General features: G+C 42.6%; 54 protein-coding genes and 3 pseudogenes. 36 read left to right on the forward strand and 21 right to left on the reverse strand.

Translation table 11 applies throughout. From position 1 onward, the window contains the following. From ACEWB7_RS08335 to der, 12 genes and pseudogenes are all read left to right on the forward strand, one after another. Positions 1 to 102, forward strand: a pseudogene (locus tag ACEWB7_RS08335) (IS5/IS1182 family transposase); the annotation flags it as partial. 788 nt (positions 103 to 890) lie between these two features. Beyond that, positions 891 to 1442 carry a phosphatase PAP2 family protein gene (locus tag ACEWB7_RS08340; RefSeq protein ID WP_004782094.1) on the forward strand — a complete coding sequence of 184 codons (552 nt, stop codon included), beginning with the start codon at positions 891 to 893 and terminating at the stop codon, positions 1440 to 1442. 88 nt (positions 1443 to 1530) lie between these two features. Next, entirely contained in the window at positions 1531 to 1731 is a 201-nt protein-coding gene (gene iscX, locus ACEWB7_RS08345; protein WP_005232138.1) for a Fe-S cluster assembly protein IscX, read from the forward strand. A 110-nt stretch (positions 1732 to 1841) separates the two neighbouring features. After that, positions 1842 to 2273 (forward strand): nucleoside-diphosphate kinase, encoded by a 432-nt coding sequence (gene ndk, locus ACEWB7_RS08350; protein ID WP_004782097.1) that lies wholly within the window; start codon positions 1842 to 1844, stop codon positions 2271 to 2273. A gap of 121 nt (positions 2274 to 2394) precedes the next feature. Further along, positions 2395 to 3630, forward strand: a complete 1236-nt coding sequence (rlmN, locus tag ACEWB7_RS08355) for a 23S rRNA (adenine(2503)-C(2))-methyltransferase RlmN (RefSeq protein WP_005232136.1) — start codon at positions 2395 to 2397, stop codon at positions 3628 to 3630. Between the two features lie 41 nt (positions 3631 to 3671). Continuing rightward, entirely contained in the window at positions 3672 to 4445 is a 774-nt protein-coding gene (gene pilW / locus ACEWB7_RS08360; RefSeq protein WP_373683619.1) for a type IV pilus biogenesis/stability protein PilW, read from the forward strand. Next, a complete protein-coding gene (locus ACEWB7_RS08365; RefSeq protein WP_034703520.1) occupies positions 4436 to 5221 on the forward strand; it encodes a helix-turn-helix domain-containing protein in 786 nt (261 codons plus the stop codon). The genes pilW and ACEWB7_RS08365 overlap by 10 nt, the downstream gene beginning before the upstream one ends. 23 nt (positions 5222 to 5244) lie before the next feature. Further along, positions 5245 to 6366, forward strand: a complete 1122-nt coding sequence (gene ispG / locus ACEWB7_RS08370) for a flavodoxin-dependent (E)-4-hydroxy-3-methylbut-2-enyl-diphosphate synthase (protein WP_004782104.1) — start codon at positions 5245 to 5247, stop codon at positions 6364 to 6366. 3 nt (positions 6367 to 6369) lie between these two features. Then, on the forward strand, positions 6370 to 7665 hold the full coding sequence (gene hisS / locus ACEWB7_RS08375) for a histidine--tRNA ligase (RefSeq protein ID WP_411580579.1): 1296 nt from the start codon (positions 6370 to 6372) through the stop codon (positions 7663 to 7665). Positions 7666 to 7695: 30 nt separating this feature from the next. Then, positions 7696 to 8394, forward strand: a complete 699-nt coding sequence (locus ACEWB7_RS08380; protein WP_411580580.1) for a YfgM family protein — start codon at positions 7696 to 7698, stop codon at positions 8392 to 8394. Beyond that, positions 8391 to 9539, forward strand: a complete 1149-nt coding sequence (bamB, locus tag ACEWB7_RS08385; RefSeq protein ID WP_411580582.1) for an outer membrane protein assembly factor BamB — start codon at positions 8391 to 8393, stop codon at positions 9537 to 9539. The genes ACEWB7_RS08380 and bamB overlap by 4 nt, the downstream gene beginning before the upstream one ends. A 176-nt stretch (positions 9540 to 9715) precedes the next feature. Next, positions 9716 to 11128 (forward strand): ribosome biogenesis GTPase Der, encoded by a 1413-nt coding sequence (gene der, locus ACEWB7_RS08390; protein ID WP_004782108.1) that lies wholly within the window; start codon positions 9716 to 9718, stop codon positions 11126 to 11128. 53 nt (positions 11129 to 11181) lie between these two features. On the opposite strand, the gene ACEWB7_RS08395 is transcribed toward der, so the two are convergent. Further along, on the reverse strand, positions 11182 to 11751 hold the full coding sequence (locus ACEWB7_RS08395; RefSeq protein ID WP_411580583.1) for a hypothetical protein: 570 nt from the start codon (positions 11749 to 11751) through the stop codon (positions 11182 to 11184). Between the two features lie 262 nt (positions 11752 to 12013). Between ACEWB7_RS08395 and ACEWB7_RS08400 the strand changes: the two genes are divergently transcribed. Then, complete coding sequence (locus tag ACEWB7_RS08400; RefSeq protein WP_411580617.1) at positions 12014 to 12634, forward strand: 4'-phosphopantetheinyl transferase family protein; 621 nt, start codon at positions 12014 to 12016, stop codon at positions 12632 to 12634. 25 nt (positions 12635 to 12659) lie between these two features. On the opposite strand, the gene ACEWB7_RS08405 is transcribed toward ACEWB7_RS08400, so the two are convergent. After that, a complete protein-coding gene (locus ACEWB7_RS08405) occupies positions 12660 to 13430 on the reverse strand; it encodes an SDR family oxidoreductase (protein WP_411580584.1) in 771 nt (256 codons plus the stop codon). Between the two features lie 89 nt (positions 13431 to 13519). On the opposite strand from ACEWB7_RS08405, the gene mazG reads away from it, so the two are divergent. The 12 genes from mazG (at position 13520) to ACEWB7_RS08465 (ending at position 25911) form a co-directional block, all read left to right on the forward strand. After that, the gene (gene mazG / locus ACEWB7_RS08410; RefSeq protein WP_395526721.1) at positions 13520 to 14332 is read left to right on the forward strand and encodes a nucleoside triphosphate pyrophosphohydrolase; all 813 of its coding nucleotides are present in this window, start codon (positions 13520 to 13522) and stop codon (positions 14330 to 14332) included. Continuing rightward, on the forward strand, positions 14292 to 14720 hold the full coding sequence (locus tag ACEWB7_RS08415) for a ComEA family DNA-binding protein (RefSeq protein WP_291358557.1): 429 nt from the start codon (positions 14292 to 14294) through the stop codon (positions 14718 to 14720). The genes mazG and ACEWB7_RS08415 overlap by 41 nt, the downstream gene beginning before the upstream one ends. Positions 14721 to 14856: 136 nt before the next feature. Continuing rightward, positions 14857 to 16332: a polynucleotide adenylyltransferase PcnB gene (gene pcnB / locus ACEWB7_RS08420; RefSeq protein WP_411580585.1), complete on the forward strand. Its 1476-nt coding sequence runs from the start codon at positions 14857 to 14859 to the stop codon at positions 16330 to 16332. Next, entirely contained in the window at positions 16329 to 16814 is a 486-nt protein-coding gene (folK, locus tag ACEWB7_RS08425) for a 2-amino-4-hydroxy-6-hydroxymethyldihydropteridine diphosphokinase (protein ID WP_411580586.1), read from the forward strand. Before pcnB ends, folK begins: the two co-directional genes overlap by 4 nt. Before the next feature lie 52 nt (positions 16815 to 16866). Further along, positions 16867 to 17676, forward strand: coding sequence for a 3-methyl-2-oxobutanoate hydroxymethyltransferase (gene panB, locus ACEWB7_RS08430; RefSeq protein WP_411580587.1), 810 nt, complete (start codon positions 16867 to 16869; stop codon positions 17674 to 17676). A gap of 1 nt (position 17677) precedes the next feature. Continuing rightward, a complete protein-coding gene (gene panC / locus ACEWB7_RS08435) occupies positions 17678 to 18526 on the forward strand; it encodes a pantoate--beta-alanine ligase (RefSeq protein ID WP_411580588.1) in 849 nt (282 codons plus the stop codon). Positions 18527 to 18544: 18 nt separating this feature from the next. Beyond that, positions 18545 to 19396 (forward strand): RNase adapter RapZ, encoded by an 852-nt coding sequence (gene rapZ, locus ACEWB7_RS08440; protein ID WP_034703488.1) that lies wholly within the window; start codon positions 18545 to 18547, stop codon positions 19394 to 19396. Beyond that, positions 19393 to 19662, forward strand: coding sequence for an HPr family phosphocarrier protein (locus tag ACEWB7_RS08445; protein WP_034169914.1), 270 nt, complete (start codon positions 19393 to 19395; stop codon positions 19660 to 19662). The genes rapZ and ACEWB7_RS08445 overlap by 4 nt, the downstream gene beginning before the upstream one ends. A gap of 2 nt (positions 19663 to 19664) precedes the next feature. Beyond that, on the forward strand, positions 19665 to 20198 hold the full coding sequence (gene yjgA / locus ACEWB7_RS08450) for a ribosome biogenesis factor YjgA (protein ID WP_005232100.1): 534 nt from the start codon (positions 19665 to 19667) through the stop codon (positions 20196 to 20198). A 655-nt stretch (positions 20199 to 20853) separates the two neighbouring features. Further along, entirely contained in the window at positions 20854 to 22122 is a 1269-nt protein-coding gene (locus ACEWB7_RS08455) for a sensor histidine kinase (protein ID WP_411580589.1), read from the forward strand. Between the two features lie 87 nt (positions 22123 to 22209). Then, complete coding sequence (gene glnE / locus ACEWB7_RS08460) at positions 22210 to 24960, forward strand: bifunctional [glutamate--ammonia ligase]-adenylyl-L-tyrosine phosphorylase/[glutamate--ammonia-ligase] adenylyltransferase (RefSeq protein WP_411580590.1); 2751 nt, start codon at positions 22210 to 22212, stop codon at positions 24958 to 24960. 24 nt (positions 24961 to 24984) lie between these two features. Further along, entirely contained in the window at positions 24985 to 25911 is a 927-nt protein-coding gene (locus ACEWB7_RS08465; RefSeq protein WP_411580591.1) for a branched-chain amino acid transaminase, read from the forward strand. A 58-nt stretch (positions 25912 to 25969) separates the two neighbouring features. Here the strand turns inward: ACEWB7_RS08465 and ACEWB7_RS08470 are convergent, their stop codons facing one another. After that, positions 25970 to 26992, reverse strand: a complete 1023-nt coding sequence (locus tag ACEWB7_RS08470; RefSeq protein WP_125279357.1) for an NAD-dependent epimerase — start codon at positions 26990 to 26992, stop codon at positions 25970 to 25972. Beyond that, the gene (locus ACEWB7_RS08475) at positions 26989 to 28158 is read right to left on the reverse strand and encodes a nucleotide sugar dehydrogenase (RefSeq protein ID WP_411580592.1); all 1170 of its coding nucleotides are present in this window, start codon (positions 28156 to 28158) and stop codon (positions 26989 to 26991) included. The genes ACEWB7_RS08470 and ACEWB7_RS08475 overlap by 4 nt, the downstream gene beginning before the upstream one ends. 183 nt (positions 28159 to 28341) lie before the next feature. Here ACEWB7_RS08475 and ACEWB7_RS08480 point away from each other — a divergent pair, with 183 nt between their 5' ends. From ACEWB7_RS08480 to ACEWB7_RS08490, 3 genes are read left to right on the forward strand one after another with little or no spacing between them, the layout of a single operon-like run. Further along, complete coding sequence (locus ACEWB7_RS08480) at positions 28342 to 29115, forward strand: glycosyltransferase (protein ID WP_411580618.1); 774 nt, start codon at positions 28342 to 28344, stop codon at positions 29113 to 29115. Positions 29116 to 29169: 54 nt separating this feature from the next. Then, on the forward strand, positions 29170 to 30141 hold the full coding sequence (locus ACEWB7_RS08485) for a stealth family protein (RefSeq protein ID WP_411580593.1): 972 nt from the start codon (positions 29170 to 29172) through the stop codon (positions 30139 to 30141). Between the two features lie 9 nt (positions 30142 to 30150). Next, entirely contained in the window at positions 30151 to 30906 is a 756-nt protein-coding gene (locus ACEWB7_RS08490) for a glycosyltransferase family 25 protein (RefSeq protein ID WP_411580620.1), read from the forward strand. 46 nt (positions 30907 to 30952) lie between these two features. Here ACEWB7_RS08490 and ACEWB7_RS08495 read toward each other — a convergent pair whose 3' ends face one another. The 6 genes from ACEWB7_RS08495 to ACEWB7_RS08520 all read right to left on the reverse strand — a co-directional run bounded on the left by ACEWB7_RS08495 (position 30953) and on the right by ACEWB7_RS08520 (position 36464). Next, the gene (locus ACEWB7_RS08495; RefSeq protein ID WP_411580594.1) at positions 30953 to 31579 is read right to left on the reverse strand and encodes a hypothetical protein; all 627 of its coding nucleotides are present in this window, start codon (positions 31577 to 31579) and stop codon (positions 30953 to 30955) included. After that, positions 31576 to 32469, reverse strand: coding sequence for a hypothetical protein (locus ACEWB7_RS08500; protein WP_044112817.1), 894 nt, complete (start codon positions 32467 to 32469; stop codon positions 31576 to 31578). Before ACEWB7_RS08500 ends, ACEWB7_RS08495 begins: the two co-directional genes overlap by 4 nt. A gap of 71 nt (positions 32470 to 32540) precedes the next feature. Beyond that, positions 32541 to 33398: a lysophospholipid acyltransferase family protein gene (locus ACEWB7_RS08505; RefSeq protein ID WP_411580595.1), complete on the reverse strand. Its 858-nt coding sequence runs from the start codon at positions 33396 to 33398 to the stop codon at positions 32541 to 32543. Positions 33399 to 33416: 18 nt separating this feature from the next. Next, complete coding sequence (locus tag ACEWB7_RS08510; RefSeq protein ID WP_005232078.1) at positions 33417 to 33638, reverse strand: hypothetical protein; 222 nt, start codon at positions 33636 to 33638, stop codon at positions 33417 to 33419. 115 nt (positions 33639 to 33753) lie between these two features. Further along, entirely contained in the window at positions 33754 to 35538 is a 1785-nt protein-coding gene (gene aspS, locus ACEWB7_RS08515) for an aspartate--tRNA ligase (protein WP_034704264.1), read from the reverse strand. Between the two features lie 161 nt (positions 35539 to 35699). Then, positions 35700 to 36464: a DUF4184 family protein gene (locus tag ACEWB7_RS08520; protein ID WP_411580596.1), complete on the reverse strand. Its 765-nt coding sequence runs from the start codon at positions 36462 to 36464 to the stop codon at positions 35700 to 35702. Between the two features lie 140 nt (positions 36465 to 36604). On the opposite strand from ACEWB7_RS08520, the gene znuD reads away from it, so the two are divergent. Continuing rightward, positions 36605 to 38731, forward strand: coding sequence for a zinc piracy TonB-dependent receptor ZnuD (gene znuD / locus ACEWB7_RS08525; protein WP_411580597.1), 2127 nt, complete (start codon positions 36605 to 36607; stop codon positions 38729 to 38731). A gap of 105 nt (positions 38732 to 38836) precedes the next feature. Then, on the forward strand, positions 38837 to 40300 hold the full coding sequence (locus ACEWB7_RS08530) for a phospholipase D family protein (protein WP_411580598.1): 1464 nt from the start codon (positions 38837 to 38839) through the stop codon (positions 40298 to 40300). A gap of 82 nt (positions 40301 to 40382) precedes the next feature. Here the strand turns inward: ACEWB7_RS08530 and ACEWB7_RS08535 are convergent, their stop codons facing one another. Then, entirely contained in the window at positions 40383 to 40841 is a 459-nt protein-coding gene (locus ACEWB7_RS08535) for a hypothetical protein (RefSeq protein WP_004782151.1), read from the reverse strand. 178 nt (positions 40842 to 41019) lie between these two features. On the opposite strand from ACEWB7_RS08535, the gene ACEWB7_RS08540 reads away from it, so the two are divergent. After that, positions 41020 to 41460 (forward strand): RcnB family protein, encoded by a 441-nt coding sequence (locus ACEWB7_RS08540; protein WP_411580599.1) that lies wholly within the window; start codon positions 41020 to 41022, stop codon positions 41458 to 41460. Positions 41461 to 41541: 81 nt separating this feature from the next. On the opposite strand, the gene ACEWB7_RS08545 is transcribed toward ACEWB7_RS08540, so the two are convergent. Then, the gene (locus ACEWB7_RS08545) at positions 41542 to 42039 is read right to left on the reverse strand and encodes a phosphate-starvation-inducible protein PsiE (protein ID WP_159124143.1); all 498 of its coding nucleotides are present in this window, start codon (positions 42037 to 42039) and stop codon (positions 41542 to 41544) included. A gap of 173 nt (positions 42040 to 42212) precedes the next feature. Between ACEWB7_RS08545 and ACEWB7_RS08550 the strand changes: the two genes are divergently transcribed. Next, positions 42213 to 42419 carry a hypothetical protein gene (locus ACEWB7_RS08550; protein WP_125279369.1) on the forward strand — a complete coding sequence of 69 codons (207 nt, stop codon included), beginning with the start codon at positions 42213 to 42215 and terminating at the stop codon, positions 42417 to 42419. Between the two features lie 52 nt (positions 42420 to 42471). Here the strand turns inward: ACEWB7_RS08550 and ACEWB7_RS08555 are convergent, their stop codons facing one another. The 3 genes and pseudogenes from ACEWB7_RS08555 to ACEWB7_RS08565 all read right to left on the reverse strand — a co-directional run bounded on the left by ACEWB7_RS08555 (position 42472) and on the right by ACEWB7_RS08565 (position 47163). Beyond that, positions 42472 to 44253, reverse strand: coding sequence for an acyl-CoA dehydrogenase C-terminal domain-containing protein (locus tag ACEWB7_RS08555; protein WP_005232064.1), 1782 nt, complete (start codon positions 44251 to 44253; stop codon positions 42472 to 42474). 169 nt (positions 44254 to 44422) lie between these two features. Further along, positions 44423 to 46225: an acyl-CoA dehydrogenase C-terminal domain-containing protein gene (locus ACEWB7_RS08560; protein WP_411580601.1), complete on the reverse strand. Its 1803-nt coding sequence runs from the start codon at positions 46223 to 46225 to the stop codon at positions 44423 to 44425. 308 nt (positions 46226 to 46533) lie between these two features. Further along, positions 46534 to 47163, reverse strand: a pseudogene (locus tag ACEWB7_RS08565) (hypothetical protein). 137 nt (positions 47164 to 47300) lie between these two features. Between ACEWB7_RS08565 and baeS the strand changes: the two are divergent. From baeS to ACEWB7_RS08585, 4 genes are all read left to right on the forward strand, one after another. Then, the gene (baeS, locus tag ACEWB7_RS08570; RefSeq protein WP_411580602.1) at positions 47301 to 48965 is read left to right on the forward strand and encodes a sensor histidine kinase efflux regulator BaeS; all 1665 of its coding nucleotides are present in this window, start codon (positions 47301 to 47303) and stop codon (positions 48963 to 48965) included. Positions 48966 to 48979: 14 nt separating this feature from the next. Beyond that, the gene (locus tag ACEWB7_RS08575; protein ID WP_411580603.1) at positions 48980 to 49666 is read left to right on the forward strand and encodes a response regulator; all 687 of its coding nucleotides are present in this window, start codon (positions 48980 to 48982) and stop codon (positions 49664 to 49666) included. A 91-nt stretch (positions 49667 to 49757) separates the two neighbouring features. After that, entirely contained in the window at positions 49758 to 50264 is a 507-nt protein-coding gene (locus tag ACEWB7_RS08580) for a GNAT family N-acetyltransferase (RefSeq protein WP_411580605.1), read from the forward strand. 219 nt (positions 50265 to 50483) lie between these two features. Then, a complete protein-coding gene (locus ACEWB7_RS08585) occupies positions 50484 to 51839 on the forward strand; it encodes an amino acid permease (RefSeq protein ID WP_411580607.1) in 1356 nt (451 codons plus the stop codon). 93 nt (positions 51840 to 51932) lie between these two features. Here ACEWB7_RS08585 and ACEWB7_RS08590 read toward each other — a convergent pair. The 6 genes and pseudogenes from ACEWB7_RS08590 to ACEWB7_RS08615 form a co-directional block, all read right to left on the reverse strand. Further along, positions 51933 to 52280 (reverse strand): annotated as a pseudogene (locus ACEWB7_RS08590) (GNAT family N-acetyltransferase); the annotation flags it as partial. Between the two features lie 222 nt (positions 52281 to 52502). Continuing rightward, positions 52503 to 52877, reverse strand: a complete 375-nt coding sequence (locus ACEWB7_RS08595) for an MmcQ/YjbR family DNA-binding protein (protein ID WP_411580608.1) — start codon at positions 52875 to 52877, stop codon at positions 52503 to 52505. 76 nt (positions 52878 to 52953) lie between these two features. After that, positions 52954 to 54399, reverse strand: a complete 1446-nt coding sequence (locus ACEWB7_RS08600; protein ID WP_411580609.1) for a protein adenylyltransferase SelO — start codon at positions 54397 to 54399, stop codon at positions 52954 to 52956. 138 nt (positions 54400 to 54537) lie between these two features. Further along, complete coding sequence (locus ACEWB7_RS08605) at positions 54538 to 55704, reverse strand: acyl-CoA desaturase (RefSeq protein ID WP_034705146.1); 1167 nt, start codon at positions 55702 to 55704, stop codon at positions 54538 to 54540. Positions 55705 to 56128: 424 nt separating this feature from the next. Then, a complete protein-coding gene (locus ACEWB7_RS08610) occupies positions 56129 to 56842 on the reverse strand; it encodes a glycerophosphodiester phosphodiesterase (protein WP_411580610.1) in 714 nt (237 codons plus the stop codon). Positions 56843 to 56987: 145 nt separating this feature from the next. Beyond that, a complete protein-coding gene (locus ACEWB7_RS08615) occupies positions 56988 to 57572 on the reverse strand; it encodes a cob(I)yrinic acid a,c-diamide adenosyltransferase (protein WP_411580611.1) in 585 nt (194 codons plus the stop codon). Positions 57573 to 57671 lie beyond the last annotated feature (99 nt).

The raw sequence follows: 57671 nt of genomic DNA on the forward strand, positions 1-57671 counted from the left end.
GCAAGGAGTTTTGATAGCCAAGTGAATGAGATCCATGCACGTGTAGCAGTCCTTAACAGATTTACGGAATTAGGTCGACCACTTACCCAAGTTACGCCTTAAATTTGGCTCAATTAGGGGCGCTTTGTATTTCAAATCTTTGTGCAACAAAGCCGAAGAATAGTATAAAAGCTAACCCATATTTTTTTATTTTAGTTCCGGCCAAAAGAAGTAAAGCAATTTCTAATCAATTTGAAAATTATATCTTTCTTTAAATATTAAAAAATCAATTCATAAAACAGTCACACCTTAATTTCATACTTGATCAAAAGTATGGATAGTTATATCTCATTAACTTTTAAATGCTTGGGAATAACCAAATTTTGAGCAAGAGCAAGGCAAGGACCGGCTTCCAGATACATTTTCACCAAAGTCTTAGGCGTTATAACTGCACTATACTCGAAGCACATTCGATCTTTCTCAGGTTTTGTTAAAGGCTAGATAATTAATCTCAAAGAATGAATTGAATGTAGTGATCCAGACTTATTTCAATAAATATCAGTACACATAAATCATCTATTAACAATTCAAGGATTGGTCGGATTGAAAGGTTAGAAAATATAGTGCAGGAGGCGATGGCCAGCGGTGGAGCAGTGATCGCTAATGATCATGGACGTACTGATTTACAGGTGCAACATGATTGGACAGGTTGGCTGAGTAGGTTGAGATAGTGGCAAGAATTCATCTGTTAGATGTCTGAATTAAGCGATTTATAACGATTACAGAAGGATGTAGGCATTAAGAAACTAAAAAGGTGAATGGCGATTATCTCATGTGTCAATTTGAACAAGCTCTATTTTTCAGTCGTGCAAAACCTGAAATACAGGGCATAAAACAATAAGAGCTCTACAATGAAATTTCAGAATGCAAAACTAAAATTTTTAGAAATTGATTTAAAAGGCTGTATTTATCTTAATCATTTTTCACATTCAGAACGCATTGCAGCTTTTTTCAAAATCATTAGCCGGTTGGGCAATGGCGTATTCTGGTATTTGATGCTCATTGCCGTCTGGCTGATTCAGGGTTTGATGTATACCTTGCAGATTGTTTATCTGGTGTTTGGCAGTATGGTCGGAACTCTGATTTATAAACTTCTAAAAACCAAAACAGTACGTCCACGTCCTTATCAGGTTCATCAGGTGATTCGGCTCTGTGAGCATCCGCTGGATCATTTTAGTTTTCCTTCGGGACATACCTTGCATGCAGTGATGGTGACCATTGTGCTGGGCTATATCGTACCTTTTTTGCTGTTTTTAATGTTGCCATTTGCCATTCTGGTCGCGATCTCCCGAATGGTTTTAGGCTTGCATTATCCAAGTGATGTGGCGGTAGGAGCCATATTGGGCGCGCTGGTGGCCACCATGATTGTATTTACGGCACCTTTTTTTAATATCATGTTGTAAAAAATCACGAGATGATCCGGCAAAGACTCGCAGAATTTTGCAGATTTGCTAAAGTACTACATCACAGTAAATAGGCTTAGGAATAGACATGGGTTTACGTTGGACAGATACCCTCGATATCGCGATTGAATTGTATGAAGCGCATCCAGACGTGGATCCGCAATGGGTTCGCTTTACCGACCTGCATGCCTGGGTATGTGCACTTCCTGATTTTGAAGACGATCCAACCAAATCAACCGAAGGGCTTCTGGAAGCTATTCAAATGGCATGGATTGACGAAGCACGTTAATTGCCAGTTTGAAAAAAGCAATTTTTTTACAGTTTAAAGGCAGAAAAAAGTCCATTATTCGGTATAATGCGGCAAATTTTCATGTCAACAATTGACTTAAGGAGCCAATCATGGCTATTGAACGTACATTATCTATCGTAAAACCAGACGCAGTTGCTAAAAACCACATCGGTGACATCTTTGCTCGTTTCGAAAAAGCAGGTCTTAAAATCGTTGCGACTAAAATGAAACACCTGACTCAAGCTGAAGCTGAAGGCTTCTACGCTGAGCACAAAGAACGTGGTTTCTTCGGTGACCTAGTTGCATTCATGACTTCTGGTCCAGTTGTTGTTTCAGTTCTTGAAGGCGAAAACGCTGTTCTTGCTCACCGTGACATCCTTGGCGCGACTAACCCTAAAGAAGCTGCTCCTGGTACAATCCGTGCAGACTTCGCTGTAAGCATCGACGAAAACGCTGCTCACGGTTCTGACTCTGTAGCATCTGCTGACCGCGAAATTAACTACTTCTTCGCGCAAACTGAGATTGCTCCACGTACTCGTTAATACGCAGTATTCAAACCAGATAAGTGTTATTATACTTATCTGGTTTTTTTATTCTCTGAATAATTCTTTGCTCAGATATTGAGCTTCTCCTTTCATCTTTAGACATGGTTTAGGTATACACATGAGTACTGAAGTGGTCGCTACATCAGCAGTTTCTGATGCACAGCAACAATCTCCGTCCACTCCTGCACAGCAAAATTCTGTGGAAAAAGTGAACTTACTAGGCATGTCACGTCCGCAAATGGAAAAATTCTTCGAAGATATGGGCGAGAAGAAGTTCCGTGCCGGTCAGGTGATGAAATGGATTCATCAGTATTTCGTGACTGATTTTGCCGAGATGACCAATATCTCGGGCAAGCTGCGTGAAAAACTCGAAAAGATTTGTGAAATTAAAGCGCCAGAAGTGGTGCATAAAAACTATTCCAAAGACGGTACCCGTAAATGGGTGTTCCGTGTCGGTGATGGTGACGGTTCTCTGGTTGAAACCGTGTTGATTCCGGCAGAAGACAAAACCGGCTCACGTAAGACCCTGTGCATTTCTTCACAAGTGGGCTGTGCCCTAGACTGTTCATTCTGTTCAACCGGTAAGCAAGGTTTCCAGCGTGACCTGACTCAAGCTGAAATCATCGGTCAGTTGTGGATGGCCAACTATTCCTATATGGAAGAAGTGCCTGTGGCTGAGCGTGAGCGTTCAGTGACCAACGTGGTGATGATGGGTATGGGCGAGCCATTGCTGAACTATGACGCTGTATTAAATTCTATGCGCATTATGCTGGACGATTTTGCTTATGGCATGTCTAAACGCCGCGTGACGCTTTCAACGTCTGGTGTCGTGCCGAAAATTGACCAGTTGGCCCAAGATATTGATGTGGCTTTGGCGATCTCATTACACGCAACCAATGATGAACTGCGTAATGAACTGGTGCCAATCAATAAAAAATATCCGCTAGAGCAGCTTATTGCCGCTTGTCAGCGTTATATCACTAAAGATGGTAATGAAAGTGCGCGTAAGCACGTAACCATCGAATACGTAATGCTGGATGGCGTAAATGACAAGCCTGAACATGCCCAGCAGATGATCAAGCTGCTCAAAGATCTGCCAAGCAAGATTAACCTGATTCCATTTAACCCGTTCCCGCATGCGCCATATGGCCGTTCAAGCCGTAACCGGATTATTTCTTTCCAAAAAACTTTGTCTGATGCCGGTTTTGTGTGTACGATTCGTCAGACACGTGGTGATGATATCGACGCTGCGTGTGGACAACTGGTAGGACAAGTTGCTGACCGTACCCGTCGTGCGGAACAGTGGAAAAAGAAAATTGCGCAGTCCAATGAGATTATGCGCTCACAAGGATAACAAGAGGTCGCCAATTGAGTAGTCTGACATCTAAACTTGCTTTGGTTTCAGTAGTATGTGGGTCTTTGGTTTTAACTGCGTGTCAAACGCCAGATCTAGGTCAGAAGGATCCGGAAAAAGCCACCAAGGTTCGTACTCAGTTGGCGGTTGAATATCTTAAAAACGGTGATCTGGATTCAGCCAAACGTGCGCTGGATCAGGCACTGGAAACTAATCCGCGTGATTCGCAAGCCAATATGATGATGGGGGTGCTGCTTCAGCAGGAAGGCAGTAAACCTAATCTTGAAAAAGCCGAAGGTTATTTCAAGCGTGCAATTTCGGCAGATCCAAAGAATGCCCAGGCACGAAATAACTACGGCACCTATTTATATCAGCTTGAGCGCTATAAAGATGCGATTGAGCAGTTCGAAATTGCTGGCGCAACTTTAGGTTATGACCAGCGATTTCGTGCCCTTGAAAATATGGGGCGGATTTACCTGAAACAGGGGGATCTGGCGAATGCTGAAAAATCATTCAAACAGGCACTACAGGCTAATCGCGCTTCGTATATATCAATGTTAGAGTTGGCAGAAATTTTTTATCTGAACCAGCAGTTCCCGGCCGCGACTCAAATGTATGAACAGTTTGTACGTGGCGTGGGGCAGAAAAACCAGAGTGCCCGTGCGCTCTGGATTGGCATTCGCACTGCGCGTGCCAGTGGCGATCAGTTAGGCATGCAGGTATTGGTCAATCAATTACGTGCATTGTTCCCTGAAAGCCCGGAATACCAACGTTATTTGCAATTACAGTACAGTACTGAGGCCGTATGGAAGTAAATCCTAATTCAGATTCGAATAATTCGAGCGTAGCTCCAAACGCGTTAGGAAATGTTCAGCGTCCAGGCGAGTACTTACGCAAGATTCGTATTAATCAGCAACGTGAGCTTGAAGACGTTGCCAAAGAACTCAATATTCCGGTAAAGACCCTGAATGCCTTGGAAAAGGATGATTATAAATCCTTGCCTGAAGCAACCTTTATCAAGGGCTATTACCGCACCTATGCCAAATATCTCGGTGTCGATGCATCTAGCCTGATTCAGCGTTTTGATGAAATTTATGCCAATGATACCGGTATGGTTGCAACGCATGCCCTGAAAGATTCTCCAATCAAGATCATGGGTAAATTGCCAGGTTCAAAGCGTGATCGTAACCGCAAATGGTTAAAGCGTGGCCTGATTGCACTGGTTGTGGTGCTGATCTTGGGTGCACTGGTCGCGATGATTCAGAACTGGTCAGAGAGCAGCGAGAATAGTGCCGAAGTTGCGGACACCTCTTCTGATGTCGAAATTTTAAATCTGGATGCGGGTGCTGCCATGTCCGGTGATCAGCTCAAGCTTGATTTTAGCCGTCCGACCTCTGTGCATATTGTAGATGCAGGCGGTAACGTGCTGGCCACTGGCCGTCAGGCATCTACTTTAGAGCTGAACGGTGAAGCGCCATTCCAGATCCGACTGGATGATGCGACAGCAGTATCACTCAGTTTAAATAATGAAAGTATTGCATTGTCACCTTATACGGTTAACGGAAAAGCAGATTTCCGTTTATCACGTTAATGGTGAGCATATAGGGCGAAATCATGATCGTAAATCCAATTCAGCGCCGTCCAACACGTAAAATCCGTGTCGGTTCTGTCTATGTCGGTGGTGATGCACCGATCACTGTTCAGTCAATGACCAATACTGAAACCTGCGATGTCGCAGCAACTGTTGCTCAAATTCAGCGTTGTGTGGATGCAGGCGCAGACATCATGCGTGTCTCTGTTCCAAGTATGGAAGCAGCGGCTGCATTTGGTGAAATCCGTAAGCAAGTTGACGTACCACTGGTCGCAGATATTCACTTCGACTATAAAATTGCGCTGGCTGTTGCTGATCTGGGTGCAGACTGTCTGCGTATTAACCCGGGGAATATCGGTTCAGAAGCCAAGATTCGTGAAGTCGTGGCAGCAGCACGTCATAACGACATTTCTATGCGGATTGGCGTGAATGCCGGTTCACTGGAAAAAGATATCCAGAAAAAATATGGCGAGCCAACAGGTGAAGCACTGCTGGAATCTGCGATGCGTCATATCGACATTCTGGATCGTCTGAATTTCCATGAATTCAAAGTATCGGTCAAAGCATCAAATGTGTTTTTGACTATGGATGCTTATCGTCTGCTGTCTAAACAGATTGATAATCCATTGCATCTCGGTGTGACTGAAGCAGGCGTATATCGTACCGGTTCAGTAAAATCAGCGATTGCTTTGGGTGGTCTGCTGATGGAAGGCATTGGCGATACCATGCGTATTTCTCTGGCAGCTGAGCCTGAAGAAGAAATCAAGATCGGTTTTGATATCTTGAAATCGCTGGGCCTTCGTTCTAACGGAATTAACTTCATTGCCTGCCCAAGCTGTTCACGTCAGGAATTTAACGTGATTAAAGTGATGCAGACCCTTGAGGAACGCCTGGAAGATGTTCGTGTTCCGATGGATGTGTCTGTGATTGGCTGTAAAGTGAATGGTCCGGGTGAAGCCAAAGAAGCCGATATTGGTGTAGTAGGTGCAAGTCCGCGCTCACTGGTGTATCGTAATGGTGAAAAGAGCCATTTAATCGATACCAATCAACTGGTTGATGAAATCGAATCAATGGTTCGTCAACGTGTTTCCGAGCTTGAAGAAGCCAAATCAAAAGAAATTATTCGCACAAGTTTTTCTGAGTAGATCATGAGTTCAATCGTCGCAATCAAAGGTTTTAATGACATTCTCCCAACGCAAACCCCAGCTTGGAGACGTCTTGAACAGCATCTGTCAGGTCTGATGGATGCCTATGGCTATCAACAGATTCGTTTGCCGATGGTTGAGCAGACCAATCTGTTTAAACGTTCGATCGGTGATGCCACAGATATCGTTGAAAAAGAAATGTACACCTTCCTGGACAAAGGTAATCCGCCTGAGTCTCTGACTTTACGTCCTGAGGGTACAGCAGGCTGTGTACGTGCGATGCTGGAACATAACCTGCTTCGCGGTGCGACCCCGAAAGTCTGGTATATCGGACCGATGTTCCGTTATGAAAAACCACAAAAAGGCCGTTATCGTCAGTTCCACCAGTTTGGCGTGGAAACCTTTGGTGTGGCAACGCCTGATCAAGATGCAGAACTGATCTTGATGACCGCACGTCTATGGAAACGTATGGGCGTTGCTGACAAAGTTCAACTTGAACTGAATACATTGGGCGAGTCTGACGAACGTGCGAATTACCGTGCGGCACTGGTAGAGTTCCTGCAGGCGCATAAAGCAGATCTGGATGAAGACTCTCAGCGCCGTCTGACGACTAATCCACTGCGTATTCTGGATTCCAAAGATGCCAAAACACAAAGCATCTTGGAAAATGCGCCTAAACTGCATGACTTTATGGGCGAAGAAACACTTGCGCATTTCAACCAGTTACAACAATACCTGACTGATGCTGGTATTAACTTCATGATCAATCAGAAACTGGTGCGTGGTCTGGATTATTACAACAAAACCGTATTTGAATGGACTACGACTCATTTGGGTTCGCAAGGTACTGTATGTGCCGGTGGTCGTTATGACGGCTTAGTCGGTCAATTGAAAGGCAAAGCGGATCAATCTGTGCCTGCAGTTGGTTTCGCGATGGGGATGGAGCGTTTATTGCTTCTACTGGAACAGGTTGAAGACAATACTCCAGTACGTGATTGCGAAGTATTCCTGGTTGCTGATCCTGCTTCTCAGGGTAAAGCACTGGTATTGGCTGAACAGATTCGTGATCAATTGGAAGCTGCAGGCAGTAACATTCGCCTGAAAGTCGGCTCTCAAGGTTCAATGAAATCGCAAATGAAAAAAGCCGATCAGGCCGGTGCTTTATATGCAGCCATTATCGGTGAGCGTGAACTTGAAGCACAAAGCTTTACGGTGAAAGAGCTGGCGACTGCAGAGCAATCTACTGTGCCATTTGCTGACTTTGTCGCATTTTTCAGTACTAAAATTTCTTCAAAATAATCGATAAAACATTAGGAAAAAGGTAATCGCATGAGCGCAATGACTGATGATGAACAACTTGAAAGTTTAAAATCCTTCACGAAGAAGTATGGTTCTTCGATCATTATCGGGATTCTGGTTGCGCTGATTGCCTTTTTCGGATGGGAATATTGGCAGAAGAAAAACCTGGCGGAATCGCAAATGCAGACCGCCAAGGTTCAGCAATTGATGGATGAAGCGCAGACCGCAGACGGTGATGCTTTTGCCAAGCTGTCTGAAACTGCAGACAAGATTGTCAAAGAAGCACCGGATTCAGCCCAAGCGATTCAAACCCAGTTGGTCATGGCGAAACTGGCTTATGACAAGCAGGACTATGCTGCCGCTGAGAGAGCACTACAAAAAGTTGAAAACTCTAAAGTTGACGATAAAGGCCTGGTTCAGGTCGTTAAATTGCGTCTGGCTTATGCACAATTAGCACAGAAAAAATATGATGCAGCTCTGAAAACTTTAGATGCAGTGACTGAACCAGCATTTAAAGCAACAGCGGATGAAGCACGTGGCGATATCTATGTTGCCAAAAATGATATTGAAAATGCCAAAAAAGTATATCAAAGTGCATGGGATGCTTTGATTGAACGTAAAGAAGAACGTCAAATTTTACAAATTAAGCTCGAAAGCGTAGGCGTGTTGGTCGATGACCCGGAAATCGAACGCCCAATTATAGAAACACAAGTGGAAGAAGCTGAATGAACAGAACATATAAAATCACCTGTGCTTTAACTGTTTTAACTCTTGCACTCGCTGGCTGTGCGGGTAAGACCAATAAAGTACCAGAAGTAAAACCGAATCCACTTCCAAAAATCAGTCAGACTAAAACACTTGTTCCTGTATTTTCGACCAGTGTTTCTTCAACAGAGAAGGCTGATCCGCTACGTTTACGTCTGGATGCGGATAACGGAGTCGTATTTGCGATCGACCCTAAGGGTGAAGTCACTGCTTTTAATGGCAAGCAGCGCCTGTGGCAGAAAAAAGTCAGCAAAGATACTTTAAGCTCTGGCGTTGAAGCCGCTGATGGGATCGTGGTGGTTGGCAGCAATAAAGGCCAATTGATCGCGCTAGATCAGCAGACTGGCGAACAACGCTGGACTGCACAATTAACTGGTGCCATCTTGGCGCCTTCACTAATTCATGCAGGTCACGTAATTACTGTTACCAATGACGGTACTGTATATGCCCACGAAGTGGCTTCAGGCGCTCAGGTCTGGACCTATGATTTACCGAATGTCCAGTTTAGCCTGCGTGGCATGGCGGCTCCGGTGCCTTTAGACGCGCGTAATGTATTGATTGCGACTTCAAATGCTTATATTTATGCAATCGATGCCTTAAGTGGCGTGCCTAAATTACAGCGTCGTGTTGCGATCTCGGATGGTCGTTCGGACATTCAGCGTTTGATCGATATTGACGGTGATCCTGTCGTAGCAGGTCAGTTTATTGTGACCACCAGCTATCAAGGTCAGGTGACTGTATTTGATCTGGCTTCACAACAGGTGATCTGGAGTGAAGATGCCAGCAGTATCCAGCGTCCGGAAGTGGTTGGTAATGGTGTCTTTGTTGCCCAAACCGACGGTAAAATCAGCGCTTATGAAATTACCACTGGTCAGCCTTTATGGGAAAATGACCAGTTGTTGAATCGTCAGTTGAGCAATCCAGTAATGTTGGGAACTGAACTTGTCGTAGGTGATTTAGACGGGGTATTGCACCTGCTGGATCCATCAACAGGGCAGATTATTGGCCGTGCTAAAACTTCTGGTGAAGTGCGTCATTTACGCGTAATTGACAACCAGCTCTATGTTTCTACACGCAAGGGTGCATTAAGCATCTGGCAGAATCGTTAATTTTTGTTTGGCTTATGCTAAAATAAACCAACCGTATTTTTTACGCGGGGTGATTGAATGTTCAATGCCCCGTGTTTTTATTTATTTTAGGCTTTAATCCTATTCCCTTTTTCTTCCAAAACTTTCTGATGTTCAGGCCATTTTTAGACAGCCTGATATTGAATAAAGGTTAATCTATGAAACCCGTAATTGCGCTCATTGGTCGTCCGAACGTCGGAAAATCAACTCTGTTTAACCAGATAACCAAGAGCCGTGACGCATTGGTGGCAGACTTTGCAGGTCTGACACGCGACCGTAAATATGGCGATGCGATCTATCAAAACAAATCTTTCATTGTTGTGGATACTGGTGGTATCGGTGAAAATGAAGGCGGTATTGACTCCTATATGGCTGAGCAGTCTAAAACTGCGATCCATGAAGCTGACATGATCATTTTTGTGGTCGATGCACGTGCCGGACTTCTGGCATCTGATGAACAGATTGCTCGTGAACTGCGTACTTTAGGTAAAAAGGTTTTCCTTGTAGCCAACAAAGTTGATGGCGTGCATGCCGAAGCTGCTTTGGTCGAGTTTTATAAACTCGGTATGGGCGAGCCTATGCAGGTTGCTGCTAGCCACGGCCGTGGTGTACAGCAAATGCTGGAAGAAGTACTTGAAGATGTGCCTGAAGATGAAAGTCCGGAAGAACATGACAAGAATACTGGTCTACGTCTTGCAATTATTGGTCGTCCAAACGTAGGTAAATCGACACTAGTAAACCGTCTATTGGGTGAAGAGCGTGTTGTAGCGTTTGACCAGCCAGGAACGACGCGTGACTCAATCTATATTCCTTTTGAGCGTGATGGTCGTCAATACACTTTGATCGATACCGCTGGGGTACGCCGTAAAGGTAAGGTTGATGAAATGATTGAGAAATTCTCAATCGTGAAAACCTTGCAGGCGATGAAAGATGCGCACGTAGTGGTGATCGTGGTGGATGCCCGTGAAGGCATTGTAGAGCAGGATTTGCACCTGATCGGTTATGCATTGGAAGCTGGCCGTGCCATGGTGATTGCGATCAATAAATGGGACAACATGTCCGAATATGATCGTAAACAATGTAAGCTCGATGTGGAGCGTCGTTTTGACTTTATTCCTTGGGCGAAAATCCATTTGATTTCTGCGCTACACGGTACAGGTGTCGGTGAGATGTATCCATCGATTCACCGTGCTTATGATTCTTCACATCTGAAAGTATCACCAGCGAAGTTGACCCAGATCCTGAATGATGCCACTGAAGCACACCAACCGCCTACTGTACAAGGTCGTCGTATTAAGATGCGTTATGCGCATATGGGCGGACAGAATCCACCGACTATCGTGGTTCATGGTAATAAAGTAGATAAGACACCTGCAGATTATCGCCGTTACCTGGAAAACGTATTTCGTAAAGTGTACAAACTTGAAGGTACACCAGTAAAAATTGAATTTAAAACTTCAGAGAATCCGTTTGAAGGCCGCAAGTCACAACTGGATGAACGTACTGCTGCGCGTCGCCGTCGTTATGTACAGAAATTCAAAAAAGCCGAGAAAAAATTTAAACGTGGTTAATTGCCATATTTAAATAAAAAGCCTGCGAAAGCAGGCTTTTTTTTATTCATATTTTAGATTGAGCATTTTTTTGCTTTTTGATAAATACGGATATTTTCAAGATTAGCTAAAGCTACGTCAGCATCGGCTTGAGAAGCAGCAATATTATTTTGATTATTATTACCAGTAAAAGCATTGGTAATTTCAGTTGCGCGCGCAACTGTTTGTGATTGACCTGCAAAAGCAGATAGTGCACCACTTGCAATGCCTGCCAATTTAGAAACAGGATTATTGGCTTGAGCATTCGCTTGGTTGAGTGCATTTTGACTTGCCTCTAAGGTGCGTTCAAAGCTGCGCGCTTCTACTGCCAAATCTGTACAATCTAATCCTTTTAAGTATGTTGTTGAGTAGACACCGTTATTTTGATTTGAAGCATTATTATAATTAGAAGCATAAGCACGGTCTGCACGTGCAACAGCAGCATTCGCCTGTGCGCGGCTACGCTCCATATTTGCTTCAGCCTGATCCATGATTGCGCCGTTTCTAGCTCCCATAACTGCAGTAGCAGCTTCTAGCCAGGAGCCAGCTTGTGTTGAAAATGATAGTAAAGCAATTGTCGTACTGAGTATGATTCGCTTAAACATATGACCCTCTGTTTTTCTATGTATAAAATTGTAGTTGGATTGTAACTATTTTTTATTCGATTAAAAATAGCTTGAAAGCTCAATTATTTATTTTGATTTACAGTATATTTTATTGTTTTATTTAAGTTTTATTAAAATATATTTTAAGATATTAGCTATAGTTTGTCAGAGAGGCAATCAGGTTGATTTATACTGACGGCCCTAAGATTAACATTTTTTATAAGGGCGACTATTTTTGAAGTCTATTATTCATATTGATTGGATCGCGCTGGCACCGCGACTTAGACATTTACAAGACTTAGATCGGAAAACCTATATTCAGCAGCGTAAACAATTAATTTATAGCTATCGTAATCAGTTGATGGCTGAACATTTAGGTTGTGTTATTGACCATCAAGATTTTACTACAACCAAATACGGCAAGCCCTATCTTTCAGCCCATCCCGACTTTGGTTTTAATCATACCCATAGCCAAAACTTCTATGCATTAGCAACAAGCAAACGTATTCAGAATTTGGGAATTGACATTGAAGAGCTGAGTCGAAATGTACGTTTTGAAGCCTTAGCTCAACACGCTTTTCATCCTGAAGAGCTGAAGCAGTGGCAGGCATTGGATTATGATCCTGAATACTGGTTTAAAGTCTGGACCACCAAGGAGGCGGTCCTAAAAGCGTCAGGACTTGGAATCCGGATAAACCTGAATGAGCTGAATACCCAGATTCATCCACATCAGGATGGAGGACGTTGTGAACATCCAGAAATTGGAATTTATGCCTATCAGAATTATATTTTAGCGGGCTGCATGCTCACTGTGGCCTGGCAAAGTGAGCATTCCTGTAAAGGTCTAAGATTTCCAACGATTCAGATTCATCAAGCTATTTGAAAGTAGAGTAAGCCCAAAATATTTCTTATTGTTTGGCAATCATTAAATTACTCAGCCGGTTAACGAACTGTGGACTCATTCGAGATAAATGGAATAAAAACTTACTCTTGAATCCGACCGGATGATGCGTCACTTGCCAGATGGAGTCCTTTAACTGTGCCAATTTGAAAATATCTTGTGCAACATCCTCAGCTTTCAAATGCACACCCATTTTTTTGATACTTTCAGCCTGCATATCTTTCACCATTGCAGTGCTAACAAAAAGCGGCATCACATCGAATACTCGAATGCCATATTTTTGCCATTCAATATCCAAGCCTTCAGTCAAACCGCGAACCGCAAATTTACTAGTTGCATAGGAAGCCAGATCCGCTTGGCCATAAATCGCCGATGCTGAAGACAGGTTAATGACCCGAGCAAAGGAAGCCTGCTTTAAATAGGGCAAAGCAGCATGACAGCCATTCAGGACGCCTTTGATATTCACGTCAAGGGTACGATAGTGATCGGTAATATTCGTTTCTTCAAAAGGACCGGAATATAAAATTCCGGCATTTTTTACCAGAATATTAATTTCACCGGCCCAGGGTGCGAATTCAGATAGAGCGGTTTCCCAAGAAGCATAATCGGTTACATCCAGAAAGCCGGCTTTGGCATGTTCACCGAGTTGCTGGGCCAATTGTTCTGCCTGTTCAAGATTAATATCATAAATTCCGACTTTATAACCTTGCTGGTAAAATAGCCTGGCTGTTGCGGCACCAATTCCTTGTGCTGCACCACTAATCAATATACTGTGCATGTGCTTGATCTCCTTATTGTCTTTTTTTCTTGAGCATAGCAAGAAACAGGCAAAATAATGCGGCTATTTGGTAAAGAAGAGGTTTTACAGTGGAACAATTACTCCAAGTCATGCGTGAGTTACGTGAAAAATGTCCATGGGATCAGCAGCAGACTCCCGAATCTCTGACCAAATATGCGATTGAAGAAGCCTATGAAGTTGAAGCAGCGGTGCGCTCTGGCCAAACCAATGAAGTGCGGGATGAGCTGGGTGATCTGCTGTTACAGGTCGTGTTTCAGTCACAAATGTATAGCGAGCAGGGCGCTTTTGATTTTCAGGATGTGGTGCAGGCGATTACCGATAAACTGATCCGACGCCATCCGCATGTATTTCAGGCTGAACAGTTTGCACAGCTGAGCTCTGAAGATGTCTCGGTGCTCTGGAAAGAAATCAAGCAGAAAGAAAAACAGGGTAAGCCACGTTCTCGTTTGGATGAGGTTAAGCATGCGCCTGCACTGCAACAGGCGGAGGAGATTCAGAAAAATGTCGCCAAAATTGGCTTTGATTTTCCAGATGTTGCGGGTGCCTATAGCAAGCTGGAAGAAGAACTGGCTGAACTCAAAGAAGCCGTTGCTGGACAAAATTCCGATGAAATACTCGAAGAATTTGGTGACTGCTTATTTTCACTGGTGAATGTTGGTCGTAAACTTGGTGTCTCAAGCGAGATGGCATTATTGGGCACGATCCATAAATTCCGGACCCGCTTTGCCCTGATGGAAGATCGGGCAGAACAACAGCACCTCAATCTGGAAAGCCTGTCATTGGCTGAATTGGATCAGCTCTGGGAACAGGCCAAATTAGAATTAAAACAAAGAGCCGCTCATGAAAAAAGTACAACATCGCATAGGTCCAGCATGGATTAATACTGTCCTGCTAGGTATTTGGCTGGCCTATACTTCAATTGGAACAGTACACGCAACTGCAACCGATTATGCAGAATGGAAAGTACGTCAGCAGCAACATGATGCACGCCTGAAGAAGAAAATCGCTGCTGCTATCCCCGTATCTGAAAACAATCATTATCTGGCTAAACCTGCATTATCCGCCTCTTCAGCTGCTGATAAAATCAGTCTGAACCAGGCCAGTATTGAACAGTTACAGCAGTTAAATGGCATCGGGCAGAAGAAAGCGGAAGCGATCATTGAATACCGGCAGAAAAACGGTAAATTTAAAACAATTGAAGATATTCAACAGGTCAAAGGAATCGGACCGGCCTTATTTGCTAAAAACAAGGATAAACTGGCTTTGTAACCCTGCTGAATTTATTGTAAATAAGCCATCCATCTGAACCATGAGAATGACATAATCAAATTGCCCTTTAGCGGTGTAAGCGATATGATTAGCGTCATCTTAGAATTTTACGTTCAGACGTAGGAGACAGCGTCTTTTGCAAACTTTGCGCGCGTCAAAATGTGGTTTATCAACCGCTCAATTACCTTCTTATATTCTCGATGTGATTGATGCCTTAACCAAGGCAGGCTATGAAGCTTATATCGTAGGTGGTGGTGTCCGGGATCTGATGCTGGGTTTAAATCCCAAAGATTTCGATGCAGTGACCAATGCCACACCAGCTCAGGTTAAAGAAGTGTTCGGACGGCGTTGTCGGATTATCGGACGACGTTTCGAGCTGGCGCATGTCTATTCGGGCCGTGAACTGGTTGAAGTGGCAACTTTCCGTGCGCCTCCTAAAAAAGCGGTGACCTCTGCAGCAGGGATGATTCTGCGCGATAATAACTGGGGCACCATTGAGCAGGATTTTGCTCGTCGAGATTTTTCGATCAATGCCATGTATTACCAGCCACGTAAAGGTATCGTGTTGGATTTTTGCAATGCAGTAGATGATATTAAACACAAAACGCTGCGTTTACTGGGTGATCCGACTCTAAGATTTGAGGAGGATCCAGTCCGGATGCTGCGAACTTTACGTTTTGCAGCCAAACTCAATTTCAGTATTGATGAAGCCATTCTGGATATTTTTACTCCGGAAATGACCCAGCTTCTACGTGATGTATCTCCGCATCGTCTTTATGATGAATCGCAAAAGCTGTTCACTATGGGACATTTAAATCGTGTGTTGCCAATGCTGATTGATTTTGGCATCTGGCGTCAGCTGTTTGCCGATATCAAGCCAAACATTACCGCGTTTATTGAACTGGCAGCGAAAAATACCGATCAGCGTATTTCGATTGGTAAGACCATCAACCCGGCATTCTTCTATGCAGTATTGTTATGGCAACCGTTCCTGGAGCGCTGTGATTTTTATCTGTCTAAAGGGGTAGTGCCTGCGGAAGCACGTGCGCAAGCAGGACTGGATGTACTGAAACGTCAGGCTACCCGTACTGTGATTCCACGCTTTGCGGAAACTTTCATTCGTGAAGTCTGGGAAATGCAAACCCGCTTGCTCAATCCAAAACCGCAACAGATTGAAGCATTATCAGGTCATGCACGTTTCCGTGCCGGCTTTGACTTTTTGTTGCTGCGTGAAAAATCAGGCGATGAAACTGCACAGGGTATGGGAAGCTGGTGGGAAGCCTATCAGCAAATGGGTAGCGATGAAAAAGAGCGTGCCATTGCCCAATATAACCGTCAGCGTGCCAAGAGCCGTCGTAAGGCTTCTCAGGAAGAACATCTGGAACAGCGTCTGGCTGCACAAGATGTAGCAATCGAGATTGAGCCTCTGGTGAATGAACCGGAACCACGTAGCCGTCGTGCACGTAAAGCCAAATTTGAGAATGAGCGTAGTAAACCGGTTTCTCATGTGGCGGCCAGTGCCAGCGGTGACATTGGTGCAGACCATCCAATTACCAAGCGTAAACGGGTGCAGCGTGATTTAAGCCAGGTTATTTTTGGGCCTACACAATGACAGTGACCTATATCGGTTTAGGAAGTAACCTCGGCGATTCACGCCAGATTCTGGCTGAAGCCGTGCAAAAGTTGGCAAGTCTGGGGCAGGTCAAAACCTCGCATCTATACCAAAGCCCACCTATGGGGCCACAAGATCAGCCGAATTATTTTAATGCTGTCGTGCAGTTAATTACGGATCTGGCACCGCTGGATCTGCTGGATCGTTTGCAAGCCTTCGAACAGGAAGCTGGGCGTATACGTCTACGTCATTGGGGTGAACGTACCTTGGATCTGGATCTGCTTATTTATGGTGATGAACAGATTCAAAATGAACGGTTAACCGTACCGCATGTTGGCGTGCTGGAACGTGATTTTGTATTGGTGCCATTACTGGATATTGATGACAACTTGCAGCTGGATGGAAATACATTAAAAGACCTGGACATCGTCAAGCAATCAACCTTAACGGTTTTTGACTGCACGAATTGGGCAAATATTTAATTTTTAATTATTGGCATGTTCGAGAGAACTTCAATAATAGAGGAACATCTTCATGATCAGTCTCAGTGATTTAAGACGATATAAAGCGGAAGGACGCAAATTTTCTTGCCTGACTTGCTATGATGCCAGTATGGCCAAAGCCATGGAAATTGCTGAAGTTGACAGTATTCTGATTGGCGACTCTTTGGGTATGTCGATTCAAGGTCGTGATTCAACCTTGCCTGTGACTGTAGAAGATATGGCTTACCATACCGCAGCGGTTCGCCGTGGCAATCAGCATGCACTGATTATGACTGATCTGCCATTTATGAGTTATGCCACTCTAAATGATGCGTTACAAAGTTCAAAAACGGTGATGCAGGCCGGTGCACAAATGGTCAAGATGGAAGGTGGTGCATGGCTGGCAGAAACCGTTCAGGTTCTAACCCGTAACGGGATTCCAGTCTGTGTTCACTTGGGTCTCACTCCACAGTCGGTGCATGTCTTTGGTGGCTATAAACTACAGGCCCGTACCCGTGAAGCGGCCGATCAACTGATTGCTGACTGTAAGGCAGTGGTTGAAGCCGGTGCAGCAGTGCTGTTACTGGAATGTGTGCCTGCCCAATTGGGTCAGGAGATTACTGAACTATTCCCGCATATTCCGGTGATTGGGATTGGAGCAGGAGCAGCCACTGACGGACAGGTACTGGTCGTTCAGGACATGCTCGGTCTGACCTTTGGCCACACTGCAAAATTTGTACGTAACTTTATGAAAGAACAGTCTGGTGCGACTGCAATTCTGGATGCATTTAAAGCCTATCGTGCGGCTGTGTTAGATGGTTCATTCCCAGCACCTGAACAAACATTCCAAGTCGAGTTGTAACATGAAAACAGAAACAACCATCCAAGGATTATCTGCTTCGCTCAATCCTGCACGTTCTGCGCGTAAAATTATTGGTTTTGTCCCGACCATGGGTAACCTGCATCAGGGGCATCTGAATCTGGTGCGTGAGGCGCGTAAACTGTGTGATGTCGTTGTTGTGAGTATTTTCGTTAATCCGATCCAGTTCGGACCAAATGAAGATTTTGATAATTATCCACGTACTTTAGAGCAGGATCAGCAGTTACTGGCAGATGTAGGTTGTGACATTGTCTTTGCCCCAACGGTAGAGCAGATGTATGGTAACAAGCCACGTCTAACCAATATCAGTGTGTCTGGTATCACCAATGACCTATGTGGCTTACAGCGTCCGGGTCATTTTGATGGTGTAGCGGTCGTGGTGACCAAATTATTTAATATTGTTCAGCCCAACTATGCCTTCTTCGGTCAGAAAGACTATCAGCAACTGGCTGTGATTCGTCAGTTTGTTCAAGACTTGAATATTCCGCTGGAAGTGATTGGTGTGCCAATTGCCCGTGCTGAAGATGGTCTGGCACTCAGTTCGCGCAATGGCTATCTAAGCGAGCAGGAACGTGTGACAGCACCGGTTATTTTTCAAAGTCTGAAAACTGCTGAGCAGCAGTTACATGCAGGTAAAACTTTGGAGGAAGCACTGGCAGGTATCCGTCAAACTTTGACAGATGCTGGTCTGGTAGTGGACTATGTAGAAGCCCGTACACCGGAATTGCAGAAAATTGATGAGTTTAATCAGGATGTCGTGATTCTGATCGCGGCGAAACTAGGGAAAACTCGTCTGATTGATAATCTGCAGATCAAATACGCAGCTGGATAAGTAAAAGGATCGTAAGGCATGAAGCGCATTTTAATTGTGACAGGACAATCTGGCTCAGGTAAATCTTCTGCATTGCAGGTACTTGAAGACTTGGGTTATTACTGTATTGATAATCTGCCTTTGGCCTTACTTCCTGAAATTGTGGCGAAGCTGAACTGTGAAAATAATTTGGAACAGTTAGCGCTTGGGGTGGATGTACGTAGTACCCGTGCAGATTTGCAGGAATTCGACCATGTATTTGAACAGTTGCAACAGCATGGTACGGTAGATGTCATCTATCTGACCACGCAGGATCAGGAGCTGATTGCCCGTTTCAGTGCATCACGCCGTCCGCATCCTTTGGCTGCCCGTTTTAAGAGCCTGCATCAGTGTATTCAGGAAGAAAAAGTCCTGCTGATGCCGATCCAACTCCGTTCCACAGTGCATATCGATACCACCGATAAAAGTGTGCACGATCTGAAACATACCTTGCTGTACAAGCTAGGGCAGACCGATAACCTGATTGTGATTCTGCAATCTTTTGGATATAAGCATGGCATTCCTTTAGATGCTGACTATGTTTTTGACGTCCGTCATTTGCCGAATCCGCATTGGGAACTCGAACTGCGCAAATATTCAGGCCTTGATCAGCCAGTACAGGAATTCCTGGAAAAAAGTGATCAGGTCGAAGACATGTTTCAGGATATTTATCATTTTTTAGACAAATGGCTGCCGACCTTTGCGGAGGGTCATCGTCATTATATGACCATCTCGATTGGTTGTACTGGCGGCCAACATCGTTCTGTTTATATTGTGGATAGACTAAAAAAAGCGCTTGAGGCAAAATGGTCTATTCAAGTCCTCCACCGAGAAATGAAGCACTGGTCATGATTGATACGACTGTTGACGTAATTAATAAACTAGGTTTACATGCGCGTGCATCAGGTAAACTCATTGAAGTTACCACCAAATTTCGTTCCAGTATCCAGATTGGCAAGTCGGACAAATTGGTTGATGCCAAAAATATTATGTCCTTGCTGATGCTTGGTGCGGGCAAAGGAACAACTTTACGCTTAGTGATTGAAGGTGCAGATGAGGAAAAGGCCTTATCTGAAATTCAGGCACTATTTGCGGCAAAATTTTATGAGGCAGATTAATCGTGGCACGTCGACCGAGCAGTTTAACTGAAGAAGACTTTGAATCTTTAGAGGGACGCGCAAGTAAAACCGAACAGAAAAAAGCAGTTCAGCGTATGGCTGCTTTAGGCGCACAGTTGGCAGAACTGAGTGCGAAACAAATTAAAAATTTACCCGTTGAAGAACGTCTGATTGAAGCTTTGCTGGATGTCCAGCAAATCAGTTCACATGAAGCACGCCGTCGTCAATTTTCACGTATTGGTAAATTACTTCGTAATGAAAATGAAACCGTAATTTTGTCTTATCTGACTCCGAAACAGGGTTTGAAAAAGACAGCACAATTGCAGCGTTGGGTTGACCGTATCGTGAAAGATGGTGATCCTGCAATTAACGAATTTACCAAAACCTATAATGCGACAGAACGTCATACCTTACGTCAGCATTATTTACGTGTACATCGTGATCTAAAAAATCAGGCACCGGAAGAAGAAGTGGCAGCCTCAAAGCAAAAGCTGTTTAACTATGTGCAGCAAGTTGCCCTAATATCAGATAACTGATTGTAAACTGAATTAAAGAAAAGCGACATTTTGTCGCTTTTTTATTCACTATAATTAATTTTTATTTTCCATGAAAATTCAAGAATGTTCCTATAAGTCATTGTTAACTGTAAAAAAATGTAAACTTTTAATATTTTTGATTACTTAAGAAATAGGTTTCAGTGCATAAATAAACTATTTAAATCTCTCAATATTTTATGATTATTAAGAATATTTAAAAGATAGAAATAGATTTAGGTCAAAGTTAATATTATCAGCGCTCTACTTTTCTAGAAAGTGACAATAGGTATTTTCTATATATTTGAAAATTCAAAGGCTTTTATTTACCTGAAGATCAGAAGAAAAGTGAGCTGTTTTTCTCTTCGTATAATTTGGATATTAAGGTGATATCGAAACAATTTGAAATGAATTCAGGAATTTCAAATAATTATATGTAATTTTTTATAAGAGGAATATTTTTTCAAGTAATTCTTAATATTTAAATATCAAGGTATTGAAGCTATCAATGTATCTTTAGAGAAATAAGTTAACAAATCCTTTGGTCGATAAGTGAGATTTTAACGTTGAGTAAATATAGAATCTTTGTTATTGATTGTATTAATTTAGTCGGTTGTAATTTTTTATTCTATATTCCATAACATCCAGAGAGGCAGACATGGAACTAAAACTGCTAGAGATCGGTCAGAATACGGAGCAGTTAAGCTCGTGCCGTATATCTCTCATTTTAGGTGTCTATACCTCTGACAATTTATTAGACACCTTCTGTAAAGTCGCGCGTAAAGTACTCGGCACCAAGACCTGTATCATCGGATTCCATACGGAACCCTATATCTGGCACAGCTGTCCGCTCGGTTTTCGCGGTTTACACGTACCACAGAATGTGGACATCCCTAAATATCTACAAGAAATGGATGTGATCGATCAAAATCATCCTGCATATGCAGAATTATCAGATTACGTAAAAAGCCTTGGTGTAGCTCATCAGCGGCTGGTGGCATTTAATTTAAGATCAGACCAAGGCCTGTTTCTGGGGCAGGTGGTTTTCTTTGATGATCAGACTGAAGTATTTGATCAGGAAGCTATTATTATCGTCCAGCAATTTGCTGAAACTTTAGTCAAGCGAGTCAAACTGAATGAAGAGCATACTGAACTAAAAGAGTTATATGAACAGCAATGTGCGCAAAACTTCAGTAAAACCAAATTCTTCCAGATTATTGCTCATGACTTGCGTGCACCTTTCCATGGCCTGTTAGGCTTCTCGGAAGTATTGGCGCAGGAACGTGACACTCTGGATGAAGCCAGTATCCAGAGTATTTCTGATTATTTATATGATACGGCTCAATCGACGTATAACTTGTTAGAAAGTCTGTTGACCTGGGCGATGGCAGAGGGTGGACGTTTTGTTTATCATCCAATTAACTATGAATTAAAACAGTCTACTAAAATTGTCTGTGATGTACTGAAAAGTCTGGCACTGAAAAAGAATATTGAAGTAATTGACCAGGTTCCTGAAGATATCAAGGTGCATGCTGATATCAACATGATTACTTCGGTCTTGCAGAACCTGGTATCGAATGCGCTGAAATTTACTCCAGTTGATCAGGGTGGACAGGTGATTCTGGCTGCTGAAATGGAAGGTGAGCAAGTCAAGATCACTGTTCAGGATACTGGTCTCGGTATGACTGAAGAGCAAATGGAAAATCTGTTTAGACCAAATCTCACGGTGAGTTTAAAAGGCACGGACAATGAGAAAGGCGCAGGTCTGGGTTTGGTACTGTGTAAGCGTTTTGTAGACCTGAACCATGGACAGATTGCCGTAGATTCTAAAGAAGGCGCTGGAACCACCTTTACTGTGCATTTACCTAAAGTGACCAATGATCATCAGGCATTGGTACTTGAAGACCTGCATACTGAAAAGTCCTGAAAATCATAAATTTCTTTTTAAAACCGTTCCCACTCGGCGTGAACTCCTGCTATAACTAAATAAAAGTTTTGAGGGAATCACCGAGTGATGGACGCGGTACAATTGCAGAAAACCTTAAGAGCCAGCCAGTATGCAGAACAGGTATTGGCTAATCATCAAGATCTATTGAATCAGGATTATGCAATTGATCAGTTTCAGGGATCACTCGGCACTGAACAGATTCAAAACTTAATTTATTCCAATCTATTAAATATCAGCGATGAAACCATGTGGATGCGCAGTTTACGTATTTTGCGTGCCCGTCTGATGTTTCGCTGGATCTGGCAGGATGCCAATCAACTTACCAATGTCATCACGCTGACTCGCGAGCTGTCTGATTTCGCTGATGCCTGTATCTGTGCTGCCAAAGAATTTGCCCGTATTCCTCTAGTTTCCAAATATGGCCAGCCAATTGGCTATAACGGGAAAGTTCAAGATCTTATCATCATTGCGATGGGCAAGTTGGGCGCTCAGGAACTCAACCTTTCCAGTGATATCGACCTGATTTTTGCCTTTGATGAACAGGGTGAAACGGATGGGCGTAAATGCATTGACGTTCAGCAGTTCTGTATTCTGTGGGGGCAAAAGTTAATCTATCTGCTGGATCATATCACTGCTGAAGGTTTTGTATTTCGTGTCGATATGCGCTTGCGCCCTTGGGGTGATGGTTCTGCTTTAGCCATCAGTCATGCCGCACTAGAAAAATATCTCAGTCAGCATGGGCGTGAATGGGAACGCTATGCCTGGATCAAGGCCCGTATTGTCAATCCAAGTCCAGAAGGTGATGAACTGCTGGACATGACCCGCCCTTTCGTCTTCCGTAAATATGTCGATTACAGCGCTTTCGAAGCGATGCGTGAAATGAAAGCAATGATTGAGCGTGAAGTACAGCGCCGCAATATTGAAGACGATATCAAGCTTGGGGCTGGCGGGATCCGTGAAGTTGAATTTATTGTGCAGGTTTTTCAGCTGATTTATGGCGGAGCCAAGTTAGAGCTGCAAGACCGGCAATGTCTGGTTAGCCTGAATCATCTGGATGAGGCTGAACTGCTGGATGAGCAGGCAGTAATTGACTTGGAAGATGCCTATTTATTCCTGCGCCGGGTAGAGCATGCTATTCAAGCGCTGCATGATCAACAGACCCAGTGTTTGCCGACTGAGCCAGATTTACGTCAACGTATTGTGGATACTTTGGGCTTTTCAGACTGGTCCGCCTTTATGGAAGTGCTGGATCAAAAACGCGCTAAAGTGATTTACCAGTTTGAGCACTTGATCAAGGAAAATGGACCAGAGCCTCAAGGCAAAAGTTTTTCTCAACTCGAACAACAGCTGAATGAAGTTTTAGATGATCATGCGAAAAATCTGGTACATGAATTCTGGCATGGACATGCCTTAAAAAAACTGCCAGCCAAAGCCATTCAACGTTTAAAAACATTTTGGCCTTATCTGATAGAGGCGATTCTGGAATCAGATAAACCGCAAGTTGCACTGGTCCGCCTGATGCCATTGGTTGAATCGGTCATGCGTCGTACGGTATATCTGGTGATGCTGATTGAAAGTAAAGGTGCTTTACAGCGTTTGGTAAAAATGGCGACTGTCAGCCCCTGGATATGTGAGGAACTTACCCATTATCCGGTGTTACTGGATGAGTTCCTGTCGATGGATTTTGAATTGCCTAAACGTCAGTATCTAGAAGATAGCTTGCGTCAGCAATTGCTCAGAATCGAAATTGACCAAGTCGAAGATCAGATGCGGGTGCTACGCCTGTTTAAAAAATCCAATGTGCTTGCGGTGGCTGCCAGTGATGTGCTGGCAGAAAGTCCTTTAATGAAAGTCTCGGATGCCTTAACAGATATCGCAGAAGTCTCAGTGAATGCTGCGCTGCATCTGGCTTATCAGATTGTGGCCAAAAGACATGGTTTTCCACTGGATGCAGAAGGGCAGCGCTGCTCGATAGAACATACAGCTTTTGTCGTGATTGGCTATGGCAAAGTCGGTGGCATTGAGTTGGGCTATGGTTCGGATCTGGATCTGGTCTTCATTCACTATATGGGGGAGCAGGCTGATACGGACGGTCTCAAGCCAATTAGCGGTTTTGAGTTCGCTATGCGCGTAGCACAGAAGTTTATGTCGCTCATGACCACACAAACACTGGATGGACGTGTCTATGAAGTCGATACTCGTCTACGTCCTTCTGGAGAAGCAGGGCTGCTGGTCACTAGCCTGAAAGCATTTGAGCAATATCAGTTGAAAAATGCATGGCTATGGGAACATCAAGCCTTGGTACGCGCACGTTCCATTGCCGGAGAAGATAGCCTGAGAGAGACATTTGAAGCACTACGCTGTAAAATTCTTACTCAGAAACGGGATATCTGTCATGTACGTAGTGAAGTTCTGAAAATGCGTCAGAAAATGAAAGATCATCTGGGTTCTTCCAAAGAGCAAAAAAAAGATGGGATTTTTCATTTAAAACAAGATGCAGGTGGTATCGTTGATATCGAATTTATGGCACAGTATGCGGTGTTAGCTTGGAGTGGGACGAATAAAGATCTCGCCCATTACTCCGACAATGTAAGAATCCTTGAGGATGCCGCAAAATCAGGTTGCTTATCCAGCGACGATGCGACTGCTCTGATTCAAGCTTATCTCCGTGAACGCGCCGAGAGCCACCGCTTAGCCCTTGCAAATCAATCCATGCAAGTGTCTGCAAGCGACTGGCACGATACCCGAAAGACCGTTTGCAAGTTATGGCAAAGACTGATTGATCCAAGTGCAGTATTTGCACTGGATAGTGAATAATTGTGAAAAATTGGAGTTTGTGGCATGAATTTGGCTGATCGTGATGGTTTCATTTGGCAAGATGGACAACTAGTAGACTGGCGTGAGGCGAAAACTCACGTATTAACACATACTTTGCATTACAGCATGGGTGTGTTTGAAGGTGTCCGTGCTTATGAAACCCCGAATGGAACGGCTATTTTCCGTCTGAAAGAACACACCAAACGTTTGCTCAATTCTGCAAAAATTTATCAAATGAAAGTTCCATTTGATCAAGCAGCTTTAGAACAAGCTCAAATTGATGTGGTTCGTGAAAATAAATTGGCATCTTGCTATTTACGTCCAATTATTTTTATTGGCTCTGAAAAACTGGGTATTGCCGCAACTGATAATACGATTCATGCTGTAGTTGCAGCGTGGAGCTGGGGTGCTTACCTTGGTGATGATGCGATGGCGAAAGGTATTCGTGTAAAAACTTCATCATTCACACACCATCATCCAAACGTAACCATGTGTAAGGCCAAAGCATCTGGTAACTACACATTGTCGATTCTTGCTCACCAAGAAGTGGCACATTCTGGTTATGACGAAGCAATGCTGCTTGATCCACAAGGCTATGTATGCCAAGGTTCAGGCGAGAACGTATTCCTAGTACGTGATGGCGTAATTCACACTCCAGACATCGCTGGTGGCGCATTAGACGGTATTACTCGTCAATCGATTATTACCATTGCTAAAGATCTTGGCTATGAAGTGGTAGAACGCCGTATTACTCGTGACGAATTCTATATCGCAGATGAAGCTTTCTTCACTGGTACTGCTGCTGAAGTCACACCAATCCGTGAATATGATGACCGTCAAATTGGTGAAGGGGTACGTGGTCCAATTACGACTCAAATCCAGAAAGCCTACTTTGATGCGGTTCAGGGTAAAGACCCTAAATATGCACACTGGTTAACTTATGTAAAATAAGTTAAACCTATGAAAAAAGGACTCGTTTGAGTCCTTTTTTATTATCTGGAGATCAGTGTCAAACCTGATAGAAATCTAGATACCAATCCACAAACTGCTTCACGCCATCTTCAACAGAAACCGAGGGTTTATAACCTACACTTTGCTCTAAAGCAGAACTGTCTGCTAAAGTATCAGGTACATCCCCTTCCTGTAGGGGAAGCATTTCTATGAGTGCTTTCTTGCCAACAGAATTTTCGATGGCTCTTATAAAATCAATTAATTCTACAGGTTTACTATTGCCGATATTAAAAATTCGGAATGGCGCATTACTGGTTGATGGATCTGGATAATTACTATCCCAAGCTGGGTTAGGCTTGGCAATTTGGTCGCTGGAACGGATTACCCCTTCAGCAATATCGGTGACAAAAGTAAAATCACGAGTATGATTGCCATGGTTAAAGACTTGAATTGATTTGCCTTCCACAATATTTTTAGTAAATTTAAAAGGTGCCATATCTGGGCGGCCCCAAGGACCGTATACGGTAAAGAAACGCAGGCCGGTGGTTGGTAGCTTGAATAGGTGACTATAACTATGTGCCATCAATTCATTGGCACGTTTTGTTGCCGCATAAAACTGAATCGGATGATCGACACCATGCTTTTCACTAAAAGGCATAGTGGTATTAGCACCATAGACACTACTGGTGCTAGCATAAGTTAGATGTGGGGTCTTGGCATAACGGCAAGCTTCAATAATATTGGTGAAACCCACAATATTACTTTCTACATAGCTCATCGGGTTTTCAAGTGAGTAACGTACCCCAGCTTGTGCAGCGAGATGAATCACACGATCAAAATGATGATCCTGAAAACATTGATCTACAGTAGCTTTATCTGCAAGATTGGCATGAATAAAGTTAAACTGGCCAGCATGTTGTTCAGCAGTTTTTACTAATAGATCTACACGAGCTTGTTTTAAAGCTGGATCATAGTAATCATTCATGTTATCGAAACCGACCACATCATCACCACGTTCTAAAAGCTTTTTGGAAACATGGAATCCAATAAAACCTGCAGCACCTGTTACCAGAATTTTCATTCATCGCCTCCAAAAATATCACGTGTATACACTTTATCTTCAACATCCCTGAGATCTTTGGATCTACGATTAGTGATTATCACATCTGCTTGCTGTTTAAAATCATCTAAATTGGTAATTACTTTAGATTTAAAGAACTCTGATTCTTTGAGCGTTGGCTCATAGATGATTACTTCAATACCTTTGGCCTTCAGGCGTTTCATCACGCCCTGAATAGCAGAAGCACGGAAGTTATCAGATCCACTTTTCATTACCAAACGATAGATACCGACCACAGCCGGGTTTCTAGCCAAAATAGAATCCGCAATAAAGTCTTTACGGGTACGGTTAGAATCCACAATCGCTTGAATCAGATTGCTTGGTACCTGGCTATAATTTGCAAGTAACTGTTTAGTATCTTTTGGCAGGCAGTAACCACCATAGCCAAAGGAAGGATTATTGTAGTGGCTGCCAATACGCTGATCGAGACATACACCTTCAATAATTTGATGAGTATCTAAACCGAAAGTTTGTGCATAGGTATCCAGTTCATTGAAGAAGGCTACGCGCATAGCCAGATAGGTATTGGCAAATAACTTAATTGCTTCTGCTTCGGTTGAGTCAGTGAACAGAACAGGACTGTCTTTTTTGATTGCACCTTCAATCAGCATATCTGCGAATTGTTGAGCACGCGCTGACTTCTCTCCAACAATAATACGTGATGGATAAAGGTTGTCATATAAGGCTTTACCTTCACGCAAGAATTCTGGAGAGAAAATAATATTGTCTGTATGAAATTTCTCTTTAACCGTTTTGGTGAAGCCTACCGGAACCGTAGATTTAATAATCATGACCGCTTGAGGGTTAATTTCGGTCACATCACCAATGACGCTTTCGACGCTTTGGGTATTAAAATAATTGGTTTTGGTATCATAATCCGTCGGTGTCGCAATAATGACAAAATCAGCATTCTGATAAGCTTCATATTTGTCAGTTGTTGCACGGAAGTTTAGTGGCTTTTCACTTAAAAAAGTTGAAATGTCAGGATCCTGAATCGGAGAAATCTTCTGATTTAACATTTCAACTTTATTGTCAATAATATCTAATGCCACGACTTCATGATGTTGTGAGAAGATCATGGCATTGGAAAGGCCGACGTAACCGGTGCCTGCAACTGCTATTTTCATATCAACCTGATTATGTATTTTTAATAAGGGAGCCAGAGCCCAAGCCAATATTGGGGTTCTCAAGGCGATTTCATATCATACCATAAAGTATTTTGAGTATTATGAAGGTGTTGAAAAGTGGGGGAGTAACTTTGCTTTAGAGATGGTATGATATGGCGCAGAATGCTGGTGGAAGATGAATACATGCAGGAAAACGTAAACGACTCACTGTCAGGTCAGACGAATACACAGTCTGAACAGAATATTGTGCTATGCATGAAGTGGGGCACCAAATATGGGGCAGAGTACGTCAATCGTTTATACAACATGGTCAAGCGTCATACTACGGTTGACTTTAAAATGGTGTGTCTGACAGACCGTACCGAGGGTATTGATCCTGCTGTTGAATGTTTTCCTATTCCGCCATTGGCCTTACCAGAAGGTAGTCCTGAACGTGGCTGGAATAAGTTATCGACCTTTGAACCTGACTTGTATGGTTTAAAAGGAAATGCACTTTTCCTCGATTTAGATGTTGTGATTGTCGATAATATCGATAGCTTCTTTACTCATCCGGGTGATTTCCTGATTATTCATGACTGGAAACGTCCATGGCGTATTACCGGAAATAGCTCGGTTTATCGTTTCAAGCTGGGAGCTTTTCCTGGTTTGATGCCATATTTCCGTGAACATTTTGATGAGATCCGTCAGAAGTTTCGTAATGAGCAGGCTTATTTATCCTGGTATGTTGATCAGGAAAAGAAACTGAGTTACTGGCCGGACACTTGGTGCAAGAGCTATAAATATCACTGTCTGCAAAAAATTCCCATGGCTTATTTCAAGCCACCGGTGAAGCCTGAAGGCGTCAAAATTATTATTTTCCATGGTGAAATCAATCCGCCAGATGCCATCAATGGCGGTGGTGGTAAATGGTACCGTTATGTCCTGCCATCGCAATGGATCAAGGATGCTTGGCAATAATTATGTGATGTAATAACTCAGCAATCAGGTACAGATTTTTAAGTGATGAAGTGAATGCAGCAGATTGATATTGTGATTGCCTGGGTGGATGGCAATGATCTTGAATTAAAAAAGAAACGGCATAAATATCTGACTGGTGAAGATGCATCAGACGCAGTCAGTGATACCCGTTTCGCAAGTAACAATGAAATCTACTACAATATTGCTTCAATCCTGAAATATGTACCTTTTTGCCGCAATATTTTTGTGGTGACCGATAACCAGCGTCCAGAATTTATTGATGAGTTTGCTGCACAAGGTCTGTGTTCTGCTGATAAGATCCGTGTAGTGGATCATCGGGAAATTTTTAGGGGTTATGAGCAGCACTTACCTACTTTTAATACCCGATCCATTGAAAGTTTGCTATGGAATATTGAAGGACTCTCTGACTATTTTATTTATTTAAATGATGACTTTTTCTTTAATTCAACTGCGCAGCCAGAAGATTTTCTAAACAATAACCGTTTGGTGATCTATGGTCACTGGCAAAGCAGTTTTGCGCTGAAATCAAAGTTGAAATATCGCCAGTTTTTGCAGGCTCAATTTGGCAAGCCGATTCAGCCTAAGCACATGATTGCACAAATGCTGGGAGCGGATATCTTGGGTTTTAAAAAGTTCTTTGAAATTCACCATTATCCGCATATTGTCGATCGTCATGCCTTAAAGGGTTATTTATTGGCACATCCGCAGTTGTTGGAAACCCAGATTAAATACAAGTTCCGCAGTGTAGAGCAGCTTAATCCCATTTCACTGATGAATCATATCAAGATTCAAAAGCAGCAAGCTGAGTTGAAGCCTGATATTGAGCTGGCTTATCTAAAAAATGAAGCTAGTCTCAACAGTTTCATTTCAGCCTTAGATAATCCTGTAATAAAATATGGATGTATTCAAAGCCTGGATCAATTGAATCCAGCAGAAGCAAAACAGGTGAGTGAGGCCATGCAGCAAAAACTGGCTGGTTATTTACCCAATTCGATTTTAGCTTAGAGGTTCATGATGAAAGTAATTACTTATCTGATAAATCTAGATGGTAGTCATGAACGACTCGAACGGGCAACGCAGCAGCTTGATGCTGTAAACTGGCCTTTTGAACGTTTTTCTGCGGTGGATGGTCGTGGTAAAGCATTAACTGAATTTGCAAACTATGATGATCGAGGGGCACAGCAGATTTTAGGCCGTAGTCTCATGAATTCAGAGCTAGGATGTTACTTGAGTCATTACGGCTGTGCTGAGAAGTTTTTGAATACTGATGCAGATTACCTGGTTGTGCTTGAAGATGATATGAAGATTGATCCAGACTTTAAGACAAAGCTGGATGGTCTGTTTGAATATCTGGACCAACATAAAGAACTAGATTGGTATTTAATTAATATTGCCGCCAAAAAGAAAAAGCTGGCAAAAGATATTACCCAGATTGAAGATATGAGTGTCTGGCATGCCTTCTACTTTCCTATTCGCGGTTTGGGGCTAATCTGGTCACGTCAAGGTGCTCGAGCGTTTGTAGAAGCTGGTAAAACCATAAACATGCCGGTAGATATTTTCTTCCAGACTTGGCTGAGTAAGAATGGTAAAGGTTTAGGGGTATGGCCAGCCTTGGTTCGACCTGCTGGTCTGGATAGTGATATTTTGGGAACAGTGGCTTCTGAGGGTGTGTCACGTAAGGAAAAAGAAAATCGTAGTTTATCGTATGGGTTGAAAAAGCAGAAACGTATGTGGCGTGATAAGTTTTATGCTGTGAAACATTTCATGTAATGAGTTTCATATTGTTTATGCTGCTTTAGTTGTATAAGTATTTAACTTATACAACTTTGTTTAGAGGTAGTATGCAAATTTTATTATCTTTTTCTAATTGGGTTATATATTCTTTTTCACCTGTCCAATTGTGACCAGCCCATCCTTCAAATGAAAAGCCATGTAAACAGATTTTAAAATCATTAAAATTTGGATTTGTTAAGAAGTAGTATAGGGCTAGAAAGCCTGTACTAAGAATATTTTCTGAATTATGGATACTATTAATAGCATCCCAATAAATATTTTCGTCTAAAATGGATACTGTAAATCCATGATTTTCAATAAATTCTTTATAGTAAATATTATTCCAATTAGGTTTTTTAACTGTTGTGAACAAATTTTTTTTCGTCCAATCTGGATTAATTTTTTTTATTAAATTATCACTATAAGGGAATATTATTTTTGTGTCTGTTGATAGAGCAGATGTAAACTTCATAAATTTACTATTTTTTTTGAATTTTTTATTGGCTAAATCACATGTATTTGCAACAAATAGATAATCAGTTCTATTACCTGTAGGTTGAATTGTTGAATTTTTAGGTATATTAAAGCGTACAATTACATCATTATTGCTGATGTGATTGTTTATATCATAAACATAATCAGAATTGGCAATTAAAATTATTCTTTTCATTTGCTAGTCTCTATGTTTTTAAGGTCTATGTAGTTAAATAAACCAGAACTTTTAAGCTTATTTGCAAAATTTATATTTATACTTCTAAAATTTGATTTAGTGAAGTTATGGTTAATTAATTTTTGTGAAAATTCTCCTGTTTTGGCTTTATTGATAGCTTCTAATAATTGAAAGCTATTTGCAGGTTGAACAGAAATTAATTTTGAAGTATCTAAACCAACTGCTTTTATTAAACTATAAAACTTAGAAGAATATCCAATTAAACTAACTTTATGCCCAGATAAAAACCCCCAATAAGCGCCATGGAAAGAGTTAGTAATAATTTCATCACAATTTTGAAATGCTTGTTTTAATTCTATTTCAGTACAATTATTATATAAGATTTGATACTCAGGGTAATTTATTTTTAGAGTTTTTGTTAAATTTGGTGAGGTTATTCTTTTATCATAATTTAAAAAAATTAGAATATTTTTATTTAGTATATCTAAGTCTAACATAGAATGTAGACAACTCACACAGGGTAAGAAATGAGTATCATCCACACAATCAATATCTCTACTTCCCCATTCTAAATATGGTAATTCATGAATGAATTTAGGAGTCATTTTTTTATTGGATTGACCTACTCCCCATAAAATACAATTTTTAGGATCTAGGCTTAAAAAATCAATTTTTTTTTGATAGAGGGAATCCTCTACGCCTCCTCCTAAGATATTTATCCTTTGCTTGGATTGGAATTCAAAATAATGTTTTGGTGAGCATAAATCATCACCAATATTATAATGCCTTGGTTTTTGATGAATAAATCGAACGTTTGACTCTTTGTTTAAATCTGGTTCTATTATGAAATATTTTAATTTCTTTATTAAAAGTTTAAAGGAAGTGAACATAAAAAAATAATAAATTAAAACCTAGACTAGACATATTTTATCTAGAATAATCTTTCTTTGAAAGATTATTTTTAGCACAATTTTTCCCCCTTTACTTTCCTAAACCGCTTATACCCCCACACATACTGCTCTGGAGCGATATTAATCATACGCTCCATTTCTTTATTTAAGGTATCCACAGAAAGCTGTAAGTCTTTAGACAAAATATCACTGGATAATTCAGTCACATGAATGTCAAATCCACTTAAATCGTCATGACGTAGGCAACTCAGACCAATCACAGCACATTGTGTCCTTGCAGCCAATTTGGATAACAGTGTAGAAGACAGGGCATTCTGACCATAAAAAGGTGAATAGATCCCACCACTTTCCTTAGGCACATGGTCGGGCAGGATCGCAGCAAAACCACCCCGTTTTAAATGCTTGAATAAAGCCCGTACACCAGTTTCATCAGTCGGAACAAGGGTTGCATTTAAGCGTTGACGCGCTTCCAGCATGAACCGATCTACATCCGGGTTTTTACTTGGCTTATACATGATGACTGGACTAGTGTGCTGATTCACCCAGGCATTCAGTAGTTCCCAGGTGCCAAAGTGCGGCACGACTGCCAAGGTTCCATTTGGATTTTTCAGTGCATCAGTGAAAATTTCTGGATGATAAATGTTCCGGATTTGTTTTAATGCAAACTCTGGTGCAGAACCCCATATTTTGACAGATTCTGCATAAGTCATACATTGGCTTTGAACACTTCGTTTTGCCAGTCGTGTACGTTCTGATGCTGACAGTTCAGGATAGGCAATCCCTAAATTAATTTCTGTAGTACGGCGAATCGAGGAATTCGTGATATAGAGAAGTGATCCAACACTTTTCGCTAAATTTTGAATGAATCTTAACGGGAGTTTGGAGAAGTTCTTGAGTAATGCGTACATGGTGGGCAGCTTGCCTGATTAAGATTCTTGATCAGGATTGCCTTTAAGCACCATATAAATCAGACCTACGAAAATGACAAGTGCGCCTAAAATACTGCTCAGACAGAAGTACACAATACGGTCATTGGTGTCCAGATTAAACAGGTTGTTTGCAAGGATATAACGCATGAACAGCCATTGTACGACTGAAAACACGATCAGCATGATGCCACGGTTACGAACAGCAGGACGCATCGCCATTGCCAAATCACCTAAAAGTAGAAACTGAAGCTATTATGCCACTGTCGTGCAGGCTTCTCAATGCAATAAAAAAGCCCTGCTAGAACAGGGCTTTTTTACTTAAATCATCAAGAAATTATTCTTGAGATTCAGCTTTTGGTTTTTCACGTAGGCGAATACCCAAATCACGTAGTTGAGTTGATTCAACTGGTGCAGGTGCTTGAGTCAATGGACATTCAGCAGTTTTGGTTTTCGGGAATGCAATCACGTCACGGATTGAAGATGCACCTGTCATCAACATCACCAGACGATCCAGACCGAATGCCAAACCACCGTGAGGAGGCGCACCGAATTTCAATGCATTTAACAAGAAGCTGAATTTCTCTTCTGCTTCTTCTTCAGAAATACCCAGCGCTTCAAAGATCGCTTTTTGCATTTCCAAAGTATAAATACGCAGTGAACCACCACCGATTTCAGTACCGTTCAATACCATATCGTAAGCAACAGACAATGCCTCACCTGGATTGTTCTTCACATCTTCAACGCTTGATTTAGGAAGCGTGAACGGATGGTGAACAGAAGTCCATTTGCCATCATCAGTTTCTTCGAACATCGGGAAGTCAACTACCCAAAGCGGAGCCCATTCGCAAGTTGCAAGGTTCATGTCATGACCAATTTTCACACGAAGTGCGCCCATTGCATCATTCACAACTTTGGCTTTGTCTGCACCGAAGAATACGATGTCGCCATTTTCAGCACCAACACGTTTCAATAGATCCAGCACGATAGGCTCGATGAATTTAACGATTGGAGATTGAAGACCTTCGATGCCTTTTTCAAGTTCATTAACTTTGATGTAAGCCAGACCTTTCGCACCGTAGATACCAACGAATTTAGTATATTCATCGATTGCGCTACGTGGCAGTGAGCCCGCACCTGGAACGCGAAGCGCAACGATACGGCCTTTAGGATCTTTAGCAGGACCTGCGAATACTTTGAACTCGACGTCTTGCATCAAGTCTGCAACGTCAACAAGTTTCAAAGGAATACGTAAGTCTGGTTTGTCAGAAGCGTAGTCACGCATTGCTTCTGAATAAGGCATACGTTGGAATTTGTCGAATTTGATGCCAAGAAGTTCATCGAACATCTTAACAGTCATGCCTTCCATCAAATCCATAATATCGTCATCGCTCATGAACGATGTTTCGATATCGATTTGAGTGAATTCAGGCTGACGATCCGCACGTAAGTCTTCGTCACGGAAACATTTAGCGATCTGGTAGTAACGATCTACACCACCCACCATCAACAACTGTTTGAACAGCTGAGGTGATTGTGGAAGAGCATAGAAGCTACCATTAGATACACGGCTTGGAACTAAGTAGTCACGCGCACCTTCAGGGGTCGCACGAGTCAAGATCGGAGTTTCAACGTCCAGGAAACCGTGATCGTCTAAATAGTTACGAATCAGGTTGGTCACTTTAGAACGGAAACGTAAACGATCGATCATTTCAGGACGACGGATGTCCAAGAAACGATATTTCAAACGGATTTCTTCAGAAATACTTGTATTTTCATCATTTAATGGGAATGGAGGAGTTTCGGATTGAGCAAGAACTTCGATTTCTTTACCCAATACTTCGATTTGACCACTCACCATGTTGGCATTTTCAGTACCCGCATAACGGCGACGTACACGGCCTGTAATTTTTAATACGTATTCAGAACGTGCTTTGTCTGCTGTTGCAAACGCTTCAGGTGTATCTGGGTCGATAACCACTTGAACAAGACCATCACGGTCACGCATGTCAAGGAAAATGACACCACCGTGGTCACGGCGACGGTGTACCCAACCGCATAATGTTACGGTCTGGTCAATTTGAGCTTCGGTTAAAGAACCGCAGTAATGAGTTCGCATCATAGCGTTAAAAATCCAACTATATGGGTTAAGGAAGCGTATACGTAAACAGCGTACCGCCTTTAGCAAAGGTAGGATTATGCCTCTTTGGGCATGTTGTCACAAGAACTTGAGGCAAAAACAGTATCATTTTAAAGTGAATAAGCAGGAAGTGGGAGATTTTCCTAACCCATACGCCGATCACGATCCAGAAATAAAAATAGCAGACAGCCCAGACTAAAAGTGATTAAAAAGCCTTGGCTGAATTCATTGATAGAGCGGCCGGTAAAATAATACAGATCAGATCGCCAGACCTCATCCGGAATGTAGCGTATATAGTCCCATGTCGAAAATAAACCTGTGAGCGTAGATAGACCGAATAGACCCCAACAAAAGATGAGGACCTTGTGACTGACGCTTAGATATTGCCGGTAAGTTTTATAGTAATGCAGACTCATCCACAGAATAAAAGGCAGGGCGAGAGCAGAAGTTCCGATCTGTAAAATCCGGTGTAGAGGATAAGTTCGTCCTAAAATTTGATACTGCTGGCTGAGAATGTCATAAAAGGCAAAAGTTCGAAAATCCACATGGGTCAAACCATCCCAAATAATATGTGTTGCTGTCCCAATCACCACTGCAATACACATAGCGCAAATAAATCTGAATGCTGAAAATAGATTATGAATATTTAAATCATGTTGTATGCCAATAAAACGATAAATCACTGGCCGGTAAATCAGATACCAGACCGCACAAAAAATAAGACCAATCCATAAATCAGGATGAATCAGCGAAGACCATAAATGGGTGATATTAGAATTTTTATGGGTAAAAAGACGGTACAGGTCTGGTACCATACTACCAATCGCCAACGCAGCAACAGGGAGCCGGTTGCCAGTTAAATATGAAATAGGCGGAGCGAGTACAGCATGAGATAAAGTAAAAGGCATAAAAATAAAATTTTACTGCAACAAAAAATATTCAAACGACATTCTAATAAAATATCTCATTGATTACCGTAAAGGATTGCAAAAGCAATGAAATGTTATATTATAACAATATTCGAAATTGCTGAATTTGAGCTTGGGTCATGTCCTTTTCTAAGAATCTAATAACACTCTCAATTTTTGCTGTAGTTGCGCCTACGGTATTTGCTGAACAGTCATCTTCTTCTATTCCTGTACAAACCATGGATACCATTCAGGTACAAGCTCATCCACTGGTACAGACTGCGGCAGATTTTGCAGTTGCTGATCTGATGGTGGACCAGAAAGCCTTATCTAAACGTGCGACGACTATTGGTGATGCGCTGGCTGATGAACTTGGAGTGTATTCAAATCAGTATGGAACCGGAGCGAGCCGTCCAGTAATCCGCGGCCAAGATGGTCCACGTGTCAAAGTTTTGCAGCATGCTTCAGAAACGGCTGATGTATCGACCTTATCTCCTGACCATGCGGTGACGGTTGATCCGATTCTGGCCAAACAGGTCGAAGTGATTCGTGGCCCATCGACTTTGCTTTATAGCGCGGGAACCGTCGGTGGTCTGGTCAATGTCACTGACCAGAAAATCCCAACCCAAATGCCGGAAGACGGTCTGGAAGGAACTGCTGGACTACGTTACAACTCGGGCAATGATGAAAAACTGGCAAGTGCAGGCGTGACGGCTGCAGTCGGTGAAAATTTTGCCCTGCGTGTCGAAGGTACCAAACATAAGGCCAATGACTATATTGCGCCTGATTATGTAGTAGAAGAACCTCATAGCGATCATTCACATTTTCACAAAGAACGTCGTGTAGGTAATACCTTTGCTGAAGGCCAGACCGTGAATATTGGTGGATCATGGATTCATGATCGTGGTTTCGTTGGCCTGTCTTATAGCAACCGTCAGGATGAATATGGCTTGCCGGGGCATAGTCATGAATATCATGGCTGTGTATTGCATGGTGATCATTTCCATGGCTGTCCAAAGCCGGGTGCTACCGCAGAGCATGAAGAAGAGCATGGCGGACCATGGGTAGATCTGAAATCTGAACGTTATGAAGTACGTACTGAACTGGAACAGCCTTTTGCTGGTTTTGACAAGTTACGTGCCCATGCCAGCTTTACTGATTATGAGCATGATGAGCTGGAAGAAAATGAAGTCATCAGTAATTTCCAAAGCAAAGGCTACGATGGCCGTCTAGAACTAGTCCATGTTCCGGTTGCTGGTTGGGAGGGCGTAATTGGCACCCAATATAGCCAGCAGAAAATCAATCTGGCTGCTACAGAACATGATCATCATGAAGATGGTGACGAGGATGATGAAGAACATCATATTCATGGTTCAAATGTGGTCATGCCAGATACCAAAACTGAAAAATACAGTCTGTTTGCCTTAGAGCATAAACAACTCGGTGATGTGCATGTCGAACTGGGTGCACGTGTCGATCATCAAAAAGTACAAGTTGAATCTGAACAGAAAAATTATTCAGGCACAGGCATCTCTGCTTCAGCAGCGGCGAATTGGGAATTTGCCCCGAACTATAAGTTATCCATTGTAGGTTCACATCAGCAACGTTTACCACTGGCGCAAGAGTTGTATGCCAATGGCCTGCATTTTGCCACCAATACCTATGAAGTCGGTAATCCTGATCTGGAAAAAGAAAGCTCGAATAACCTGGAACTAGGTTTCGAATATGAAGGTGATAAGCTGGATTATCATGTGCATATTTACCATAACTGGTTTGATGACTATATCTACGGTGCGACAACCGCCAGAAATGGAAATTTGCGTGGGGTAGAATATACCCAAGATAAGGCCCGTTTCTATGGGGCTGAAGCAGAAGCTACTTATGCATTAAATGACACATACAAGTTAGGTGTGTTCGGTGATTATGTACGGGGTAAAATTGAGGGTGAAAATGCACCCCGTATTCCAGCAGGCCGTTTAGGGACCAAGGTTGAAGCAGACTTTGCCGATGGCTGGTCAGGAATGGCAGAGTATTATCATGTCTTCAATCAGGACAAAACGGCCAGTTATGAAGATGAAACCCAAGGCTATAACATGGTCAATGTCGGCCTAAGCTATGCCAATACTATTGCCGATAAAAATGCCTATCGGGTTTATTTTAAAGCCAATAATCTGCTCGATGATCAGGTCTATTCACATAGTTCATTCCTGTCGAATATTCCGCAAGTCGGACGTAATTTCACAGTCGGTGTACAATATGATTTCTAGGATTCAGATGAAATAACTGACCGAATCCAAGTCCTGTCACTGAAATAGACTTGAAAAATCATCAGATTAAACCTAGCCTGAGCATATTGGGTTAGGTTTTTTCTTATGCGTATCTTTCAACGAATTCACAATAAACTGAACTGGTCAAACCGCCGTTATGCGGCTTTGATCATTGGTGTGCTGATGGCCAGTTATCTGGCTTCAGCAATTTATCATACTTATAAACCGTTACCTGAAGGGCTGAATTACACGGGTAAGCTGCGCCACGCACAGGTGAAATTTCTGGTCGATCAGACTTATCTGGATGCACAGGGCAAGCAACAACTGGATCATCAGATTTTTAATGAAATGCTGAAGATGATTGAAGAGGCAAAATCCCTGATCGTGCTGGATATGTTCCTGTTTAATCAGCAAACTGGTGTCTCTAAGCAGCAACATCAGGCACTCAGCAAACAGCTCACAGATGCCTTACTCAACAAGCGATTGATGCAGCCTGAAGTCGAAATTAAATTTATTACCGATCCGATTAATTCTGTCTATGGTGGAATTACAGCGCAGCATTATCGTGAACTGCGTCAGGCGGGAGTAGATGTAATCGAAACCAATCTGACACCGCTGCGTGCTTCTAATCCAAGCTGGTCAGGTTTCTGGTATCTGTGCTGTCAGGGGATTGGCAATAATCCGGAAAAAGGCTGGTTGCCGAATCCATTTGGTCCAGAAAAAGTGACCTTACGCAGTTATTTTGACTTGTTTAATTTCAAAGCCAATCATCGTAAAACACTGGTCGTCGATACAGATCAGGGCTGGAAAGCACTGGTCACTTCAATGAACCCACATGATGGCAGTTCACGGCATTCCAATATCGGTCTACTGGTTTGGGGCAGAACAGCGATTGATATTCTTGCGACAGAACAGGCGGTCGGGATCATGTCTCAAGCCAATATGCCGGCTGTGATTGCAGGTGAGTTTGAAGCGGAAAAAACCCAGCCTCAAGTTCAGGTGTTGACTGAAAAAGCCATTTATGAGGGAGTTCTAAAGCTGCTTGAAACGGCGAAAGCAGATGAGCAGATTGATCTGGCCATGTTCTATCTGTCAGAACGTAAGATTGTTAAAGGGTTGATTGCAGCGCATGAGCGCGGTGTAAAACTTCGGGTTTTACTTGATCCAAATAAAGATGCATTTGGTCGTGAAAAAAATGGCATTCCTAACCGGCAGGTGGCTTCAGAACTGCATAAAGCTGGTATTCCGGTACGCTGGTGTAATACTCAAGGCGAGCAATGTCACAACAAAATTCTGATGAAATACGGTGCCCAGCAAGCTGAAATGATTTTAGGTTCTGCCAATTTCACGGCACGTAACTTGAAAAATTATAATCTGGAAACCAATCTGCGTGTGGTGGGTCAGCCTCAGGCGAAAGTCTTTAGCGATGCGCAGCAGTATTTCAATACGGCCTGGTCTAATTTGAATGGCCGTTCCATGAGCGTGGACTATGCTCAATATGCTGAAGAGTCATTCTGGAAATACTGGCTCTATCGTTTTATGGAATGGAGTGGTTGGTCGACGTTTTGATTTTAAATCCCTCCTAACCTCCCCTTAAAAAAGGGAGGAAAGTCCCTCTTTATCAAAGAGGGATTTAGGGAGATTTCTAGTATTAGCTTTTCGATTCTGGATTCGGCGGAACTAGTTGATCCAGTTCTTTATCTGTCAGCTCATCCAGTTCAGAAATATCAGTCTTAATTTTCCATTGTGCTTCATCATCCACCGGATTTGGCAAACGTGCTTCTAGCCAGTCGCACACTACATCTGGTGGGAAGTCGGCATGATTACACTGAATGACCCAAGACAGGAAATCTTTAGCGACACCATTCATATAAGGCGGTGGAGAAACTGGAAGAAACTGAGTCGGCAGGCGCTCATTTTTAGAAATATAGTTCAGAACATGACCCAGTTCCTGTACAGTTTGCCATGCTAAAGGATGATCAACATTAATCTGAAATTTAAACCACCAGGCCTGTTTCCCATCCGAGCCATAGCTATCAATCAGTCCTTTTTGAACACTGGGTACCTTGCAAAAATATTCATATAAACGATCGAAATTTAAATCAGACACAGTATGCAACTCAAAGCATTAAAAAAGTGATATTAGCATACGCACTTCAGCGTTCATCACGCAAGCCTGTTAAAGTCATGGAATCAATTACAAAACTTTGCAGCAGCAGGAGATTTATCCATATTTTCTGCATGGGTTTTGGTTAAAATATGGGCAGAAATCTTTGGAGGACGCACTTATGAAAACATTAGCTTCAGGTGCATTGCTGGCTTCATTTCTGTTCGGTATTGCAGTGCCCGCTTGGGCGGATAATGACTGGGTAGGCTATACCGGTGTTGATCGTTCTAAACCCCATCATCGTCCTCCATCGCGCCCTCATTATGCACCACAACCGCCTCATTCGCAGCGGCCTTATTATCCGCAACGTCCATCCCATGGTGGATATTATCCTCCTGCCCAGAGCCAAAGTGGGTTCAATATCCAGTATCAGGCACCAACCACGATTTACCAGAATTCCAATAGCTATAGCTGGGTCAATGGTGATCCGAATGTAGCCCACATTGAAAGTTCGAGATATACAGTGATTAGTGACTGGCAGCGTTTGGGATTACCGGCACCACCACGCGGAAGTTACTGGATTTATGAGAATGGACGTTATGTGTTGATGAATAACCGTTAAAAGAAATTCCCTCTCTTGTTAGGAGAGGTGATTAATTAATCCCCCTATATTCCCCTTTTGCAAAGGGGGACTTTTCTATGACTATGCCAACTCATCATCCTCAGGTCGTGGAGTTTTACCTTCTGGCAATGGCTTTTCGCTATGCTTGTCGCGAATGACGGATGGATAGGTCCAGGATGCATAACGAACCACTAGGATGGCAAAAGCCAGAATCAGAATCGAACCGGTAATAATGACCTGATCCATGCTGGCTTTGTGCGTATGTTGAATATCGGAAATCAGTAAACGGGTCAGGGCAGTAATCGCAATATAAATCAGGAACCGGACCGGCATATGATTGGTCTTGAAATAGATGCCGACCATGGCACCAAGTTCCAGATAGATAAACAGCAAAAGAATATCGTCAATGGTGGCAAACTGTTTGACGGCCAAGATGTCAAATACGGTATGACCTGCGGACCAGATCACCATACAGCCAATAATAAACAGCGCAAGATAATGGAAACTTTCAACGGCAAGGTTGCCAAAACGGTCAAGGAGAGTTTCTATTCTTTTTACTTTGGACTCAGATTTACTCATGTTCTCCTCCTGATTTTTCATGTGAACTAACATGTGAACAGGAAAGAACTAGCAAAGATCATGCACAAAAAGAGAAAAATAAAATAAAAGTGAAATTATTCGAACTTTTGCACTTTTTTTGCACTAACTTGTTATATTGTATGAGAACTACATTGAATAAATAGGAGAAAAAAATGTTGGACAAAATTCAAACAAAAATTAGTCAATTAGAAGCAGGAAAAAAATTAATCTTGGGCACGGGGATCAAGGCTGAAGAGATGCAGAAGGTACTTGAACTGTGTGAATCTCTAGAGTCGCAAGGGGGAATTAAAATAGTAAATAAGCATTTCAATCCTAAAATAACGACGCAACCAGATACGATTTTGATTGAAAAAGTATAATGTATAAAAAGCCCTGCAGATGCAGGGCTTTTTATATGGATTTACGTCAAGATTAAGCTTGAGTCGTAAAGTAATCTTCAGAGAAATTCATCACTACTTCGCAACCAGCTTTCACTTTAGTGATACGCAGTGCTAGTTCAGGCAAGATGCGTTGCGTGAAGTAACGCGCAAGCGCAAGTTTGTTTTGGTAGAACTCGCCATCTTTGTCTTTTGCAGCATTGGCAATGCGCGCAAACATATAAGAGAAGCTCAATAGGCCTACTGCATGTAGGTAATCGACTGCTGCAGCATTCGGGAATTCTGCATTTTCGCCAGCAGCTTCAAGCACGAACTGAGTCAATGATTCTACTTCAGTAGCTGCATCTAAAGTTGCATCTTTAATGAAGTTCAGGTCTGCATCCAACTGGTTCGCAAAGTCGCGAATTTCTTCGATGTATTCGCCGATGTATGCACCGCCACATTTAATGGTTTTACGGCCGATTAAATCTTGAGACTGAACGCCGTTGGTTCCTTCGTAGATCTGTGAGATACGCAGGTCACGGATACATTGTTCCATACCCCATTCACGGATATAGCCATGTCCACCAAAGACCATTTGTGCATCTAGGGTTGCCTGGAATGCAGTATCCGTCAGGTAAGCTTTTGCAATTGGTGTCAACAGCGCAACACGGTCATTAGCTTTTTTCACGGCTTCAGGATCAGTCGAGAACTTGGTGATATCCAGTTGCTGACCGACATACACCGCAAAAGCACGAGATGCTTCGTTATTCGCACGAACATTCAACAACATACGACGTACATCACCATGTACTAAAATGCTGTCTGCCGGTTTAGCCGGTGATTGGGCACCAAGAGCACTACGACCCTGTAAACGATCTGTCGCATACTGTGCAGCATTTTGATAAGCAAATTCTGAAGCACCTAGGCCCTGGATGCCCATAGACAGACGTTCGTAGTTCATCATCACGAACATGGCTGCCAGACCTTCGTTTTCTTTACCAACTAGATAACCTTTGGCACCGTCAAAGTTCATTACGCAAGTTGCAGATGCCTTGATCCCCATTTTGTGTTCGATTGAACCTGGGCCAACCGGGTTACGTTCGCCAATTGAACCATCTTCATTGACCAGGAACTTCGGTACGATGAACAGGGAAATACCACGAGAGCCGGCAGGTGCATCAGGTGTTTTTGCCAGTACCAGGTGAATGATGTTTTCAGCAAGATCATGGTCACCACCAGTGATAAAGATTTTGGTACCGGTAATGCTATACGTACCATCTTCATTACGTTCAGCTTTGGTTTTGATAATACCCAGATCAGTACCGGCATGTGGCTCAGTTAAGCACATGGTGCCTGACCATTCACCAGAATAGATTTTAGGAAGATAGGTTTCTTTTTGCTCTTGAGAAGCATAGCTGTTTAAAGCCATACCTGCACCTACAGATAGAAGCGGGTAGAGCATGAAAGATGGGTTGGTTGCAAACAGCATTTCATCAGAAAGTACGGTGAGCATTTTCGGCATTTCCTGGCCGCCCCATTCTGCATCGGCACCCAGACCGATCCAGCCACCTTCAGCATATTGTTTGAATGCTTCTTTAAAGCCAGCAGGTGTGGTGACATTGCCATTTTCATATTTTGCGCCTTCTTCATCACCGGTACGGTTCAGAGGAAGCATGACGTTTTGCGCAAACTTCGCCATTTCTTCAAGAATGGCTTCTGCTGTGGCAGTATCCAAGTGGGCAAGATTTTCATTCGCTTGCCAGAACTGTTCTGCATTGAAAACATCATTCAGGATGAATTTCATGTCAGCAAGTGGCGCGTTATAAATTGGCATAGTATGTCACCTGTTTTATTGTTTAATTGGATTGTTTTGGCTCAGTCTAAAGCATTAAAAATCTGAATGTTAGACGACTAAAGGTTAATTCTGTAACTCTTTATAAAGAAAAAGGACTGCCTGAAGATGACCGTCCTTTTTCTTATTATGCATTTAAAACTGCATTAGCTTAGAATGCGAAATGTTCAGCATCTAAAGACATAAGCGGTTCTACACCAGTTGCAATCACGTCAACGTGAGAACGAACACGTGGCAGGATTTTCTTGAAGTAGAAGCGTGCAGTCGTCAATTTGGCATTGTAGAAGTCTGCATCAGTGGTACCTGCAGCAAGAGTCTCTTGAGCAACCAGTGCCATACGAGCCCACAGGTAAGCCAGTGTTACATAACCAGAGAAGTACAGGTAATCTACTGCAGCTGCACCCACTTCTTCAGGATTTTGCATCGCACGCATACCAATCTGCATGGTCAGGTCGCCCCATTCTTTGTTCAATGCCGCAAGCGGTTCAACAAATTCTTTCATTGCAGAATTGTCTTTGTTCGCTTCCGCAAATTTGTGGATGATCTTGGTGAAGTCTTTCAACATCGCACCTTGAGTACCCAGTACTTTACGGCCTAACAAATCCAGTGCTTGAATTTCAGTTGTACCTTCGTACAGGCAGGCAATACGTGTATCACGTACGATTTGTTCCATGCCGTGCTCAGAGATAAAGCCGTGACCACCGAAGACTTGAACACCATGTTTCGCAGCTTCTGAACCAGTTTCAGTCAGGAATGCTTTTGCGATTGGAGTTAATAGCGACAGGATATTGTCAGCGAACTTGCGTTCTTCTTCAGAAGTACCTTGTTCAACCACATCAGCATATTGAGCTAACAGGTAAACTAGTGCACGACCACCTTCAGCAAATGCTTTTTGAGTTAAAAGCATGTTACGTACAGCTGGGTGAACAATAATTGGATCAGCTTCTTTTTCAGGTGCTTTAGGACCAGAAAGAGAACGCATTGCCAGACGGTCTTTAGCATAAGTTAAAGCGCCTTGGAACGCGGCTTCAGATGCAGACAGACCTTGTATAGCAGTACCGATACGTGCAGTGTTCATGAACGTGAACATACAGTTCAGACCACGGTTTTCAGGACCAATCAGGAAGCCTTTTGCGTTATCGAAGTTGATGACACAAGTTGCGTTACCATGGATCCCCATTTTGTGTTCGATTGAACCACAACGTACGCCATTACGCTCGCCGATTGAACCGTCAGCATTCAGGTTGAATTTTGGTACGATGAACAGAGAAATACCTTTAGTACCTTTAGGCGCGCCAGGCAGACGAGCAAGTACGATGTGGATGATGTTCTCTGCCATGTCATGTTCACCAGCAGAGATAAAGATTTTCTCGCCAGAGATTGCATAGCTACCATCAGCTTGTGGCTCAGCTTTAGTACGGATGATGCCGAGGTCAGAACCTGCATGAGATTCAGTTAGACACATGGTACCTGTCCATTCACCTGAAACCAGTTTAGGCAGATAAGCGTCTTTTTGTTCTTGAGAACCGTGGTGTTCTAAAGTACGAACTGCACCATGAGACAGACCAGGGTACATGCCCCAAGCCCAGTTCGCAGTACCCACCATTTCAGAAATAGTGATACCTAAAGAATTTGGTAAGCCTTGACCGCCGTATTGCTCTTCAGCAGAAAGAGAAGGAAAGCCTAGCTCAATGTATTTTTGGTACGCTTCTTTAAAGCCAGTCGGTGTTGTTACAACGCCGTCATTCCAGGTACAACCTTCACGGTCGCCCACTTGATTTAGAGGAGATAATTCATTTTCACAGAAGTCAGCTGCAGCTTCTAGGTACTGATCAACCAACTCACGGCTTACGTTTTCTTGAAACGCAGGAAGTTTTGCGTAATGTTCTTCAGCATTTAATAATTCGTGTAGAACGAATTGCATGTCACGTAAGGGCGCTTTGTATTGTGGCATATCGGTTTCCTCAATACTGGTTTAGACCAGCGTTATCATCCTAAATTAATTGAAACGTGCCTTCAGTGACACGTATTGCTATGAATCTAATCGTGCAACATCTTGCCCGGCCATACAAGCTTTCAGGCGGCTTTCTTGGTGACTATAAAGTCAAAGATTAATCTGCACAGAACAGTAAACATATTGACTGCAAAGACTTTTGTAGAAATTAGCAGAACATGAATGGTCAAAAGAGGACTGAGGAGTCAGCCATAAAAAAAGCACCCGAAGGTGCCTGAATTTGAAGGAATAAGAAATCTAGAAGAAGATCAAGATGCAGCTTTAGTCATCTTAATGGGTGCATTCGGCTGGAAGTGCACGATACATTGACCATCAATGGTTTGAGTACCCGCTTTCACTTGAACTGCCTTGCCGTGGGTTTGACCTTTACAAGCGTTGGCAAACGCAGTTTGTAGAGCCTGACGTTCTGATAAACGCTGATCATACTGTTTAACCATTTCTGCACGTTGACTATCCGTTAATGCTTCTCCACGGTTCATACCACCTCGGAATTCATCACGCATCGGACGATGTTCACCGTGCATGCCACGGAATTCACCACGTTGAGCTTTCATGCCTTTATGGTCAGGTCTGAAAGAAATCTTGCAATGACCATCAATGGTTTTATCACCCGCCTTGATTTGGACTGCACTGCCTGCAGCTTTGCCGTCACAGGCCTGTTGAATCTGTTTATGCAATTGCATGCGTTATGCACGAGCGGCTTTGAACTGCTCGCGTTGCTCTGGAGTGAGACGATGCTGTTTTTGACCTTCATGATGTTTCATCATGCGAGAATGATCTTTCTGCTCATTCACGTTGCTCGTAGATTGACAGGCAGTCAATGCACCCATCGATAAAACACTGGCACTGATTAAGGCGATTTTTGTCATTGCTTTCATGTTTTTACCCCATTCAAGAGCTGATTCTTTTTGATGAGTAAAGATTAAATAATAAAGATGAAGAAACAATGGAGAGTTTTTTAAGTCTGTGTTCGCTACAATAATGAATATAGAGAAGAAAAACTGAGATTTTTACTTTGAAGGTTCGCCGTATTCCGATTGCATTACGTCTGTTTTTGACTGTTTTATTGACCACCCTGGTAATTACCACGGTGAGTCTGGGCGTATTGCATCTGAATATGCAGCGCAACTTTACCCGCTATGTGGCGGATGTAGAAATGCAGAAGCTGGATCATGTGATCGAGAATCTGGCTGATGTCTATACGGTATATGAAGACTGGGGTAACGCTATTCAGGCGCAGATTCTGCAAATTGAAGGTGAAGCTGCACCGGATGATTATGACCGTTTATCGCGCTGGTGGTTGCGCCGTCAATATGATATTGCCTTGCAGCAGCGTTATTTTCAGGAGCAGACCTTAGCCACTGTAGCCCCTTCAAGTATGGTTGAACCAAATCTAACACCGCGCTCAGTCAATGAAGAAGAATTGCGTATTCTGGCGTCTAACTTGCCATCACAATTCCAGCCTTTTGAAGGTTTAAGATTTCCACTTAGCTCCAATCAGAACCTGTTTAGAACTGACCGTAAAGACAATAATGGCGGTCAACAGCCAGTTCAGCAGCCTACTGGCAAGAAGCAGTTCATCCAGATGCCAGACCGTCTGGGTCTGAGTTCACGCCTGTCACTCTATGACGCCAAACGTCGTTTTGTAGTAGGCGAAGCATCAGATGAGCAGATTTCCTATCGTCCGATCATGGTTGAAAATCAGGTGGTCGGTTATTTGGGTTTGAAACCGGTTTTAGACCAAGATGATGCTTTAAGTATTAATTTCTTTAGTAATCAGAAACGTTACCTATTTTTAGTTTATGGTTTAAGTATTCTAGCCAGTCTGATTGCTGCATTATTGCTGGCAACTTATTTTAAAAAACCGATTCAGCGTTTGTTGAACGGAACACGTGAATTGACTCGTGGTAATTATCAGCATCAGGTAAAAGTGAAACGTAATGATGAGCTGGGTGATCTGTCTAATGAACTGAATCAACTGGCAGTGATTCTGGATCAGCATGAAACTTCACGCCGTCAGTGGGTAGCAGATACTTCACATGAACTGAAAACTCCGCTGGCAGTCTTGCAGGCACAAATTGAAGCGATGCAGGATGGAATCCGTAAACCGACACCAGAGCATTTTGCATCGATGTTGGCACAGGTAACCAGCCTGAAAAAACTGACCCAGGATCTGGCAGCTCTAGCACAAGCGGATGCCCAGCAATTACAGTTTTATTATGCAACTGTTAATCCGTGGGATGTGGTGCAGCAGGAATTAATGAACTTTCAGCCTAAATTTGAACAGGCTGACCTGAAAGTGACTGTTGAAGGTGACGGTGCTGAAGTTGATCTGGATCTGGACCGTTTCAAGCAGATCGTAGCCAACCTGCTCAGCAACAGTATTCGTTATACAGAAGCCGGTGGCCAGGTACATATTCATACCGAACAGAATGAGAAAGAATGGACCTTATATGTCGATGACAGTCCATTCGGTCTGACTGATGAGCAGCTGACTCGCATTGGTGAACGTTTCTATCGTGTCGATGATTCGCGTACTCGTGCCACCGGTGGGACAGGCTTAGGTCTGGCCTTATCTTGTAAAATTACTCAGGCTATGGGTGGTAGCTTAAGCTTTGCACATTCACCATTAGGTGGTTTACGATGCAAACTAAGCTTTCCTAAACAAATGAAACCATAAAGGAAAATATATTCATGAAACATATCATGCTGGTTGAAGACGAAGTCGAACTTGCCCTGTTGGTGCGAGATTATCTAGAGGCTGCTGGTTTTGAAGTCAGCGTGTTTCATGATGGGCAAGAAGCATATAATAGTTTTACCCAGCGTAAACCGAGCCTGATGATCCTGGACTTGATGGTGCCGCGTATGGATGGTCTGACCATTTGCCTTAAAGTACGTGAACAGTCAGACTTGCCGATCATTATGGTGACTGCGCGTACTGAAGAAATTGACCGTGTGCTTGGCCTGAATATGGGCGCGGATGACTATATCTGTAAGCCATTTAGTCCAAAAGAACTGGTTGCCCGTGTACAGGCTGTATTACGCCGTTTAGACCGTAAAGCTGAGCCGGAAAGCAATGATCTGTTCCGTATGGATAAATCACAACAGCGCATCTGGTATCAGCAAAAAGCCTTAAACTTGACACCGACTGAATTCCGTCTGCTGGAACTGTTCCTAGAGCATGTGGGGCAAGTGTATTCACGTGCACAATTACTGGATCATATCAATCCGGACAGTTTTGATGTGGCAGACCGTGTGATTGATAGTCATATCAAAAATTTGCGCCGTAAAATCTCAGATGCTGCAGAAACCGGAAACCGTCATGAGTGGATTCAGGCCGTTTATGGTGTAGGGTATCGTTTTGAATATCCTGAAGACTGATATTCGAATTCGTTAAAGAAAAGCGGATAGACTTCTTGGTTTGTTCGCTTTTTTTATTTCTGAAAATGATCAATATAAGAGAGCCAAAATAATGAAAATTATCATTCGGGATGAACAGTTTGAAGATATTCCAGCCATTACTGACTTGACCCGAGCGGCCTTTCAAAATGCTGACTATTCAAGTCATACTGAACAATTTATTGTAAATAGTTTGCGTAAGCATGGGCAGTTAACGATTTCTCTAGTTGCACTTGAACATAACCAGCTGGTAGGCCATGTGGCTATTTCACCTGTCACTATCTCTTCAGGTGAAACTGGCTGGTACGGTCTTGGCCCAATTTCGGTATTACCTGCAAGACAAGGACAGGGAATCGGCACTTTACTTATGCAAGCAGCTTTAGATCGCCTGCAACAGTTAGGGGCTCAAGGATGTGTAGTGCTCGGTGATCCTCAATATTATGGTCGTTTCGGGTTTAAGGCTTTTCCAGAACTTTACCTCAAGGATGTTCCACCAGCATATTTTCAAGTCATTGCATTTAATGGATCTATTCCACATGGCGAAGTGGTTTACCATGAGGCGTTTAATGCGACGCAATAATTCAGCAAAAAAGAGCTATTTTTATTTAGAAGTTATAGAGTTTTAAAATAAAAATAGCTTTTAACTAGCATCTATTATGAAATCAATTATCTATATTTCTTTTTATCTGAGTAGATACAAAAAATAAAAGTTTAATAATTAATAACTTAAATTTATGTATTAGTTGATCAGTTGGATACCCGCTACAATTCGGTTTTTTATTCATCATGAGAACGTGTCTTGGAGAGTGAAACACCGCAACTACAGCGCCGTTTAAAGAACCGTCATATCCAGCTGATCGCTATGGGCGGGGCCATTGGAACCGGATTATTCTTGGGGTCCGCACAGATTATTCAGTCCGCAGGACCTTCCATTATTCTGGGCTATTTGATTGGTGGTTTGATTGCATTCCTGATTATGCGCCAGTTAGGCGAGATGATTGTGCATGAGCCTGTGACTGGTTCATTCAGTTATTTTGCATTTAAATACTGGGGTAAATTTCCAGGCTTTTTAACCGGCTGGAATTACTGGATTTTATATATTCTGGTCGCAATGACAGAGCTGACCGCCATTGGCAAATATATCAATTACTGGTGGCCACATATTCCAGCCTGGGTATCTGTACTCATTTTCTTTTTGGCGGTAACCCTTGCCAATCTGGCCAATGTCAAAATTTATGGTGAGTCCGAATTCTGGCTATCGATGATTAAAGTCTTTGCTATCATTGCAATGATTATCTTTGGCATATATTTACTCCTCACTGCCGATGCAACTTCAACCGCTTCGATCAGCAATTTATGGATTCATGGTGGATTTTTTCCGAATGGCTTTGATGGGCTGTTTTATATGCTCGCCTTTATGATGTTTGCTTTTGGTGGTATTGAGCTGATTAGTATGGCAGCGGCAGAAACCGAAAATCCTGACAAGAACATTCCACGTGCCGTGAATCAAACTGTGATTCGGGTATTTTTATTTTATATCTGCTCGCTTGCCGTATTACTTTCACTTGTACCATGGAATCAGCTGAATTTAGGCGATTTAGATCATAGTCCATTTGTAATGATTTTCAGCCAGATGGGGATTGAATGGGCTGCACATTTACTGAATTTCATTATTTTAACTGCTTCACTTTCAGTCTGTAATAGTGGCATGTATGCCAATAGCCGTATGTTGATGGGGCTGGCTCAACAAGGGAATGCATCACAATTATTTAAGAGCGTAAATAAACATGGTGTGCCTGTGGCTGCGGTATTGTTCTCAGCATTTTTGATCTTTGGCTGTGTGATCCTGAATTACTTTGTGCCTGAAAAAGCTTTGAGTTACCTGATTTATATTGTAGTAGCAGCTGCGGTATTGAACTGGATGATGATCAGTTTGATTCATTTGAAATTTAGACAAACCATCAAACGAAAGGGGATTCAAACCAGATTCCCAGCGATCTTTGCGCCGTTTAGTAACTATTTTGTTTTAGCTTTTATGCTGATGATTTTATACATCATGTGGACGCAAGGCTTTATGTTGTCAGTGTTGATGTTGCCGGTGTGGATTGCGGTGTTGTTTGGCGTGTTTAAGTTTCTGAATAAAAGGAATGCTTAAGCCTAAAATCTCCAATCAGAAGAAGCCCGACCAGAAATGATTGGGCTTTTTTCATATTATCGCAATATCTAAAGCTTTTAGATGAGTTAAGGTTTATTTTGATCTTAGTGGCAGAATATACTGAATACAGTCATGAGCCTTATCACCTAAAACTGGAAATTTTGTATAAACAGTAAGTAATTGGACTTGCTGAAAACCTGTTTTTTCTAATACTTGTCTTGACGCTAAATGTTCAGTAGCACAAAAGGTTTCAACTTTCGTCAGTTTTTGGCTTTGTTTTAGAAATTGGATTACCGAAGTCATCGCTTTACACATCAAACCTTGTCCTTGATAAGGAGTTCCAAGCCCGAAGAGAATTTCTCCAATATCATGCCTTTGTATAAAGATCAAAATACCCATAGGTTGCTGAGTTAAATGATCTACAATAATCCACATAAACTCAGGGTCTGAGTTTTCCCACTTTTACCTTGCCCAGTTTTCTAAAGTTTGTCGAGTTTGAGTTTGGCTCTGATGTGGGTGTCTTTGCAAATATTTTGATGCTGCTAGATCGCTAAAATAGTTTTGAAATAAATTGATTTCATCACCACAGTGGTAGGAGCGAAGAATTAAACGCTTTGTCTTTAATGTTATTGGTTTGATCTTAGTCATCGGTGGTATCTGCACTTATTTTTCTAATGTTCGTAATAATTCAATTCGTACTTTTTCTGCTTTCTTTAATTTCGATATTACTAATTCATAAGAATTCTGTACTAGGTCCTCAACCAGAGATTCATCCAGTTGATTATCTTCATACACCGAGATCCAGTGCCGTTTATTCATATGCCAGCCCGCATGGATATAAGAATAAATATCTCTCAGCATAGCACCATGATCAGGCACTACTTTTAAATTAATGACAGCTTTGCCTTGAAGATAGAACTGAAGCATAAAGACTTTATCTAGCACCTTGAATACATCACAACCTTCACCGAAAGGCTGAGTCACAGTGACTTCAGGTAAACTTATCGCTATCTTTGCTGAGATTTGATGTAAGGTCATAAGTTACGAATAAATCAAAATAAAACTGTGGATAATGCTTAAATTATCCACAGTTTTTGGTCGTCTTGTGAATAAATTAAGATGAACAACTCACCATGACTTCAGGCACATCACTCGGCAATGGCCCTAAATCTTCAGGGTGTTCCAGATCTGGCTGTTTTAAATAGGGCTGACTCAATAATTTAAACAGGCGATCGACTTCGGAAAAGTCATCCCGCTCAGCCAGTTCAATTGCTTTCTGTGCCATGTGATTGCGCAGGATATAGTGTGGATTGACGAGTTGCATGGCGGCATCTAATTCTTCAATATCCTGATGTTCGCGGATCGCTTCATATTGAGTCAGGAATGCTTCAAACTGACGGCGATCCAAACAATCATCCTTGATTGCTTCATATTTATGATTTTGCAGGCGAATAAAGCTTTGCGTATAGTCGAGTTGCTCGCTTTGCAAGATTCTGAGAAAAGCCATAGCGCAGTCAAAACTGTCTTTGTGAAAACTCGGTAAGCCCATTTTCTGGTTTAGGCCATGCTTATAATGTTCCAGGAAAGTCGGTTCATAATGTTCCAGACATTGGGCCAGATCCTGTTTCCATTGTTCTTCATCATAGTTTTCAGGACATAATGGAATCAGGTTATTCAGCCACATCCACAAGTTCCAGTGGCCGATGCTTGGTTGCTGCTGATAAGTATAGCGACCCTGATAATCCGAGTGGTTATTAATCCAGTTGGGACGGAATCGCTCCATAAACCCATACGGGCCAAAGTCTAGCGTGGAACCGGTAATATTCAGGTTATCGGTGTTCATGACACCATGCGCAAATCCGACCAGTTGCCATTTGGCAATCATCACTGCCGTGCGCTGAATCACTTGGGTAGCAAATGCCAGAATAGGCTGTTCTGCTTGCAGACATTGCGGATAATGCCATTCCATGCATTTTTGTGTGAATACAGGCAGCAAGTCTGGCTGATACTGATTGATCCATTCAAAATGTCCAAACCGGATATGACAGTCAGACGTCCGTAATAGCATCGCGCCCGGTTCCAGTTTTTCACGCTGTACACCTTGAGCGGAAGAGGTAAAGCCGACAGCATTACTGGATTCTACACCTAGCGCATTTAAGGCATGTCCGGCCAGATATTCCCGAATTACCGAGCGTAAGACTGCACGACCATCTCCCATACGCGAATACGGCGTTGCACCAGCACCTTTCAAATGCAGGTCAATGGTCTGGTTATCTTTATCTAGAATCTGGGCGATTAATAAACCACGTCCATCACCCAGTTGTCCTGCCCATTGTCCAAACTGATGGCCAGCATAAACCATGGCCAAAGGTTCAAACTCGGCAAAGGTTTTTTGACCACTACAGATTTCGACCCATTGTGCTTTATCTTCCTCAGCCCATTGCAGTTGCTCAGCAAGTGCAGCATTAAAATGTCCCGCTTTAGCACCTTTTAAAGGCAGTGGGGGCTGATGATGATAAAGGCGAGGAGGGAGAGTTTGATATCGGGAATTAAAATACATGGCAGTTAAAATACTTAGGCAATAGAAGCAATATAACAAAGATCTTTGTTTAAAACTGTTGTAAAAGGAAAGTATAAGTAAGACGAGTAGAAATAAAAAAAGCCCCTGATTTCAGGAGCTTTTTTAAGAATTCAAATCTTATTGAGAGACAGGCGCTTTTTTCAAATTACGTACTAACAGATTCAGTGTTTCACGATGATGAGAAAGACGCTGTTCAACCAGCTGGAATTCAACTTTAAGTTTGTCATCCATCTGGTGAATCTTTTCTGCCACAGCAGCCTTTTTCACCTGAATTTCCTGTTCTTTCAGTTTGGCCCAGTCATTCAATGTTTGAGTAAAGGCTTCATATTCTTGAGCAATCTTACTTTTTACATTGATAATGTCTTCATTGACATTATGACCATATACCGCCAGATCCTGCTCGGCATATTTAAACTTCATTGCCAGTTCAGCTTTTTTGATATTAAAGCTTGGAATACGGCGTAAATTTTTCGCAAGGCACAGTTTAGAACAAGTCCAGATTAACCATTTGGTTGGGTCATATTGCCACCATTTCACGCCATTACGGTAATCGTATTGGAAAATGTGATGATAGTTATGATAACCCTCACCCCAAGTTGCAATCGCTAACCAGAAGTTATCACGTGCAGTATTTTCATCCGTATAAGGACGTGAACCCCACATATGGCACAATGAGTTAATGAAGAAGGTCACGTGATGGCTGAGGATTAAACGAACCAGACCACCCAATAACAATACACCCCAGACATCGCCTACAGCCCAGCCGATTGGCAACAAGATTGCAGCATGTACTGCAATCACTAAAGGTACATAGTATTTGTGCTGGAACATAACGACTTTGTCGTTTTGCAGGTCTGGTGCATTTTTGTAGTTTGGTTCTGCAGCAGGATAGTCACGCAGCATCCAGCCCAGGTGCGCATACCAGAAGCCGTTATTAATTGAATATGGGTCTTTTTCCACGTCATCGACATGACGATGATGGGTACGGTGACCTGAACCCCAGTACAGAATACTGTTCTGCACCGCAAAGGTACCCATGATCATTAAAATGATTTTTAAAGGTAAAGTCGCTTCATAAGCACGATGTGCCCAAAGACGATGATAGCCCGCTGTAATCCCCAGGCTGCTAACGCCGAGCAAAACAAACATACTGATCCAAGCAGCAAGGCTAAAATCATGGTGATACGCATATAACGGAATCGCGATAACAGCTACAATGGGTAAAACTACCAGAGCAAACACAGCGACCCAGTTAATTGGGGCTTGAGGTAGGGGAGCATTCATCTCCAACAGCACTCCTGGAACCTGGGAAGGCATAACAAAAAGCAGAGGCCGCTATTGTTTATTTTAACAGCGGTTAAGTCATTCATATTAGCACGCCCCCTAGGGCATCACTAGCATTATTGTACGGTTGTATTGTACTTATCGGTAACAGAATAAGTAGGATGAAAACTACCATTTTCGCAGGCTAGACAGGCTCTGATTTCCGAGTAAATCACTGAGATTTTTAAAGCTTTTAATCAAATTTATTTTCTTAAAATGGGTCAAATGAATGTTCATTTTTTCTACTAGATTGCAGGGAAATAAATTTGTAAGCAAATCCATAACCTAAGGTTAAACAAGATTACAGACAGGTATTCTTCTTTAAATGATTTTTCAAGGCTTAAGGAAAAATAACCTATATATAGAATCTTGTATTTTGGGTTAGTTAAAGATGTTGCATCATTAACTTCGGATAATCGGTAATGAGACCCTGAATACCCCAGTCGCGTAATTCTTTGGCACGATTAACATCATTTACGGTCCAGACGCTGATGGTGAGTTTGGCAGCTTGTGTGGCTTGAATAATATCTTTGCTGGCCAGCTCATTCATCCAGCCAATCTGACAACAGCCAAGTTCCAAGGCTTGATCAATTGCCTGATATTTCACATCTGTTTCAATCAGAAGGCCACGCTTTAAACTGGAATTTTGCTGCTGCAAGGCCTGATGGATTTTAGGATCAAAGCTAGTGATCACGACTGACTGCTCATAACCCTGTAACTGCTGTTCAAGCTCAAGCGTGATTTTTTCGGCATCGACTTGGCTCGCTACACTTTTGACTTCGACTTCAATATGGTCAAAGTTGTGAATCACAGTTAAGGTCTGATCCAGCATGGGGGTCGCTTCGACCTTATTCCATTCTGACCATTTCACTGCGTGGTTATATTGACTGAGATCCTGACGGCTACATTCGTAGAGGGGTTTCTGCAAACCGGTAGTTCGTACAAAGTTATCATCATGCATGATGATGAGGGCATTGTCTTTAAGCTGGCGTACGTCAAATTCAACCGCACGAATCCCGATATCCTGAATATATTGAAAACCGCCTAGTGTATTTTCAGGTGCTTCCCCACGCGCACCGCGATGTCCGATTATGCGCATGCTGCGATAACCTGAAAAAGTGAAGATGAAAACATAATGATGAAGAGTTGTGACAGGAGTATTGCAATATTCTGCACCTGAAACACTTTGTTGCAAATACCGTTGGCGCAGAATTTTCCGTGCAATTTAATACATTTTAGTGGATTTATTGATCAATGGTCTCGTTGATATTTTTTTGCCATAACACCTCAGAACCGCCTTCAGTACGTTGCAAGGTGCGTGAAGCCACAAACAGCCAGTCAGATAGGCGATTTAATAGCTGCAGGGAAGTCGCCTGAATATTCTGGTCGCGTGAGTGAACTGACATCACGCTGCGTTCTGCGCGACGGCAGACTGCACGCGCCTGATGGGCAAAGCTGCACACCAGCGTTCCGGCAGGCAGAATAAAGTCTTTTAACATCGGCAACGCTTCATTCATGCGGTCGATATCATTTTCTAAAAACTCAATTGATACCGGTTGCACCAGATTAAAACCTGGAATACACACTTCACCGCCCAGATCAAATAGCCAGTGCTGGATCAGGCTTAAAGATTTATCCCAGTTCGCTTTATCCTGAATGCTGCTTGCTGCAATTTGTGCACGTAAAACCCCAATGATGGCATTTAGCTCATCCACATCACCGAGTGCGGTAATACGCAAGTCATCTTTGACGACACGTGAGCCATCGCCCAGTCCTGTTGTGCCTGAGTCGCCTGTGCGGGTATAAATTTTGCTTAAACGGTGGCCCATGGTCGTTCCTTATTTGAAAAGTGAAAGTTGCGTGTTTGCTTGTAAGAAATAAAAGTTGGCGCAATAAAAAAAGGATAATGCCGGTCAAAACATTATCCA

The sequence above is a fragment of the Acinetobacter sp. NIOH-H-8 genome (assembly GCF_046635365.1).
Classification (GTDB): domain Bacteria; phylum Pseudomonadota; class Gammaproteobacteria; order Pseudomonadales; family Moraxellaceae; genus Acinetobacter.

Coding starts and splice junctions, on each gene's coding strand:
- ACEWB7_RS08340 (WP_004782094.1), top strand. CDS start 891: ATGAAATTTCAGAATGCAAAACTAAAATTTTTAGAAATTGATTTAAAA.
- iscX (WP_005232138.1), top strand. CDS start 1,531: ATGGGTTTACGTTGGACAGATACCCTCGATATCGCGATTGAATTGTAT.
- ndk (WP_004782097.1), top strand. CDS start 1,842: ATGGCTATTGAACGTACATTATCTATCGTAAAACCAGACGCAGTTGCT.
- rlmN (WP_005232136.1), top strand. CDS start 2,395: ATGAGTACTGAAGTGGTCGCTACATCAGCAGTTTCTGATGCACAGCAA.
- ACEWB7_RS08365 (WP_034703520.1), top strand. CDS start 4,436: ATGGAAGTAAATCCTAATTCAGATTCGAATAATTCGAGCGTAGCTCCA.
- ispG (WP_004782104.1), top strand. CDS start 5,245: ATGATCGTAAATCCAATTCAGCGCCGTCCAACACGTAAAATCCGTGTC.
- hisS (WP_411580579.1), top strand. CDS start 6,370: ATGAGTTCAATCGTCGCAATCAAAGGTTTTAATGACATTCTCCCAACG.
- ACEWB7_RS08380 (WP_411580580.1), top strand. CDS start 7,696: ATGAGCGCAATGACTGATGATGAACAACTTGAAAGTTTAAAATCCTTC.
- bamB (WP_411580582.1), top strand. CDS start 8,391: ATGAACAGAACATATAAAATCACCTGTGCTTTAACTGTTTTAACTCTT.
- der (WP_004782108.1), top strand. CDS start 9,716: ATGAAACCCGTAATTGCGCTCATTGGTCGTCCGAACGTCGGAAAATCA.
- ACEWB7_RS08395 (WP_411580583.1), bottom strand. CDS start 11,751: ATGTTTAAGCGAATCATACTCAGTACGACAATTGCTTTACTATCATTT.
- ACEWB7_RS08405 (WP_411580584.1), bottom strand. CDS start 13,430: ATGCACAGTATATTGATTAGTGGTGCAGCACAAGGAATTGGTGCCGCA.
- ACEWB7_RS08415 (WP_291358557.1), top strand. CDS start 14,292: ATGAAAAAAGTACAACATCGCATAGGTCCAGCATGGATTAATACTGTC.
- folK (WP_411580586.1), top strand. CDS start 16,329: ATGACAGTGACCTATATCGGTTTAGGAAGTAACCTCGGCGATTCACGC.
- panB (WP_411580587.1), top strand. CDS start 16,867: ATGATCAGTCTCAGTGATTTAAGACGATATAAAGCGGAAGGACGCAAA.
- panC (WP_411580588.1), top strand. CDS start 17,678: ATGAAAACAGAAACAACCATCCAAGGATTATCTGCTTCGCTCAATCCT.
- rapZ (WP_034703488.1), top strand. CDS start 18,545: ATGAAGCGCATTTTAATTGTGACAGGACAATCTGGCTCAGGTAAATCT.
- ACEWB7_RS08445 (WP_034169914.1), top strand. CDS start 19,393: ATGATTGATACGACTGTTGACGTAATTAATAAACTAGGTTTACATGCG.
- ACEWB7_RS08455 (WP_411580589.1), top strand. CDS start 20,854: ATGGAACTAAAACTGCTAGAGATCGGTCAGAATACGGAGCAGTTAAGC.
- glnE (WP_411580590.1), top strand. CDS start 22,210: ATGGACGCGGTACAATTGCAGAAAACCTTAAGAGCCAGCCAGTATGCA.
- ACEWB7_RS08465 (WP_411580591.1), top strand. CDS start 24,985: ATGAATTTGGCTGATCGTGATGGTTTCATTTGGCAAGATGGACAACTA.
- ACEWB7_RS08470 (WP_125279357.1), bottom strand. CDS start 26,992: ATGAAAATTCTGGTAACAGGTGCTGCAGGTTTTATTGGATTCCATGTT.
- ACEWB7_RS08475 (WP_411580592.1), bottom strand. CDS start 28,158: ATGAAAATAGCAGTTGCAGGCACCGGTTACGTCGGCCTTTCCAATGCC.
- ACEWB7_RS08480 (WP_411580618.1), top strand. CDS start 28,342: ATGCAGGAAAACGTAAACGACTCACTGTCAGGTCAGACGAATACACAG.
- ACEWB7_RS08485 (WP_411580593.1), top strand. CDS start 29,170: ATGCAGCAGATTGATATTGTGATTGCCTGGGTGGATGGCAATGATCTT.
- ACEWB7_RS08490 (WP_411580620.1), top strand. CDS start 30,151: ATGAAAGTAATTACTTATCTGATAAATCTAGATGGTAGTCATGAACGA.
- ACEWB7_RS08495 (WP_411580594.1), bottom strand. CDS start 31,579: ATGAAAAGAATAATTTTAATTGCCAATTCTGATTATGTTTATGATATA.
- ACEWB7_RS08500 (WP_044112817.1), bottom strand. CDS start 32,469: ATGTTCACTTCCTTTAAACTTTTAATAAAGAAATTAAAATATTTCATA.
- ACEWB7_RS08505 (WP_411580595.1), bottom strand. CDS start 33,398: ATGTACGCATTACTCAAGAACTTCTCCAAACTCCCGTTAAGATTCATT.
- ACEWB7_RS08510 (WP_005232078.1), bottom strand. CDS start 33,638: ATGGCGATGCGTCCTGCTGTTCGTAACCGTGGCATCATGCTGATCGTG.
- aspS (WP_034704264.1), bottom strand. CDS start 35,538: ATGATGCGAACTCATTACTGCGGTTCTTTAACCGAAGCTCAAATTGAC.
- ACEWB7_RS08520 (WP_411580596.1), bottom strand. CDS start 36,464: ATGCCTTTTACTTTATCTCATGCTGTACTCGCTCCGCCTATTTCATAT.
- znuD (WP_411580597.1), top strand. CDS start 36,605: ATGTCCTTTTCTAAGAATCTAATAACACTCTCAATTTTTGCTGTAGTT.
- ACEWB7_RS08530 (WP_411580598.1), top strand. CDS start 38,837: ATGCGTATCTTTCAACGAATTCACAATAAACTGAACTGGTCAAACCGC.
- ACEWB7_RS08540 (WP_411580599.1), top strand. CDS start 41,020: ATGAAAACATTAGCTTCAGGTGCATTGCTGGCTTCATTTCTGTTCGGT.
- ACEWB7_RS08545 (WP_159124143.1), bottom strand. CDS start 42,039: ATGAGTAAATCTGAGTCCAAAGTAAAAAGAATAGAAACTCTCCTTGAC.
- ACEWB7_RS08550 (WP_125279369.1), top strand. CDS start 42,213: ATGTTGGACAAAATTCAAACAAAAATTAGTCAATTAGAAGCAGGAAAA.
- ACEWB7_RS08555 (WP_005232064.1), bottom strand. CDS start 44,253: ATGCCAATTTATAACGCGCCACTTGCTGACATGAAATTCATCCTGAAT.
- ACEWB7_RS08560 (WP_411580601.1), bottom strand. CDS start 46,225: ATGCCACAATACAAAGCGCCCTTACGTGACATGCAATTCGTTCTACAC.
- ACEWB7_RS08575 (WP_411580603.1), top strand. CDS start 48,980: ATGAAACATATCATGCTGGTTGAAGACGAAGTCGAACTTGCCCTGTTG.
- ACEWB7_RS08580 (WP_411580605.1), top strand. CDS start 49,758: ATGAAAATTATCATTCGGGATGAACAGTTTGAAGATATTCCAGCCATT.
- ACEWB7_RS08595 (WP_411580608.1), bottom strand. CDS start 52,877: ATGACCTTACATCAAATCTCAGCAAAGATAGCGATAAGTTTACCTGAA.
- ACEWB7_RS08600 (WP_411580609.1), bottom strand. CDS start 54,399: ATGTATTTTAATTCCCGATATCAAACTCTCCCTCCTCGCCTTTATCAT.
- ACEWB7_RS08605 (WP_034705146.1), bottom strand. CDS start 55,704: ATGAATGCTCCCCTACCTCAAGCCCCAATTAACTGGGTCGCTGTGTTT.
- ACEWB7_RS08610 (WP_411580610.1), bottom strand. CDS start 56,842: ATGCGCATAATCGGACATCGCGGTGCGCGTGGGGAAGCACCTGAAAAT.
- ACEWB7_RS08615 (WP_411580611.1), bottom strand. CDS start 57,572: ATGGGCCACCGTTTAAGCAAAATTTATACCCGCACAGGCGACTCAGGC.